The organism is Streptomyces sp. NPDC008079, from assembly GCF_042957385.1.
Taxonomy (GTDB): Bacteria; Actinomycetota; Actinomycetes; order Streptomycetales; family Streptomycetaceae; genus Actinacidiphila.
Map to the genome: position 1 here is coordinate 55,804 of NZ_JBIBIC010000014.1, position 56,674 is coordinate 112,477.

At 71.7% G+C, this 56,674-nt stretch carries 50 protein-coding genes, 1 tRNA gene and 1 pseudogene (2 of these 52 running past the window's edge); 23 read left to right on the forward strand and 29 right to left on the reverse strand.

Translation table 11 applies throughout. The features are described 5' to 3' along the window. The 3 genes from ACFZAM_RS25860 to cdgB form a co-directional block, all read right to left on the reverse strand. Nucleotides 1–167, reverse strand: the 5' portion of a protein-coding gene (locus ACFZAM_RS25860; protein ID WP_355342358.1) for a response regulator transcription factor. It extends 523 nt beyond the left edge of the window; only the first 167 of its 690 coding nucleotides appear in the window; its start codon is at nt 165–167; its stop codon lies off the left edge, out of view. Between the two features lie 75 nt (nt 168–242). Next, a complete protein-coding gene (locus tag ACFZAM_RS25865; RefSeq protein WP_391049646.1) occupies nt 243–1,442 on the reverse strand; it encodes a histidine kinase in 1,200 nt (399 codons plus the stop codon). 337 nt (nt 1,443–1,779) lie between these two features. Continuing rightward, nucleotides 1,780–3,444 carry a diguanylate cyclase CdgB gene (gene cdgB, locus ACFZAM_RS25870; RefSeq protein WP_355342229.1) on the reverse strand — a complete coding sequence of 555 codons (1,665 nt, stop codon included), beginning with the start codon at nt 3,442–3,444 and terminating at the stop codon, nt 1,780–1,782. 288 nt (nt 3,445–3,732) lie between these two features. Between cdgB and ACFZAM_RS25875 the strand changes: the two genes are divergently transcribed. After that, a complete protein-coding gene (locus ACFZAM_RS25875; protein WP_355342226.1) occupies nt 3,733–4,251 on the forward strand; it encodes a flavin reductase family protein in 519 nt (172 codons plus the stop codon). A gap of 70 nt (nt 4,252–4,321) precedes the next feature. On the opposite strand, the gene arfB is transcribed toward ACFZAM_RS25875, so the two are convergent. Then, nucleotides 4,322–4,759, reverse strand: coding sequence for an alternative ribosome rescue aminoacyl-tRNA hydrolase ArfB (gene arfB / locus ACFZAM_RS25880; protein ID WP_355342223.1), 438 nt, complete (start codon nt 4,757–4,759; stop codon nt 4,322–4,324). A 177-nt stretch (nt 4,760–4,936) separates the two neighbouring features. Between arfB and ACFZAM_RS25885 the strand changes: the two genes are divergently transcribed. The 6 genes from ACFZAM_RS25885 to ACFZAM_RS25910 all read left to right on the forward strand — a co-directional run bounded on the left by ACFZAM_RS25885 (nt 4,937) and on the right by ACFZAM_RS25910 (nt 10,017). Beyond that, nucleotides 4,937–5,512, forward strand: coding sequence for a TerD family protein (locus ACFZAM_RS25885; protein WP_355342220.1), 576 nt, complete (start codon nt 4,937–4,939; stop codon nt 5,510–5,512). A gap of 207 nt (nt 5,513–5,719) precedes the next feature. Beyond that, nucleotides 5,720–6,208: a hypothetical protein gene (locus ACFZAM_RS25890; RefSeq protein ID WP_391049648.1), complete on the forward strand. Its 489-nt coding sequence runs from the start codon at nt 5,720–5,722 to the stop codon at nt 6,206–6,208. A 148-nt stretch (nt 6,209–6,356) separates the two neighbouring features. Further along, nucleotides 6,357–7,349 carry a zinc-binding dehydrogenase gene (locus ACFZAM_RS25895; RefSeq protein WP_391049650.1) on the forward strand — a complete coding sequence of 331 codons (993 nt, stop codon included), beginning with the start codon at nt 6,357–6,359 and terminating at the stop codon, nt 7,347–7,349. Nucleotides 7,350–7,498: 149 nt separating this feature from the next. Next, nucleotides 7,499–7,954: a TerB family tellurite resistance protein gene (locus tag ACFZAM_RS25900; RefSeq protein WP_355342211.1), complete on the forward strand. Its 456-nt coding sequence runs from the start codon at nt 7,499–7,501 to the stop codon at nt 7,952–7,954. A 270-nt stretch (nt 7,955–8,224) separates the two neighbouring features. After that, nucleotides 8,225–9,010, forward strand: a complete 786-nt coding sequence (locus tag ACFZAM_RS25905) for a hypothetical protein (RefSeq protein ID WP_391049651.1) — start codon at nt 8,225–8,227, stop codon at nt 9,008–9,010. Between the two features lie 248 nt (nt 9,011–9,258). Continuing rightward, complete coding sequence (locus ACFZAM_RS25910; protein ID WP_391049653.1) at nt 9,259–10,017, forward strand: hypothetical protein; 759 nt, start codon at nt 9,259–9,261, stop codon at nt 10,015–10,017. Between the two features lie 102 nt (nt 10,018–10,119). Here the strand turns inward: ACFZAM_RS25910 and ACFZAM_RS25915 are convergent, their stop codons facing one another. Further along, a complete protein-coding gene (locus tag ACFZAM_RS25915; RefSeq protein ID WP_391049655.1) occupies nt 10,120–11,085 on the reverse strand; it encodes an endonuclease/exonuclease/phosphatase family protein in 966 nt (321 codons plus the stop codon). 532 nt (nt 11,086–11,617) lie between these two features. On the opposite strand from ACFZAM_RS25915, the gene ACFZAM_RS25920 reads away from it, so the two are divergent. Both ACFZAM_RS25920 and ACFZAM_RS25925 read left to right on the forward strand, forming a co-directional pair. Continuing rightward, the gene (locus tag ACFZAM_RS25920; protein WP_391049657.1) at nt 11,618–13,009 is read left to right on the forward strand and encodes a ricin-type beta-trefoil lectin domain protein; all 1,392 of its coding nucleotides are present in this window, start codon (nt 11,618–11,620) and stop codon (nt 13,007–13,009) included. Between the two features lie 152 nt (nt 13,010–13,161). Beyond that, entirely contained in the window at nt 13,162–14,838 is a 1,677-nt protein-coding gene (locus ACFZAM_RS25925; RefSeq protein ID WP_391049659.1) for a beta-1,3-glucanase family protein, read from the forward strand. A 74-nt stretch (nt 14,839–14,912) separates the two neighbouring features. Here the strand turns inward: ACFZAM_RS25925 and ACFZAM_RS25930 are convergent, their stop codons facing one another. The 4 genes from ACFZAM_RS25930 to ACFZAM_RS25945 form a co-directional block, all read right to left on the reverse strand. Beyond that, entirely contained in the window at nt 14,913–15,839 is a 927-nt protein-coding gene (locus tag ACFZAM_RS25930; RefSeq protein WP_391049661.1) for a teichoic acid biosynthesis protein C, read from the reverse strand. A 110-nt stretch (nt 15,840–15,949) separates the two neighbouring features. Further along, nucleotides 15,950–16,813 carry a sugar phosphate nucleotidyltransferase gene (locus tag ACFZAM_RS25935; RefSeq protein WP_391049663.1) on the reverse strand — a complete coding sequence of 288 codons (864 nt, stop codon included), beginning with the start codon at nt 16,811–16,813 and terminating at the stop codon, nt 15,950–15,952. A gap of 120 nt (nt 16,814–16,933) precedes the next feature. Continuing rightward, nucleotides 16,934–17,362 (reverse strand): hypothetical protein, encoded by a 429-nt coding sequence (locus tag ACFZAM_RS25940; protein WP_188280613.1) that lies wholly within the window; start codon nt 17,360–17,362, stop codon nt 16,934–16,936. A 329-nt stretch (nt 17,363–17,691) separates the two neighbouring features. Then, nucleotides 17,692–18,822, reverse strand: coding sequence for a sn-glycerol-3-phosphate ABC transporter ATP-binding protein UgpC (locus ACFZAM_RS25945; RefSeq protein WP_355342187.1), 1,131 nt, complete (start codon nt 18,820–18,822; stop codon nt 17,692–17,694). 184 nt (nt 18,823–19,006) lie between these two features. Here ACFZAM_RS25945 and ACFZAM_RS25950 point away from each other — a divergent pair. Both ACFZAM_RS25950 and ACFZAM_RS25955 read left to right on the forward strand, forming a co-directional pair. Further along, a tRNA-Thr gene (locus ACFZAM_RS25950) sits at nt 19,007–19,080 on the forward strand. 113 nt (nt 19,081–19,193) lie between these two features. Further along, the gene (locus tag ACFZAM_RS25955) at nt 19,194–19,454 is read left to right on the forward strand and encodes a hypothetical protein (RefSeq protein WP_391049665.1); all 261 of its coding nucleotides are present in this window, start codon (nt 19,194–19,196) and stop codon (nt 19,452–19,454) included. On the opposite strand, the gene ACFZAM_RS25960 is transcribed toward ACFZAM_RS25955, so the two are convergent. From ACFZAM_RS25960 to ACFZAM_RS25995, 8 genes are all read right to left on the reverse strand, one after another. Continuing rightward, nucleotides 19,442–20,665 (reverse strand): hypothetical protein, encoded by a 1,224-nt coding sequence (locus ACFZAM_RS25960; protein WP_391049667.1) that lies wholly within the window; start codon nt 20,663–20,665, stop codon nt 19,442–19,444. The genes ACFZAM_RS25955 and ACFZAM_RS25960 overlap by 13 nt on opposite strands. Nucleotides 20,666–21,049: 384 nt before the next feature. Continuing rightward, nucleotides 21,050–22,621 (reverse strand): DoxX family membrane protein, encoded by a 1,572-nt coding sequence (locus ACFZAM_RS25965; protein ID WP_391049790.1) that lies wholly within the window; start codon nt 22,619–22,621, stop codon nt 21,050–21,052. Nucleotides 22,622–22,987: 366 nt separating this feature from the next. After that, entirely contained in the window at nt 22,988–23,947 is a 960-nt protein-coding gene (rlmB, locus tag ACFZAM_RS25970; RefSeq protein WP_355342096.1) for a 23S rRNA (guanosine(2251)-2'-O)-methyltransferase RlmB, read from the reverse strand. Between the two features lie 181 nt (nt 23,948–24,128). Continuing rightward, nucleotides 24,129–25,520, reverse strand: a complete 1,392-nt coding sequence (gene cysS, locus ACFZAM_RS25975) for a cysteine--tRNA ligase (RefSeq protein WP_355342093.1) — start codon at nt 25,518–25,520, stop codon at nt 24,129–24,131. A 150-nt stretch (nt 25,521–25,670) separates the two neighbouring features. Continuing rightward, nucleotides 25,671–26,060: a PPOX class F420-dependent oxidoreductase gene (locus ACFZAM_RS25980; protein ID WP_355342090.1), complete on the reverse strand. Its 390-nt coding sequence runs from the start codon at nt 26,058–26,060 to the stop codon at nt 25,671–25,673. A 97-nt stretch (nt 26,061–26,157) separates the two neighbouring features. Next, on the reverse strand, nt 26,158–26,748 hold the full coding sequence (ispF, locus tag ACFZAM_RS25985; protein ID WP_391049670.1) for a 2-C-methyl-D-erythritol 2,4-cyclodiphosphate synthase: 591 nt from the start codon (nt 26,746–26,748) through the stop codon (nt 26,158–26,160). Continuing rightward, nucleotides 26,738–27,514 carry a 2-C-methyl-D-erythritol 4-phosphate cytidylyltransferase gene (gene ispD, locus ACFZAM_RS25990; RefSeq protein ID WP_391049672.1) on the reverse strand — a complete coding sequence of 259 codons (777 nt, stop codon included), beginning with the start codon at nt 27,512–27,514 and terminating at the stop codon, nt 26,738–26,740. The genes ispF and ispD overlap by 11 nt, the downstream gene beginning before the upstream one ends. Nucleotides 27,515–27,791: 277 nt before the next feature. Continuing rightward, entirely contained in the window at nt 27,792–28,274 is a 483-nt protein-coding gene (locus ACFZAM_RS25995; protein ID WP_033174074.1) for a CarD family transcriptional regulator, read from the reverse strand. 544 nt (nt 28,275–28,818) lie between these two features. Between ACFZAM_RS25995 and ACFZAM_RS26000 the strand changes: the two genes are divergently transcribed. Then, nucleotides 28,819–29,436, forward strand: a complete 618-nt coding sequence (locus tag ACFZAM_RS26000) for a DUF461 domain-containing protein (RefSeq protein WP_355342083.1) — start codon at nt 28,819–28,821, stop codon at nt 29,434–29,436. A 132-nt stretch (nt 29,437–29,568) separates the two neighbouring features. On the opposite strand, the gene ACFZAM_RS26005 is transcribed toward ACFZAM_RS26000, so the two are convergent. Then, nucleotides 29,569–30,249: a response regulator transcription factor gene (locus tag ACFZAM_RS26005; protein WP_093716893.1), complete on the reverse strand. Its 681-nt coding sequence runs from the start codon at nt 30,247–30,249 to the stop codon at nt 29,569–29,571. Continuing rightward, on the reverse strand, nt 30,246–31,592 hold the full coding sequence (locus ACFZAM_RS26010; protein ID WP_355342080.1) for an ATP-binding protein: 1,347 nt from the start codon (nt 31,590–31,592) through the stop codon (nt 30,246–30,248). Before ACFZAM_RS26010 ends, ACFZAM_RS26005 begins: the two co-directional genes overlap by 4 nt. A gap of 182 nt (nt 31,593–31,774) precedes the next feature. Between ACFZAM_RS26010 and phoU the strand changes: the two genes are divergently transcribed. Continuing rightward, on the forward strand, nt 31,775–32,458 hold the full coding sequence (gene phoU / locus ACFZAM_RS26015) for a phosphate signaling complex protein PhoU (RefSeq protein ID WP_355342077.1): 684 nt from the start codon (nt 31,775–31,777) through the stop codon (nt 32,456–32,458). A gap of 665 nt (nt 32,459–33,123) precedes the next feature. On the opposite strand, the gene ACFZAM_RS26020 is transcribed toward phoU, so the two are convergent. Next, nucleotides 33,124–33,882, reverse strand: a complete 759-nt coding sequence (locus ACFZAM_RS26020; protein ID WP_391049674.1) for a phosphoglyceromutase — start codon at nt 33,880–33,882, stop codon at nt 33,124–33,126. Nucleotides 33,883–33,974: 92 nt separating this feature from the next. Here ACFZAM_RS26020 and ACFZAM_RS26025 point away from each other — a divergent pair, with 92 nt between their 5' ends. Next, nucleotides 33,975–35,357 (forward strand): MFS transporter, encoded by a 1,383-nt coding sequence (locus ACFZAM_RS26025; RefSeq protein WP_391049675.1) that lies wholly within the window; start codon nt 33,975–33,977, stop codon nt 35,355–35,357. 79 nt (nt 35,358–35,436) lie between these two features. Here ACFZAM_RS26025 and ACFZAM_RS26030 read toward each other — a convergent pair whose 3' ends face one another. The 3 genes from ACFZAM_RS26030 to mshA all read right to left on the reverse strand — a co-directional run bounded on the left by ACFZAM_RS26030 (nt 35,437) and on the right by mshA (nt 39,158). Then, entirely contained in the window at nt 35,437–37,158 is a 1,722-nt protein-coding gene (locus tag ACFZAM_RS26030) for a glycosyl hydrolase family 28-related protein (protein WP_391049677.1), read from the reverse strand. A gap of 121 nt (nt 37,159–37,279) precedes the next feature. Further along, complete coding sequence (locus tag ACFZAM_RS26035; RefSeq protein ID WP_391049679.1) at nt 37,280–37,870, reverse strand: YbjN domain-containing protein; 591 nt, start codon at nt 37,868–37,870, stop codon at nt 37,280–37,282. Further along, a complete protein-coding gene (mshA, locus tag ACFZAM_RS26040) occupies nt 37,863–39,158 on the reverse strand; it encodes a D-inositol-3-phosphate glycosyltransferase (protein ID WP_391049792.1) in 1,296 nt (431 codons plus the stop codon). The genes ACFZAM_RS26035 and mshA overlap by 8 nt, the downstream gene beginning before the upstream one ends. 828 nt (nt 39,159–39,986) lie before the next feature. On the opposite strand from mshA, the gene ACFZAM_RS26045 reads away from it, so the two are divergent. The 3 genes from ACFZAM_RS26045 to ACFZAM_RS26055 all read left to right on the forward strand — a co-directional run bounded on the left by ACFZAM_RS26045 (nt 39,987) and on the right by ACFZAM_RS26055 (nt 43,761). Continuing rightward, nucleotides 39,987–40,775: a class I SAM-dependent methyltransferase gene (locus ACFZAM_RS26045; RefSeq protein ID WP_391049681.1), complete on the forward strand. Its 789-nt coding sequence runs from the start codon at nt 39,987–39,989 to the stop codon at nt 40,773–40,775. A 139-nt stretch (nt 40,776–40,914) separates the two neighbouring features. Beyond that, nucleotides 40,915–41,967, forward strand: a complete 1,053-nt coding sequence (locus ACFZAM_RS26050) for an NlpC/P60 family protein (RefSeq protein WP_391049682.1) — start codon at nt 40,915–40,917, stop codon at nt 41,965–41,967. 315 nt (nt 41,968–42,282) lie between these two features. After that, complete coding sequence (locus tag ACFZAM_RS26055; RefSeq protein ID WP_391049683.1) at nt 42,283–43,761, forward strand: SpoIIE family protein phosphatase; 1,479 nt, start codon at nt 42,283–42,285, stop codon at nt 43,759–43,761. A gap of 99 nt (nt 43,762–43,860) precedes the next feature. Here the strand turns inward: ACFZAM_RS26055 and ACFZAM_RS26060 are convergent, their stop codons facing one another. From ACFZAM_RS26060 to ACFZAM_RS26070, 3 genes are all read right to left on the reverse strand, one after another. Next, on the reverse strand, nt 43,861–44,214 hold the full coding sequence (locus tag ACFZAM_RS26060) for a DUF2516 family protein (protein ID WP_355342053.1): 354 nt from the start codon (nt 44,212–44,214) through the stop codon (nt 43,861–43,863). 124 nt (nt 44,215–44,338) lie between these two features. After that, on the reverse strand, nt 44,339–44,944 hold the full coding sequence (locus ACFZAM_RS26065) for a hypothetical protein (RefSeq protein ID WP_355342050.1): 606 nt from the start codon (nt 44,942–44,944) through the stop codon (nt 44,339–44,341). Continuing rightward, complete coding sequence (locus tag ACFZAM_RS26070) at nt 44,941–45,417, reverse strand: helix-turn-helix transcriptional regulator (RefSeq protein ID WP_355342047.1); 477 nt, start codon at nt 45,415–45,417, stop codon at nt 44,941–44,943. Before ACFZAM_RS26070 ends, ACFZAM_RS26065 begins: the two co-directional genes overlap by 4 nt. Before the next feature lie 153 nt (nt 45,418–45,570). Between ACFZAM_RS26070 and ACFZAM_RS26075 the strand changes: the two genes are divergently transcribed. Both ACFZAM_RS26075 and ACFZAM_RS26080 read left to right on the forward strand, forming a co-directional pair. Next, on the forward strand, nt 45,571–45,867 hold the full coding sequence (locus ACFZAM_RS26075) for a trypco2 family protein (protein WP_391049686.1): 297 nt from the start codon (nt 45,571–45,573) through the stop codon (nt 45,865–45,867). Continuing rightward, nucleotides 45,864–49,421, forward strand: a complete 3,558-nt coding sequence (locus ACFZAM_RS26080) for a trypsin-like peptidase domain-containing protein (protein WP_391049687.1) — start codon at nt 45,864–45,866, stop codon at nt 49,419–49,421. The genes ACFZAM_RS26075 and ACFZAM_RS26080 overlap by 4 nt, the downstream gene beginning before the upstream one ends. A gap of 80 nt (nt 49,422–49,501) precedes the next feature. Here ACFZAM_RS26080 and ACFZAM_RS26085 read toward each other — a convergent pair whose 3' ends face one another. Continuing rightward, nucleotides 49,502–51,112, reverse strand: coding sequence for an MFS transporter (locus ACFZAM_RS26085; RefSeq protein ID WP_391049689.1), 1,611 nt, complete (start codon nt 51,110–51,112; stop codon nt 49,502–49,504). Between the two features lie 109 nt (nt 51,113–51,221). Here ACFZAM_RS26085 and ACFZAM_RS26090 point away from each other — a divergent pair, with 109 nt between their 5' ends. Beyond that, a complete protein-coding gene (locus ACFZAM_RS26090) occupies nt 51,222–51,917 on the forward strand; it encodes a helix-turn-helix domain-containing protein (protein WP_391049691.1) in 696 nt (231 codons plus the stop codon). On the opposite strand, the gene ACFZAM_RS26095 is transcribed toward ACFZAM_RS26090, so the two are convergent. Beyond that, nucleotides 51,914–52,888 carry an FAD-dependent oxidoreductase gene (locus tag ACFZAM_RS26095; RefSeq protein ID WP_391049794.1) on the reverse strand — a complete coding sequence of 325 codons (975 nt, stop codon included), beginning with the start codon at nt 52,886–52,888 and terminating at the stop codon, nt 51,914–51,916. The genes ACFZAM_RS26090 and ACFZAM_RS26095 overlap by 4 nt on opposite strands. A gap of 298 nt (nt 52,889–53,186) precedes the next feature. Between ACFZAM_RS26095 and ACFZAM_RS26100 the strand changes: the two genes are divergently transcribed. From ACFZAM_RS26100 to ACFZAM_RS26110, 3 genes are all read left to right on the forward strand, one after another. Next, nucleotides 53,187–53,789, forward strand: coding sequence for a helix-turn-helix domain-containing protein (locus ACFZAM_RS26100; protein WP_391049693.1), 603 nt, complete (start codon nt 53,187–53,189; stop codon nt 53,787–53,789). A gap of 188 nt (nt 53,790–53,977) precedes the next feature. Continuing rightward, nucleotides 53,978–54,898: a methyltransferase domain-containing protein gene (locus ACFZAM_RS26105; protein WP_391049695.1), complete on the forward strand. Its 921-nt coding sequence runs from the start codon at nt 53,978–53,980 to the stop codon at nt 54,896–54,898. A 322-nt stretch (nt 54,899–55,220) separates the two neighbouring features. Continuing rightward, complete coding sequence (locus tag ACFZAM_RS26110) at nt 55,221–56,093, forward strand: hypothetical protein (RefSeq protein WP_391049697.1); 873 nt, start codon at nt 55,221–55,223, stop codon at nt 56,091–56,093. A gap of 24 nt (nt 56,094–56,117) precedes the next feature. Here the strand turns inward: ACFZAM_RS26110 and ACFZAM_RS26115 are convergent. After that, a pseudogene (locus tag ACFZAM_RS26115) lies at nt 56,118–56,674 on the reverse strand (sigma-70 family RNA polymerase sigma factor); its annotated part runs 57 nt beyond the window's last position; the annotation flags it as partial.

Genomic DNA, 56,674 nt, shown 5'->3' on the forward strand with positions numbered 1-56,674 from the left:
ACGTCCATCAGCACGACGTCGACCCGCGTGTGCCGCAGCACCTCCAGCGCTTCGGCGCCGTCGCCCGCCTCGGCCACGACCTCCATGTCCGGCTGGGCGGCGAGCACCATCCGGAACCCGGTGCGCAGCAGCACCTGGTCGTCGACGAGCATGACGCGGATCGCCATGTGTCCTGCCTCTCGGTTGTTCTCCGTGGTCACGGCCGCCGGTCCTCGCCGGTCCCGGCCGTGGTGGTCGTCCGGCTAACCGGTTCTCAGCGGCAGCACCGCGCTGATCCGGAAGCCCCCGCCGGGGCGCGGACCCGCGTCCAGCGTGCCGCCGACCATGCCTATCCGCTCCCGCATGCCGATCAGGCCCTGGCCCAGGCCGTCCCGGCCGCCCTGCTGGTACAGCTCGTGCCGGGCGCCGCGCCCGTCGTCCTCGATCAGCAGGTCGAGCGCCGCGTCGCCGAAGCCCAGCATGACGCTCGCGCTGGCGCCGTCCCCGCCGTGCTTGCGGACGTTCGTCAGCGCCTCCTGCACGATGCGGTACGCGGTCAGCTCGACGCCGCTGGACAGCGGTCTGGCGTCGCCCGCGACCTCGAATCTGACCGGCAGGCCCGCGCCGCGCACCTGGTCGATCAGATCGGCGAGCTGGTCGACGCCGGGCTGCGGCACGTACTCGCCGCCCGCGTCGTCGCCCGCGCGCAGCAGCCCGAGCAGCCGCCGCATCTCGGCGAGGGCCTGTCTGCCGGTGGTGGAGATGGTCGACAGCGCCTGCTTGGCCTGGTCGGGCGCGGCGTCCAGCACATACGCGGCGCCGTCCGCCTGGACGACCATCACCGAGACGTTGTGCGCCACGACGTCGTGCAGCTCGCGGGCGATACGGGCCCGCTCGGCCGCCACCGCCGCCTTGGACTGCGCCTCGCGCTCCCGGTGCAGCCGGGCCGCCCGCTCCTCCAGCTCCGCGTAGTACGCGCGGCGGGTACGGAGGCGGTCGCCGACCACCCACGACAGGGCGAAGATCACCGTCAGGAAGAAGGTCTGGAGCAGCGTCGTCCAGACCGTCGAGTACTCGTCGTGCGGCGGCCAGCGCAGCATCGACAGCGGCGCCGCCGCGAGGCCCGCCAGCAGGGCCAGCCGGGACGACCAGCGCTCGCCGTTGGACGCGCACGTGTAGATGATCGCCAGCATCGCCGCGTCGCCGGGATTGGTCTGCACGCCCAGCGCCAACTGGGTCAGGCCGACCCCGATGGCCAGCAGCAGCATCTTCTCCGGCGCACGGCGGCGCAGCGCCACCACGACCGCCAGCGCGCCGGACAGCGGCACCGCCAGCAGCCGCTCGGGGAACCTCAGGTCGGGGACTTCCAGCACCCACACAGCGCAGACCACGAGCAGGACGAGGGCCCAGAAGCCGTCGACCCACGTCGGGTGTCTGCGGAGAAAGTCGTAGATGCGCTGCACATAACCCAGCGTAGGCAACGGAACCCGTGCCGGGGTCAGCCGCTGGAGCGATCTCCCCTACTCCCCAAGGTGGACCCTCCGGGCCGGGTTCCCCCACTCACCTCTACGTCCCGCCGCCCGTGCCCCGCCTCTCCGCGGGAGGGCCCGCCCCGTCCGGGGCGCGGGGAGAGCGCGCCGCCGGCCCCCGCCGGCCGGTGGTCCGCAGACCACCGGACTGCCCCGCCGGGGCCGGTGGTGACCTGCGGGAGCACCGTGGCTGAGCGCGCGGTTCCTCCCCCGGCGCAACGGAACCGCCCGGGGCCGGGCCGCGAAGAGCCGCGACCCGCGCGGGGAGGGGTCAGCCGGCGCGGCGGTGGCCCGTGCGGGAGCGCGAGCGTTTCTCGACGTACATGCGCTGGTCGGCCGAGTGGAGGACTTCCTCGGCGGTCATCCCGCACCCGGCCCAGCCGATGCCGAAGCTGGCGCCGACGCGGACGGCGCGCCCGTCGACGCGGATGGGCGGGATGATGGCGTTGCGGAGGCGGACGGAGAGGTCGGCGGCGTCGGCGGGCGCCAGCCCGTCGGCGAGGACGACGAATTCGTCGCCGCCGAGGCGGGCGACGGTGTCGCCGTCGCGGACGGCGCCGGTGAGGCGGCGGGCGACCTCGATGAGGACGGCGTCACCGGTGTGGTGCCCGAAGCGGTCGTTGATGGACTTGAAGCCGTCGAGGTCGCAGAAGAGGACGGCGAGGCCCTTGCCCGCGTTCTCGGGGTCGCTCTCGTCTGGCGCGGTGACGTGGGTGTGCGAGTCGTAGCCGAGGGCGCCGAGGGGCGCGGCGAGCTCCTCGGGCCCGTAGCCGTAGCTGAAGGCGAACTCGTCGGGCCCTTCGCCGGGGACGCCGAGGGCGTCGGAGAGGTCGTGGGCGTCGCGGTCCTGGGGCCGCGAACAGAGCCGGGCGGAGAGCCGGGCGCGCAGTTCGGCGCTGTTGGGCAGGCCGGTGAGCGAGTCGTGGCTGGCGCGGTGGGCGAGTTGCAGCTCGCGGCCCTTGCGCTCCTCGATGTCCTCGACGTGGGTGAGCAGGAAGCGCGGCCCGTCGGCGGTGTCGGCGACGACCGAATTGCGCAGCGAGGCCCAGACGTAGCTGCCGTCGCGCCGCGCGAGCCGCAGTTCGGCCCGGCCGCCCTCGGCGGAGGTGCGCAGCAGCAGGCCGACGTCCTCGGGGTGGACGAGGTCGGAGAAGGAGTAGCGGCGCATGGTGGAGGCGGAGCGGCCCAGGAGGCGGCACAGGGCGTCGTTGGCGCGCAGCAGCTTGCCGTGCTGGTCGCCGCCCATCTCGGCGATGGCCATGCCGCTGGGGGCGTACTCGAAGGCCTGCCGGAAGCTCTCCTCGCTGGCGCGCAGTGCCTGCTGGTCGCGTTCGAGCCGGACGAGGGCGCGCTGCATGTTGGCGCGCAGCCGGGCGTTGCTGATGGCTATGCCGGCCTGGAACGCGTACATCTGGAGGGCTTCGCAGCCCCAGGGGCCGGGGTGCCTGCCGCTGGTGGGCTTGTCGACGGATATGACGCCGATCAGCTCGCTGCCGACGGTCTGCGAGGAGTACATGGGGGCGTAGAGGCGGTCGCCGGGGTGCCATTCGTCGGCGAAGCGGGGCAGCGGGCCCTCGGTGTGCCACTGGGGCACGTCGTCGTCGATGAGGACCCAGCCCTCGGTGTGCGGGATGAAGCGCAGGGTGCCCCAGCGCTCGCCCATGGTGAGGCGGCGCTCCCAGGAGGTGCGCGAGCCGATGCGTCCGGCCATGAGGGCCTCGGCCGCGGCGCTGCCCGCGAAGGCGGCCACGATGAGATCGCCGTCGGGGCGTACCAGATTGACGGCGGCCAGCTCGTAGTTCAGCCCTTTGACCACGCCTTCCGCGACGGCCTGAAGGGTGTCCGCGAGACTCCGCGCCGTGTTGAGGTCCGCGACGACCTGGTGCAGCTGACGCAGGGTCGCGAGACGGACATACGGCTCCGACTCGGTGTCCATGCCTCTCTCCGCGCCCTCGACAGCAACTCCTGATAATTTCAAATCAACGGATTACACGGGCCACTGAATCACAGCGAGCTGTGCCCCAGGTACACAGGGTCAACAATTCCTCGCCCTTGTGACTCAAGTCACATCATCATGTAAGCGGTTGAACACACAACGTAGAGCCCTGGTCCTAGGACCGGCCACGGCCCACCTCCGACCGGAGCCCGATGCGCGCGATTCCTACCGCCCCGTAACGTGATGGATGTGCTTGAACCTTCACCCGGACGGCATCCTGGGACCACCATGGGCCTATCCGAGACCGTCGACCTCGACGACTTCCGCGCCGCGATGTCCCGCCTGGCGGCGGGCGTCGTCCTCATCACCGCACACGACTCGGAGGACGAGCCGCGCGGCGAGGACGTCGGCATGACCGCCACCGCCTTCCTCTCCGTCTCGCTCGAACCGCCGCTGGTGATGGTGAGTGTCCGCGAGGGCTCGCGGATGGACGACCTGCTGGAGCGGCAGCCGCGCTGGGCCGCCTCGGTCCTCAGCGAGAGCCAGCGGCACATCGCGGGCCGCTTCGCGATGCGCGGCCGGATCAGCGACCGGCTGCTCTTCGAGGACATCTCGTACTACCGCGGCGAACACTCCGGCGCTCCCGTGCTCGGCGGCGCGCTCGCGATACTCGAGTGCGAGACGCAGCAGCGGGTGCCCGCCGGTGACCACACCCTGGTGGTGGGGCGGGTGCTGACGGCCAGGACGCCGAGCGCCGACGGCGGGCCGCTGACGTACTTCCGCGGCCGGTACCGCTACCTGCGCTGAGCCGTGGGCTCCCGCCTGCGCCGAGCTGTGCGCCGTATACCCGGGTATACGGGTCCCCGAGGCGGTCCGCTCAGTCCCAGCCGCCGCCGCTGCGGCCCCGCTTGGTCTGACTGCGCTGCTTCTTCACGCGCAGCCGCCGCTCGTTGATCCCACGCGGGATCTTCGTGGCGCGGCGCGCCTTGGGCGGCGGCGCCGTGGCCTGCGCCAGCAGCGCGGCGAGACGGGTGAGCGCCGTCTCCCTGTTGCGCCACTGCGAGCGGTGCTCGGACGCCTTGACCGTCAGTACGCCGCCGGTCAGCCGTCCCGCGAGCCGTTCCAGCGCGCGTTCCTTCCACACCGGCGGCAGCGACTCCGTCCGCGCGAGGTCGAAGCGCAACTCGACTTGCGAGTCGGAGGTGTTCACATGCTGACCGCCCGGCCCCGAGGAACGCGAGAAACGCCACAGAAGCTCGGCCTCCGGCACGGAGACCGAACCGCGAATGAGAAGTGGCCCGGACATGTGTCCCATGATCCCGCGTCCGGGGCCCGCGCGTCACGGGGTTTTCGACAGCGGCGCAACAGTTTCGGCGGCGGCGCAACAGCACAGTTGCAGGATTACTGAACCGTACGATCCTGTGACCGCGTTCTGGGGAATGACGGTAGTTTCGTCGGAGTACCTATGACAGACCACAAAAGGGGACTCCTCATGGCTGTAAGCCTGTCCAAGGGCGGCAACGTCTCACTGACCAAAGAGGCGCCCGGCCTGACGGCCGTGACTGTCGGCCTCGGCTGGGACGTGCGGACGACCACCGGCACCGACTTCGACCTCGACGCCAGCGCCATCGCCGTGAAGGTGGACGGCAAGGTCTACTCCGACGGCCACTTCGTCTTCTTCAACAACAAGCAGACCCCGGACCAGACCATCGTCCACACCGGCGACAACCGCACCGGCGAGGGCGACGGCGACGACGAGGCGATCAACGTCAACCTCGCGGGCCTGCCCGCCGACATCGACAAGATCGTCTTCCCCGTCTCGATCTACGACGCCGAGGCCCGCAGCCAGAACTTCGGCCAGGTCCGCAACGCGTACATCCGCATCGTCAACCAGGCCGGCGGCGCCGAGATCGCCCGCTACGACCTGAGCGAGGACGCGGCCACCGAGACCGCCATGGTCTTCGGCGAGCTGTACCGCAACGGCGCCGAGTGGAAGTTCCGCGCCGTCGGCCAGGGTTACGCCTCCGGCCTCGTCGGCATCGCGACCGACTTCGGTGTGACCCTCTAACACACGGGTCACCGTCAGAGCCGCCCACCGCACGGCCCCCGCCCCGGACGCTTCCGGGGACCGGGGGCCGTTCGCGTGTCCGGGCGCAGGTTCTTCCGTGTCCGCCTGTCCGCCTGTCCGGGTGTCCGGGTGTCCGCCTGTCCGCCTGTCCGCCTGTCCGCCTGTCCGGGTGTACGGGCCCGCACGCGCGGGTGACACCATCGGTGGGTGATCGACCTCGGATACGCCCTTTCGCGCCGCTTTCCCGACCCGCCGCAGATGGATTACCGGACGGCGGATGTGCGGACCCTGCGGCACGATCTGTTCTGCGGGGATGTGTATGTGGCCGAGGGCGAGCGGGAGTTGTCCACAGGCTGGGGATGGGTGCCGGTGCTGGACTTCGCCTGGGCGTTGTGCGACATCGTGGAGGAACTGGACCGGGACCCGGCGGGGAGCAGGGCGGCGCGGCCGCAATATGCGGAGTTCGACTTCACGGAGTCGGCGGACCGGCTGAGGTTCGTACGGCGTTTCGGCTATGTGGACGTGACGGCCGACTGGGTCGAGGACGAGCCGCCGTTGTCCTTGCACCACGCGGAACTACGGCGGGAGGCACGGGATTTCCTGCACGATGTGGTGGCCGACCTCACGGATATGCACGAGGGCCTGGACGGAAATCCGGTGATCTGGGATCTGCTGAGCCGTTTCCCGCGAGTGTGAGGCGGGTGTAAGGCGGGTGCGGGACGGGCGTGAAGCGGATGGTGTGAGGCGGTCACGGAAGTGAGGGCGCCGCTTGACCTCAAGTCCGCTTGACGTTGTTGGCTGGGGTCCGCACGCGCCGCGCCCGTACCCCGACAGGAGACCCGCCATGCACGCCGTACGACTGCACGCCTTCGGCCCTCCGGAGAATCTGCGGTACGAGGAGGCGCCGGACCCCGTGCCGGGCGCGGGACAGGTGCGGATCGCGGTCGAGGCGGCCGGAGTGCACCTGGTGGACACCACACTGCGGGCCGGGAAGTACGAGGGCGGCCCGATGCCCGCGCCCGAACTGCCGACGATTCCGGGCCGGGAGGTGGCGGGCACCGTGGACGCGCTCGGGGACGGCACCGACCCGGCGTGGCTCGGCCGCCGCGTCGTCGCGCACCTGGGCATGGTGCCCGGCGGGTACGCGGGGGCCGCGGTCACCGACGCCGCCCGGCTGCACGCGCTCCCCGACGGCCTGGACGCCGCCGCGGCCGTCGCGATGATCGGCACGGGCCGTACGACGGTGGGCATCCTGCGGCTGGCGGAACTGCGGGCGGCCGACACCGTGGTGGTGCTGGCCGCCGCGGGCGGCATCGGGACGCTGGTGGTGCAGTACGCGCGGCAGCTCGGCGCGACCGTCGTCGGCGCGGCGGGCGGCGCGGAGAAGACCGAACGGGTCCGCTCGCTGGGCGCGGGCCTCGCCGTCGACTACGGGCGGCCGGAATGGACGCGGGAGGTGCGGGCCTTCCTCGGGGGCGCGGGCGCGACCGTCGTCCTCGACTCCGTGGGCGGCGGCCTCGCGCGCGCCGCGGTCGGCCTGCTGGCGCCCGGCGGCCGGCACCTCGTCTACGGCTGGTCCTCGGGCGAACCGCTGCGTTTCGCCGACAGCGAACTCGCCGAGCGCGGCATCACCTCGCGGGTCGTCGTGGGCCCGGCCCTCCAGAAGTTCACCGGCACCCCGGAAGGGATGCGCGCGCTGGAGACCGAGGCGTTGGAGGCCGCCGCCGACGGCCGGCTGCGGCCCGCCGTACAGCGTTTCCCGCTCGCGGACGCCGCCGGGGCGCACCGGGCGCTGGAGTCGCGGGCGACGATGGGCAAGGTCGTCCTGATCCCGTAGCCGGGCCCTCGGGCGGGGGACGGCGTACGGCCCGCACACGCGCTCGCCGGGTGCCGTCTTTCCGGCTTGGGAACTCCTTTACGCTCCCCGAGAGTTCTCAGATCGCGTACGGACCACGTACCGAACCCCGCCCGAGGAGAGACCCGCTCATGGCCCTGTGGGACCGCTTGAAAGACTCCACCAAGACGATGCAGACCCAGCTCAACGCGAAGAAGAACGACCTGAAGAGCGGGGCCTTCCGCGATGCCAGCATGGCGATGTGCGCGCTCGTGGCCGCCGCCGACGGCTCCGTCGACCCGTCCGAGCGGCAGCGCGTCGCGTCGCTGATCGCGAGCAACGACGTGTTGCAGAATTTCCCGGCGCCCGACCTCCAGCGCCGTTTCGAGGACTACCTGACCAAGCTCACCGCCGACTTCGCCCTCGGCAAGGTGGCGATCCTCCAGGAGATCGCCAAGGTGCAGAAGAAGCCGACGGAGGCGCGTGCCGTCATCCAGATCGGCATCGTCATCGGCGGCGCCGACGGCGACTTCGACAAGACCGAGCAGGCCGTCGTGCGCGAGGCGTGCTTCGCGGTGGGCCTCAACCCGGCGGAGTTCGACCTCTGACCGGCCCCGCGTGACCGGGGGTCTCCGTCACCGGGGGCTTCCGCGACCGGGGTTCGTGGTCCGGTCGAGTTCGTGATCCGGCGCCCCTGCCTCCGGCGGTGCGCGGCCTGGTGACGGCCGCGCCGCCGGGCGGCACATGCCGCGTGCCCATTTTTGGCCATATTGGGCTGTTCGAATGACATGACCCTCCGCGTCCCCATATCTTCATGCTGATACCAGCGGAAACCGGTACAGCACTGCGCGCCACCGGGCGACTCCTGGGGAAGCGAGGTGCTGACCGTGCCGGTGGAGGGCTCCGCGTGCCGCGCGGCGGCCGTGGCGGTACGAGCCGTCACACCGGTCGCCGTCGCCGTCTTCGCCGTCGCTGTCTTGGCAGGCGTCGTGGCCGGGGCGGGCCGGGCGTCGGCCGCGACGGAAACCGGCAGCGGCGGGGAAGCCGGGAGCGGCGGGCACCAGCCGGTGACCGTGGCGGTGTGCGTCAACGGCAGGATCATCAGCCGACTGCTGCATCTGGATGTCTCCTTACGGCTCCCGGTGGGCCGCCTCACCGTGAAGGTCGGTGAACCCTGCGGCCCCAGGGCGCCGTCCGGCGGGGGCTCGCCGACACCCACGCCGACGTCGTCCCCGACCCCCACCTCCTCCCCCTCCCCCACGTGCACCCCCACCGCGGCCCCGACGGCCTCGGGCCCCGTAGCCGTACCGCCGCCCGTGACGCCGCCCACGAATGGCGCGGGCCGCCCGACACCGTCCCCCGCGGGCTCCGCGCCCGTTCCTCCCCCGTCCGCAGCGCCCGCCGACGCCGCGTCCGCCCGGCACCGTACGGCCGCCCGGCCCGGCGTACGCCCGGCCGCGCCCTTGTCACCGACACCGTCGTCGGCCGGGGACGACGACGCGAAGCCGCGCGGCACGGGCGCCGAACCGCCCTTCGACGCGCAGCCGCCGCCGTCGCCCGGCCCCGACGAGAGCGTGTCGCGCTGGTGGCTGCTGTCGATGCTGGCCGTCCTGTTGCCCGCAGCCCTCGCGGCCCTGCCGCGCTTCGTCGCACGTCGCCGCTGACCTCGGGTCGTCCGGAGCGGTCGCGTCGTCAGAGGTCACGTCGTCCAGAAGTCACCTCGTCCAGAAGTCACGTCGCCCAGAGGTCGCCTCGCCCAGAAGTCACGTCGCCCAGAGGTCGCCTCGCCCAGAAGTCACGTCGCCCAGAGGTCGCCTCGCCCAGAGGTCACCTCGTCCAGAGCAGGCGCGCACCCGCGCGCACCGAACCACCTGAGACCTGAGCACCGCCGTACCGAAGCCCCAGGAGTCGTATGTCCATGTACGTCGTCTCGCTGCTGTCCGTCCTCGGCGGTGTCGCCTTCGCCGTCCTGCTGGGCCACTTCCTCGGCCAGGAACAGCGGCTGGCGAGCGTCGAGTTCAACGGTCAGGCGCTGTCGCTCATCGGCGGTGTCCTGCTCAGTTCCTTCATCCTGCTGACCGGTTTCCAGGTCGCCGGCAGCTGGTCCGCGCTGAGCACCGCGCGGTCCCGTACGTACGACGAGGCCAGGGCGCTGGGTGACACGTACTGGGCGGCGGGCGGTCTCGCGAGCCCCGACCGCGTCAAGGTGCGGGCGCTGCTGCGGCAGTACACCTCCGACGTCAGGACCGTGGAGTTCCCCGAACTCGCCCACGGACACACCAGCCCCGAGGCATGGCATGCCCTCGACCAGGTGCGCGCGGCCATCGGCGCCGCCGCGCCCGGCCACCAGACGGCGAAGTCCGCCGCCACGACGGCGCTGGCCACGGTCTACGAAACGCGCACCGACCGCGCCGCCGAGGTCAAAGCGGGCATGCCCCGGATCACCTGGCTCGCCATGCTGGTCGCCGGCGGCTTCCTCATCGCCTTCCCCCCGGTCCTCGGCCTCACCGCCACCGCCCGCCATCTCGTGGCCCTCTGTTTCGTGGGCGCCGCCATCGCCTTCGCCATCTGCCTCACCGCCCAGCTCAACCACGCCTTCCAGCACCCCTTCGGCGTCCGCGACACCGCCTTCACCTTCGCCGAGTCCCGCTTCCACCAAATGGACGGCTGACGTTCTGCGGACGGCTCGCCGCCGCGAGCGCGCCTCAGCCGTAACGAACGGCAGCCCGTTGCCGCGCGGGTGGACGGCGGGGGCGCTTCAGGGGGGCGGGGGTCACCACTGCACGTCCGCCACCAGGGGGCGGTGGTCGGAGAGGGGGGTCAGGGGGGCGGTCGCCGAGGTCAGGGCGGACCGGACCGAGGAGGGCGGGACGCCGTGGGCCAGGATGTGGTCGAACTGGACGAGGGGGCGGTGGGCGGGGTAGGTGGGGGTGCGGGCGAGGTCGTGCCAGCGCTCGCGGCCGGTGGCGGCGAGGACGGTCCTCGGTACGGCGCCGGTCAGGTTGAAGTCGCCCAGGAGCAGGTAGGGGCGTGGCAGGTCGGCGATCCAGCGGCGTACGGCGGCGAGTTGGCGGGCGTTCCAGCCGGGCACGAAGGACAGGTGCAGGGCGACGGCCGTGAACGGTCCGGCGTTGCCCTCCAGTACGGCGGCCAGCACGGCCCGCGGCTGGTCCCGTACCCATACGAGCCCCGGCCGTCCGGCCACCCGCAGCGGCAGCGCGAAGGGCGCGGGTGCGAGCCGCCGGGCCCGCCAGTGCCGTACCGGCAGCCGGGTGAGCAGGGCGACCCCGTGCGCGGGCGCATCGCCGTACGCCTCCACCCCGCCAGCCGCGCCCGCGCCCGCGTCCGTATCCGTGCCCGTATCCGTGCCCGCACCCGCACCCGCACCCGCACCCGCACCCGCACCCGCACCCGCACCCGCACCCGGCGGACCGTAGACCCGGAGGTCCGGCGCTTTCGGGTCCAGGACCCATCCCTCGCCCGGGACGGACCGGCCGTGGACGGCGGAGGCGAAGCGCCAGTGCGCGGCGCCCATCGCGTCGCCCGCGACCCGCGCCTGGTCGATCCGCCCGGACCGTTCCTGGGCGCGGTCGACCTCCTGGAGTGCCACGACGTCGGCGTCCAGCGCCGCCACGGCCGCGCCCAACGGCTCCCCCGCCGCCTCCCCCACCCCGAACGCCACCGGCCGCCCCCCGGTCATCGCCTGCCCATGCAGCACGTTAAACGTCACAAAGCGCACACTCCGACGATAGCCACACCCCCGGTGACCAGCAGCGCCCGACCGGGGCGGGCCGTATCCGCGAGTCGGGTGCCGCGAACCGCCCGGCGCGGACCGAGCCGTCGGTGAACCCCCTGCGGGTCGGCCGCCCCCCGGTGCGCGGACTCCCGCGAGATCACCGACCCGCCGGAGGCCAACAGCCCGCCCGTCCACGGCCGTTGGGGCCCGGCCCGGCGCCGGGCCGCCCCGCGGGCAGCGTTCCGGCCACCGCAGCCGGCCTCGGTCCCCCGCCCCCGGGCGGCAGCCCAGAGAGCGCTCTCACCACATCTTGACGGCAGCGCATGTACACGGGTTCAATCAACTTCGCTCAGTTGTCTACACCACCGGACGCCCCGCCTCCGCGCCGCGACCGGTCCACCGCCGCGCCCGTTGCACCCCTCGCACCCCGCCGTACCACCGCATCCGCCGCCGTATCCGCGGCACCGCTCCCCCCTCCGCGTGTTCCCTGGCAACTCTTCCCGTCCGCCGATTGACGGACCGTCAGGAGCTCTCCGTGACCCACCGCTCATCCCCCCACAGCAGATCCCCGCAGCCGGCCTCGCGCACCCGCGCCTTCTCCGGACCCGCCGCATTCCGCGCCTTCCGCGCCTTCCGCGCCTGGCGTCAACTCGCCCTCGCCACAGCGCTCGGCGCGCTCGCCGTGTTCGCCGCCGGCACCCCGTCCGCGGACGCGGTCACCGTGCCGGGCGCGCCGTCCGGCTGGACCACCGTCTTCAGCGACGACTTCGCCGGCGCGGCGGGCAGCGCGCCGAACGGGTCGAAGTGGACGTACGACACCGGCCCCGGTGCGAACTTCGGGACCGGCGAGATCGAGACGATGACCAACTCGACCAGCAACGTCCACCTGGACGGCAACGGTCACCTCAACATCACCGCGCTCGGCAGCGGCACCAACTGGACGTCGGGCCGCATCCACACGCCCACCGCGGTCGCGGGCGCCCCGGCGGGCGGCAAGTTGCAGGTCACGGCGTCGATCCAGCAGCCCAGCCCGGCCAACGGCCTCGGCTACTGGCCCGCGTTCTGGATGCTCGGCCCCGGCCAGTGGCCCGAGAACGGCGAGATCGACATCATGGAGGACGTCAACGCCCTCTCCCAGGTGGCGGGCACGATCCACTGCGGCACGTACCCCGGCGGTGTCTGCAACGAGGGCAACGGCATCGGCAGCGGCCTGCGCGCGTGTTCCGGCTGCCAGAGCGGCTTCCACACGTACTCGATGATCCTCGACCGGACGAACACGTCCAACGAGTCGATCACCTTCTACCTCGACGGCGCCTCGTACTTCAGCGTCAGCGAGGGCCAGGTCGGCGCGGCCACCTGGCAGGCGGCGTACGACCACAACCTGAACATCATCTTCGACCTCGCGATGGGCGGCGGTTTCCCCAACGGCGTCTGCGGCTGCACCTCGCCGAGTTCGGCGACGACGTCCGGCGGGACGATGAGCGTCGGATACGTGGCCGCGTACACGACGACCGGCGGCGGTACGACCCCGCCGCCGTCCGGCGGCAAGGCCATCACCGGCTACGGCGGCCTGTGCCTGGACGACCGCGCGTCGAGTACCGCCAACTACAACCCCGTTCAGGTCTACACGTGCAACGGCACGGCCGCGCAGCAGTGGACCGTCGTGGAGGCGGGCAGCACCCTGCACGTCCTGGGCAAGTGCCTCGACGTCAACGGCGGCGGCACGGCCAACGGGACGCTGGTCGATCTCTACGACTGCAACAACACCGGTTCGCAGGTGTGGATACCGCAGTCCAACGGGTCGTTGTACAACCCGCAGTCCAACAGGTGCCTGGACGACACCGGTTGGTCGACCACCGCGGGCACCCAGGTGGAGATCTGGGACTGCACGGGCGGGGCCAACCAGGCCTGGCACCTGCCGTCCTGACGGTATTTCAGCTCTTGACGACCTGAGGCCCCGACGGCCTACGGCACTCCAGGCCCCAGGTCCTGACGTTCTTCCAGGCAGTCCCCCCACGCGAGCCGCCGCCCCGACGCACCGACGGCGACGGCCCGCCTGCCACCTCCAAGGAGGAGTACGTGGTCTCCAGACGATCCTTCGTCACCGCGGTCGGCGCGGGCGCCGCCGCCGCGAGTTCCCCGCTGTGGGCGCGCGGCCTGACGTCGCGGGCCGCGGCGGCCGGTCCGTCACTGCCCGTCTCGCTGAAGAACAACTCGGGCAACGGCACCGTCTACGCCTACATCAGCGGCTCCGACAGCTCCGGCTGGCCCGGCTTCGTCACCTCGTCCGGGCGCTTCCAGCGGCTGCCCAGCCCCTCGTCCGTCCTGACCCCGATCGCCGACTTCTCCCTCCAGTTGGGCGCCTCGGGCTCGGCGGCCACCACCTTCACGCTCCAGGACTACGTGATCGGCGGCCGGGTCTGGTTCTCGGTCGGCAAGAAGATCCAGTTCTACGTCAACCCGCCCGGCGGCAACGGCGGCGTACCCGGTCTCGTACAGCCCGGTTTCACCAGCAGCGACCCCAACTGGCTGACCAACTGGACCTTCTGCGAGTTCACGTACAACAGCGCCAACCTGTACGCGAACATCAGCTACGTCGACATGGTGGCGCTGCCCGTCTCCATGGCGACGACCGGCAGCGGCGGTTCGCAGTCGGTCAGCCCGCTGCCCTCGGGCGCGCTGGCCTCCATCGCCTCCGGGCTCCAGGCGCAGCACGCCGCCGACGGGGCGCCGTGGGACAAGCTGGTCGCCACCGACTCCTCGGGCGCCGCGCTGCGCATCCTGGCGCCCTCGCACTCGCCGACCGACTTCGGCGGGTACTGGAACAACTACCTGAACAGCGTGTGGAGTTACTACCAGTCGCACACGCTGACCATCAACGGGCAGGGCGGCATCGGCTCGTACTCGGGCACCGTCTCCGGCAACACCCTGGTCTTCTCGGGTCTGAACACCAACGGCGTGCCGTTCACCAAGCCCAGCGCCGTCGACATCTTCGGCTGCGCCAGCGGCCCGCTCTACAACTCCGGCGGCGACGCCCGCGGCGCGGTCGCCGCCCGGCTGGCCGCCGCCCTCAACCGCAGCTCGCTGCTGGTCGGCGGCGGCAACAACCAGCCCGACGGCGTCGCGCCCTCCGCGTACTACACGGACGCGACGACCAACCACTACGCGCGGCTCGTCCACAAGTACGCCAACGTCGGATACGCCTTCCCGTACGACGACGTCGGTCCCACCGGCGCCGCTCCCGTCGACGGTCACATCCAGGACGGCGCGCCGACCTCCTGGACGGTCTCGCTCGGTCCCGGCGCGGGCTCCGGCACCACCCCGCCGCCCGGCGGTGGCGGCACGGGCGCCTACTCGACCGTCCAGGCGGAGTCCTACAGCGCCCAGAGCGGCACCCAGACCGAGGCGTGCACCGACTCCGGCGGCGGCCAGGACGTCGGCTACATCTCCAACGGCGACTGGCTCAAGTACGCGGCCCTCGACTTCGGTTCGTCCTCGCCCCTGCAGTTCACCGCCCGCCTCGCCTCCGGCGCCGACCCCGGCGTCAGCGGCGCCCTCCAGGTCCGTCTCGGCAGCACCACCGGGACCAAGATCGCCGAGATCGACTTCGGCAACAACGGCGGCTGGCAGAACTGGCAGACCGTCCCCGCCAACGTCACCGCCTCCGTCACCGGCACCCACGACGTCTGTCTCGTCTTCTCGTCCGGCTCCTCCGCCGACTTCCTCAACATCAACTGGTTCACCTTCACCCACTGATCCGGGTCCGTCCCTCAGCCTCCGCCGGGTCCGGGCCGCGCGATGTGCGGCCCGGCCCCAGCGGGTGGGGAACGTCAGATCAGGACGTCCTTGTAGTAGACGCTCGCGTAGCGGGTGGAGCTCGTCATGGAGGGGCGGGAGGCGAAGCCGAAGCACAGGCGCGGGTTGTCGTTGACGGTCCGGTAGACCATCATCCCCTCGGGCTCGCGGTAGAAGAGGGTCTTGCCTGCCGCGGTGAAGGAGCGCTGGACGACCTTGCCGGTGTTCATGTCGGTGGCCGTCACGTAGGAGTTGATGTCGGCGGGGTCCTCGTGCCCTGTGCCGTCCAGCGTGTAGAGGTAGTTGTCGAGGAACGTGTAGCCCTGGAAGGTCACGGAGCCGTTGCCGAGGGTGGGTTGGGCGAAGTGCGCCAGCGGGCTGGAGAACTTGCCCGCGGCGGCGTCGGCGAGCGAGAACAGGCTGTAGTGCATGCCGCCGCTCTCGCTGCGGCGGACCAACAGCCGTTTGTTGACCGGGTCGGTGGCGCAGGAGATCGTCTTGCTGCCGGTGAGGAACTTCTTCACCGACGACGGGGTACCGCCGTTGACGAATTTGAAGCGGGCGAGCGCCGTGCCGCGACCGGCGTCACTGTGCTGGTCGGAGTCGCACTCCATCCAGATGTAGGACGCGGTGCCGACCGGCTCCACCCCGATCGACACACCGTGCCCCGCGTTGCTGACGTGCATGTGGCCGGTCAGCTCGCCGCTGATGCTCAACTGGTTGACGCACAGGTCGTCGCCGTCGCTGCCGTTCTGGATCTGCGCAATGTACAGACGCCGGTTGACGTTGTCGTAGGCCATGCCCTGCATCGCGTGGTGCGTCTCGTGCAGCGACACCCCGCGGAACCGCTCGTACGACGGTTGCGACAGGTCGAACCGTTGGGAGGCCGGGACGTCGGCCGATGCCAGTGACTCGCTCAGCGCGACGCCCGCGCCGACTCCGAGCAGGCCGGTACCGGCCACTTTTAACGCCGTGCGGCGCGAGAGGGATCGCGACAGTGATTTCGACATTGCGCCACCCTGGCACCACCCTTCACACCCCGCAATGCCCAGGGCGGAGGCGGGGCGGGGGGTCAGACGGCGGCGGGCGGCTGCACGGGGCGGGCGCTGAGTTCCTTGGCCGCCTCCGTGAGGTCCTTGGCGGTGTCGATGGCCCGCCAGTAGGCGCCCTGAGGGATCGGGAAACCGGCCAGCCTCCGCTCGCGGGCCAGCCGCGGGAAGGTGGTGCGCTCGTGGTCGCCCCGGTCCGGGAGCTGGGCGGTGAAGCCGGGCGCGAAGACGTACACGCCCGCGTTGATGAGGAAGGGCGAGGGCGGGGCCTCGATGAAGTCCAGCACCTGGCCGAACTCGTTGGTCTCGACGGCGCCCCACGGGATACGGGGGCGGGCCAGCGCGAGGGTGGCGATCGCGTCGCGCTCACGGTGGAAGGCGGCCATCTCGCGGAGCGAGAAGCGGGTCCAGATGTCGCCGTTGGTGGCGTACCAGGCTTCGTCGGGCCGGGGCAGCGAGGCCGCCGCGTACTTCAACCCGCCGCCGCGGCCCAGCGGTTCGCGCTCGACGACCGTGGTCACGTTCAGCGGCTGCGGGGTGCCGTCCAGCCACTCCTGGAGCACCTCGGCGAGGTGGCCACAGGACACGACGGCGTCGGTGACGCCCTCGGCGGCGAGCCACGCGAGCTGGTGCCCGATGATCGGCGTCCCGGTGCCGGGGATCTCCACCATCGGCTTGGGGCGGTCGTCGGTGTACGGCCGCAGCCGCGAGCCCTGGCCGCCGGCCAGGAGCACGGCCTGGGTGACCGGCGCGGCGTCGTGGCGCGAGGCGTCATCCGGCGCGGCGGCGTGGCGCGAGGCGTCATCCGGCGCGGCGGCGTGGTGCGTGGCCTCGGCGCGCGAGGCGTCGTGGGCGGTCGAGGGGGAACGGTCGTCGGCGCGCGTCATGCAGCGCACCCTATGCGAAGGCGGCGTACGTCCCGCACCGGGCGGGCCGTACGCCGCAAGGGGTTCCTCGCGCGTGCCGGTGGTGGGAGGCGGCCGGAGAGGCCGCCGTCAACAGCGATGTCAGCCGACCGAGGCGACGCCCGTCGCGAAGGCGGTGTCGCACACCGGGCGCGACCACGCCTGGGCGCGCTGCGTGGCGCCGTCGTACTTGGCGACGGCGGCGCGCCCCAGCGACCGGGCGATCGACGCGCAGTACCGTGCGAGCGACGGCTGACGCGCCATCTCGACCTGCAACTGGGTCAGAGCGGCGCCGGGGTCCTTCTCCTGGAGTTCGTCCAACAGACGGCGGCGCAGCACCTCCTGCGGTGCCTTGGAGGCATCCTGCGCGGCAACCTGCTCCTTCGTCTTCGCGGATGCGGTGAGCACCTGCGAGTCGGAGGAGGAGTCCGCCCACGGGACGCGGGTGACGGCGAGCGTTCCCGACAGCACGAGAACGACCGGAAGAACGAGCGCGAATGTCTTGCCGAGACGGCGAGCTACCTGGTTCACGCATCGGATCGTAGCGACTGGTGATGATTTGGCGACATTTAGTCACCCTGACGAGGGAGTGAAAATCTCGGAGAGGGTGTTCGGGTGTTGACGAACACACCCGAAAGGCCGGATATGCGTATGTATTTGTCGACAACGTGTACGGATGGCGGGGGTGGGGGCGAGGCGGGGGGCGAGGCGGCGACGCGGCGGCGCGGCTCAGGTAGCGGCGGGGCACGTACTGGCGGGACACGTACCGGCAGGGCACGTACCGGTGGCACACGGCGACGGCCCGCCGGTACGTGAGGAGTCACGTACCGGCGGGCCGTCGGCGTGGAGGAACCGGTGGATCAGCGGTTGTCGGTCAGGCGCTCGCCGGAGGAGGTGGCGAAGACGTGCGTCTCACCGGCGCGCGGCACGACGTGCAGCACGGAGCCCTTCTCGGGGATCGCGCGGCCGCCGACGCGGATGACGACGTCCTTGTCCTCGTCGCCGACCTTGGCCGAGCCGTACACGTAACCGTCGGCGCCCAGCTCCTCGACGACGTTGACGGTGACAGCGAGACCCGCCGGGCCCTCCTTCGTCAGCGCCTTGGAGCTGTCGTTCTCGGAGACGATGTCGAAGTGCTCGGGGCGGACGCCGACGGTGACCGTACGGTCGCCCTTGTCGGACGCGGCCTGCACCGCTTCGCGCTCGACGTTCACGACCGCGTTGCCGAACTTCACGCCGCCGTCGGTGATCGGCACCTCGATGAGGTTCATCGCCGGGGAGCCGATGAAGCCGGCCACGAAGAGGTTCGCGGGGCGGTCGTACATGTTCCGCGGGCTGTCGACCTGCTGGAGGATGCCGTCCTTGAGGACCGCCACGCGGTCACCCATGGTCATGGCCTCGACCTGGTCGTGCGTCACGTACACGGTCGTGACGCCCAGACGGCGCTGGAGGCTCGCGATCTGCGTACGGGTCTGGACGCGGAGCTTGGCGTCGAGGTTCGACAGCGGCTCGTCCATGAGGAACACCTGCGGCTCACGGACGATCGCGCGGCCCATCGCGACACGCTGGCGCTGACCGCCGGAGAGCGCCTTCGGCTTGCGCGCCAGGTACTCGGTGAGGTCCAGAATCTTCGCGGCTTCCTCGACCCGCTTGCGGATCTCGGCCTTGTTGACGCCCGCGATCTTCAGGGCGAAGCCCATGTTGTCCGCGACGGTCATGTGCGGGTACAGCGCGTAGTTCTGGAACACCATCGCGATGTCCCGGTCCTTCGGCGGCAGGTGCGTGACGTCCCGCTCACCGATCCGGATCGCACCCGCGTTGACGTCCTCGAGACCCGCGAGCATGCGCAGGGAGGTCGACTTGCCGCAACCCGAGGGCCCGACGAGAACCAGGAACTCGCCGTCCCCGACCTCGATCTCCAGGCCGTCCACCGCGGGCTTGTCGCCACCGGGGTAGATGCGGGTCGCCTTGTCGAACGTGACAGTTGCCATGACTGATTACAGTCCCTTCACCGGCAGGAACGTGCCGGACGATCCGAGTAAAGGAAGGATTGGTCCAGTCCACACTGTGTGAACCTTCCCGTGACGCTACCTTGCCCCCCGCCCCTTGTCACCAGCCCCCCGCCCCCCACTTTCCCTCCCACCCCCCGATCCGTGCCCGCTACACTTCTCCTGCGCCTCCTTAGCTCAGCTGGCCAGAGCACCGCTCTTGTAAAGCGAAGGTCGTCGGTTCGAATCCGACAGGGGGCTCTTCGTCTGTGCTGGTCAGGTGCCCCGCCGCCCTTGTGAGCGGTGGGGCACTTCCCGTCCGGCACACATTCAGCACACATCGTGTCCCGGACGGGGTGGGGAGGAGGCAGCCGGTGCCTCCCAAGGACGAGCTGGCGAAGCGGCGGTACGACAAGCTCGTGGACCGGGTCGAGACGCTGGTGCGCGCGTCACTGAAGCCGGAGTACCGGGGGTACGGCGGTCAGCTCGTCCTGAACGCCGAGGACATCGAGGAGCTGGGCAGCTCGCCCGACGAGATCCGCCGAGCGGCGCGCGACCGACGCTCTGGACGCCTTCCTGGGCCGAGACGACTGACTCAAGGCTGTCCCGCAACTCCCCACGGTCACACCGCTTGAGCGACGGGGTTGCCTTGGAGGTTGTGGTCGGCGCAGGGCCATGTGCTTGCGGCGAGCGGGGCGAGCGGTGTCGGTACGAGGTGCAGTTCCTTGCCGAGGGTGAGGGCGACCATGCCGTTGTCCAGAATGAGGACGCGGCTGGTAACGCCGGTGCCAGGAAGTTCTGCAAGTGTGTGGGCCTTCAGGCCGGCGTCGATGGCGGTCAGTTGGTCGTTGCGCCAGTAGACGGTGGTTCCTTCCTGGTCCACTGCGGCGGGTGCGGTGTAGTAGCCGGGCAGGCCCGGGCCGCTGGTCAAGGTGTCGTCCGGCGCAAGTCGCTGATATCTGGAGTGAGAAGGCAGCCGGTTCTCCATTTCGACAATCGAGACGACGCCGTCAGCACCGATCGCGAGCGTTCCGTGGCTAGGCCAGGTGGCGACGCGGGCGCCTTCGGAGGTCCAACGCGTTGTCTCCAGGGCTCCGTAACCCTGGGCGCCGATGAGGAAGCCCCGGTCCCCGTCGATCGCTTTGTGCCCGCCGGGCGCGGCTGCCGTCGCGGCCGATGTCTTGCCCGTGCGTAGATCGAGAAAGAACGTGCGGCCGAGTCCGCTTCTTAGGTCTTCGAAAGACGCGGCCACGCTGTCCCCGGCAATCATCAGCGGCTCGTGGTAAGCCACGCTGACCTCACCTGGCGCCCACGCGGGTTTCTGCCGCGCCTGCCAGCCGGAGTCCTCGCTGATCTCGACTATTCCGGGATACGAGATGTCGCCGAAGCGGATCGGGGTCGACCATACGCGGGTGCCGTCTTCGCGGTGGCGGGAGATCCGCGGTTCGCTCATGGGCCCCTCGCGGCGAAGGGGTCCGCGCGCCGCAGTCCACAGGATGCAGAAGCCGTCGGGCAACAGGGCGAAGGTGCCGATGTCCTCGCCGGGCCAGCTGGGCGGGACCACGGAGTTGACGGTCCGGCCGTCCGCGTCGATCTCATCCAGAACCCGCCAGGTCGATTCAGGGCGGGACACCCAGACGGTTCCACGGCCGGTGGCCCGCACCCACGGGTGACCGGTTCCCGGGAACGAGCGCTGCCACTCCGCACGTCCCGTCTGGCTGACGGCGGTGAGGACGGTCTCCATGGGATTCGCGCCGTAGCCGATGACGAAGAGCAGACCGGCCGGATCATCGGCCACGACATTCCACGCCTGGCCAGGCAGGACGACGCGCAGAGGAGCATTCATGGACGTGCATCCTGCCCGGCCGTCCAGAGCGACGCCACCACGAGTGCCGGCCATGAGAACGCTCACCCGTGACCGGGCGTGCAGCCGTTGACGCCGCCCCGCTCGGAAGCGGGGGGACGACATCCAACGGGAGTCCGGCCGTTGCCAGGCCGGTAGCGCGTCCTCTGGCGAGGACCATGGCTCGGCGTTTGTGCATCTTCTTGGAGACCTCGTCCAGGCGGTCGGGGAAGAGGTGGCCGTAGACGTCGAGGGTGAGGGTCGCGGACTTGTGGCCGAGCATGGTCTGGACGACGTCTCGTGAGGTCCTTTCCCGGGGGGATGATCGGCGTGGCGTGAGGACCGCGTCCTCTGGGGCGGGGGCGCGGTCCTGGGGGTGGGGAAGGGTCAGGAGGTGCGGGTGGGGGACGGGGCGGAGGGGTCTCCGAGGACGTGGAGGCCGAGGAGGCCGCCGATGGCGCCCTGGGTGGGCTTGGGGGCCGGGGCGGACGGGGCGGGAGCCTCCGGCTGGGAGGGCGGGGCGGGCGGCGGGGCCTGCGAAGTCCCGCCGGAGGAACCGCCGCTGGAGGAGGACGTCGAGCCGCTGGTCGGGCGGGAGCCCGCGGAGTGGCCGCCGCCGGTCGACGAGGAGGACGTGGACGACGAGGACGTCGGCGCCTTGGACGTCGGCTGCCCCTTGGCCTTCTTCTTGTCCTCGCCCTTCTTCTTGGACTTCGGCGACGCCGACGGCTTCGGCGACGCGCCCTGCGGCCCGCTGCCGCCCGAGACCTCGGGCAGCGGGGAGCCGGGCAGATTGTTGGTCGGAATGACCGTCGGCCGCTGCGGCCTGTCGTCGTGCGTGCTCGACGCGCGGACGGCGGCGCCGAGCACCGAGCCGATCAGCAGCGTCAGACCGGCGATCACGGTGGCGAGCACCGTGCCGCGCCGCAGCACCCGGCGGCGCAGGTCCCACACCGTGACGCGCGGGCCGAGCCGCCGCCAGGCGTCCCCTGCGAGGTGACCGTCGATGGAGTACACCGGCGCGCCCGCGATGATCAGCGGGCTCCACGCGGCGAGGTAGATGAAGTCCGGGGCGTCGTACACCGGGACCGTCCGCCAGCTCACCGTCACCAGTAGCGCGATCGACAGGCCCGCGCCGAAGAAGGCCGCGACACGCTGCCACAGACCGCAGACGGTCAGGACGCCGACGACCACCTGGAGGAAGGCGATGCTCAGGCCCGCGCCCACCGGGTGGTTGAGCGCGGCGTCGCGCAGCGGCTCCGCGAGGGCCCACGGGTGCAGGGAGTTGAGCCAGGTGACCATCGAGCCGCGCTTGCCGCCGTCGAAGTAGACGGGGTCGCAGAGCTTGCCCATGCCCGCGTAGATCGACACGAAGCCGAGGAAGATCCGCAGCGGGAGCAGCACAATGCCGAGGTTCATCCGGCGGTCGGGGTACCAGGCGTGCTTGGCCGGTTCGCCGTTGCGGGTACGCGGCCTGCGCTCGGCGCCGTCGACGGACGAGGAGTCGCCGACGTAGCCCACCCGCTGCTCGTCGGAACCGCCGTCCGCGCCCTCGTCGTACGCGCCGGTCGCCGGGCGTACGCCGCTGAGCAGGCCGGTCGGGGACTGCGCGCCGCGCTGGCCCACGACGGTCGGCACGGGGGGCGCCGCCGTGGTGTCGTCGATCCGCGGCAGCACCTGGGTGGCCGCGCCGGAGGAGTTCGCGCCGCCGGCCACGCCCGCGCGGCGGACCGCCTGGAGCAGTTCCCCGGCCGCCGGGTCGCCCGGCGTGGAGCGGCCCGACCACACCACCGGCGACAGCTTCCGCCGCCCGGCCGCGCCGGGCCGCGCTTGCGTCACGACGGGGATCTGCGCGGTGTCGTCGAGGCTGAGGGCACGGCCCGGGGTCGCGCCGAGCTGCACCCGGAAGCTCGCGTGATTGACGATGACCTGGGCGGGATCGCTCGGCACCCTGGCCATGCTCAACGGAGCGGGCTCGTCGAAGCCGGGCAACCCTCCCCCCGTAGGAGTGCGGGGTGTTCTGGTGTCCACACTCATCTAACCGAGTGACGGACGTTTAGGACACTGCCTCCGCGCCCCCACGATGTCCGAGACCCGTCAACGCCCGGTCAGCGCCCCGGCGATGACATTTCGAAGACGCGTCCGAGAACGCCTCAGGAAGGGTCACAGGGCGGCTCAGAGCCTGCGCCGCGCAGGCTTTTCAGACCCGGCGCCACGACCCGCCACCACGAGCCGCCACAGACGCGGCGCCACAGCCCCGGCGCCACGACCCGCCACAGTCCCGGCGCCACGACCACGGCTCAGGCCCGGCACCACGACCACCGCTCAGGCCCTGCGCCGCGACGCCTCGTACAGCACAACACCCGCCGCCACACCGGCGTTCAGCGACTCCGCCGCGCCGCCCGGCATCGGAATCCGCACCAGCAGGTCGCACGTCTCGCTGACGAGCCGCGACAGCCCCTTGCCCTCGCTGCCCGCGACGATGACGACGGGCCCCGACAGGGCGTCCAGCTCGTGCAGTTCGAGGTCGCCGTCCGCGGCCAGGCCGACGACGGTGAGCCCGGCCTTCTGGTACGACTCCAGGGTGCGGGTGAGGTTGGTGGCGCGCGCCACCGACACCCGCGCCGCCGTACCCGCGGACGTCTTCCACGCACCGGCCGTCATCCCGGCCGCGCGCCGCTCGGGCACGACGACGCCGTGCCCGCCGAAGGCCGCCACCGAGCGGACGACGGCGCCGAGGTTACGAGGGTCGGTGACACCGTCGAGCGCGACGATCAGCGGGTCCTCGCCCGCGTCGTGCGCGGCGGCGGCCAGATCGTCCGGGTGCGCGTACTCGTACGGCGGGATCTGGAGCACCAGGCCCTGGTGGTTCAGGCCCGCGGTGAGCCGGTCGAGCTCGGGGCGCGGGGCTTCGAGCAGCGGTACGCCGCGGTCGGTGGCCAGCCGCAGCGCCTCCCGTACCCGGTCGTCGTTCTCGATGAACTGCTGGACGTACACAGCTGTGGCCGGGATGTCGGCGCGCAGCGCCTCCACCACCGGATTGCGGCCGACGACCAGCTCGGAGGTCGACTTGGAGCCGCGGCCCGACGGGCGCCGGGACTGCGAGGAGACGGCCCGCTTGGCCGCCGCGTTGGCGACGCGGTTCTTCTTGTGGCCCTTGCGCGCCTCCGCGGGCGGCGTCGGGCCCTTGCCCTCAAGGCCCCTGCGCCGCTGCCCGCCGCTGCCGACCGTGGCGCCCTTTTTGTTGGATGTACGGCGGTTCCTGCGCTGGCTGTTCCCGGCCATGGGGCACTCTCACTTCGCTTCGGTCATGCTCGCCGGACATGGGTCCGGCGTACGGATATACGGGTCGGGTCGGGTCGGGGCGACGGGTCGGGCCCGTCGACCGGGGCCGCGGAGGCGATCCGCCAGGAGGCGGTCCGCCACGGAGGCAGTCGGCCGCTGAGGCGGTCGGCCGCGGGATCGGTCAGCCGCGCAGCGTCCAGCGCGAACCCGTCGGTGTGTCCTCGATCTCCAGACCCGCCTGTACGAGCTGGTCGCGGATCGCGTCGGCGGTCGCGTAGTCCTTGCGGGCGCGGGCCGACTGCCGCTGTTCGAGGACCAGCCGGACCAGGGAGTCCACGACGCCGTGCAGGTCGTCGCCGCGGTCGGCGCCCGTCCAGTGCGCGTCGAGCGGGTCGAGGCCCAGCACTCCGAGCATCGCACGGACCTCGGCCAGACGCGCGACCGCGGTCTCCTTGTCGTCCGCCGTCAGCGCGCTGTTGCCCTGCCGGACGGTGGTGTGGATCACGGCGAGCGCCTGCGGCACTCCCAGGTCGTCGTCCATCGCCTCGGCGAAGGCGGGCGGCACCTCGGCGGCGGGCTCGACCGGCCCGGCTTTCTCGATGACCCGCTGCACGAAGCCCTCGATCCGCGCGAAGGCGGACTCCGCCTCGCGCAGCGCCTCCTCGCTGTACTCGATCATCGACCGGTAGTGCGGGGTGCCCAGGTAGTAGCGCAGCACGATCGGCCGCCAGCGCTGCACCATCTCGGAGACCAGCACCGAGTTGCCGAGCGACTTGCTCATCTTCTCGCCGCTCATGGTGACCCAGGCGTTGTGCACCCAGTAGCGGGCGAACTCGTCGCCGTACGCCTTGGCCTGCGCGATCTCGTTGTCGTGGTGCGGGAAGATCAGGTCGATCCCGCCGCCGTGGATGTCGAAGACGCTGCCCAGGTACTTGTGGGCCATCGCCGAGCACTCCAGGTGCCAGCCGGGACGGCCGCGGCCCCACGGGGTCTCCCACGACGGCTCGCCGGGCTTGGTCGACTTCCACATCGCGAAGTCCCGCTGGTCCCGCTTGCCGGTCTCGCCCTCGCCCTCGGGCTGGCGCAGATTGTCCAGCTCCTGGTTGGACAGCTCCAGGTACTCGGGGAACGAGCGCACGTCGAAGTACACGTTCCCGTCGGCCTCGTACGCGTGCCCGCGCTCGATGAGGCCGCGCATCATCTCGATCATCTCCGGTACGTGGCCGGTGGCGCGCGGCTCGTACGTGGGCGGCTGGCAGCCCAGCGCGTCGTAGCCCGCGGTGAAGGCGCGCTCGTTCTCGTACCCGATCGCCCACCACGGGCGGCCCTGGTCGGCCTCCTTGGCGAGGATCTTGTCGTCGATGTCCGTCACATTGCGGATGAACGTGACGTCGTAGCCGCGGTAGCGGAACCAGCGCTGGATGATGTCGAAGTTGAGCCCGGACCTGATGTGCCCGATGTGCGGGGCCGCCTGCACGGTGGCGCCACACAGGTAGATCGAGACGCAGCCCGGCGTGAGCGGGACGAAGTCACGGACCTGGCGCGCGTTGGTGTCGTACAGGCGAATAGTCACTCCACAAGGGTAGTGGCCCGGAGCGGGTGCCTTGTGCGGTCTGACACAGGGCACACACAACGGTGACAATCGGCTGTACGGCGACCCCCGCGCCCCGGCCCCGCCCGGCTGGACGGCGGCCCGGCCGTACGGACGGCGGCCCCGCGCGGCTCAGCCGTGCTCGACGATCCGGTCCGCGCTCACCCGTACGACGACACGCACGTCCCCGGGCTCGTCGTTGCCGTACTCCTCACCGGTGTACTTCCGGCTCAGCGCGTTGATCAGGTCGTCGCCGCCCTCACGGGTGAGGGTCGCCGTGCCCCGGATCTCCAGGTACTTGTACGGGTTGTCGACCGGGGTCACCAGCACGGTGGTGCGGGGGTCCTTGAGCAGATTGAGGTGCTTGCGACGGCCCTCCTTGGTGGAGACGAGCACGTCGTCACCGTCACGCGTCACCCACACGACGGACAACTGGGCCTGGCCGTCGGGCTGGAGGGTGGCGATGGTCGCGAAATTCTTGCCGTCGATCAGGGCGCGGGCGGAGTCCGGGAGGGCGGCCATGAGCGGGTCCTTTCACATGCCGGGGCGGTGATCTTCCGGCTACGCAACGTGCCGGACGGGCGGAGAATTCCCTCACCCGCCCGTGGGTTTTCCTCGCTCACTCGTGCGGGTGAGCGCGGACCACCAGTGCCGTCGCGACGGCCGCGAGGCCGTCGCCGCGGCCGGGGAAGCCCAGGCCGTCGCTGGTGGCGGCGCTCACCGAGACGGGGGCGCCGACCGCCGAGGTCAGGACCTTCTGGGCCTCGTCGCGGCGGCGGCCGATCTTGGGGCGCTTGCCGACGACCTGGACCGCCACGTTGCCGATGACGAAGCCCGCGTCGCGCACGATCCGGGCGGCCTCGGTGAGCAGGGCGGTCCCGGAGGCGCCCGCCCACTCGGGCCGGTCGGTGCCGAAGTGGGCGCCGAGGTCACCGAGCCCGGCGGCGGAGAACAGGGCGTTGCAGGCCGCGTGGGCGACGACGTCGGCGTCGGAGTGCCCGGCGAGCCCCGGCCCCTCCCCCTCCCAGAGGAGTCCGGCGCACCACAGCTCGCGCCCTTCCTCGAAGGCGTGGATGTCGGTGCCGATGCCGACCTGGGGAAGCACGTAGCCGGGCGGCAGGCCGGAGCCGGGCAGACCGGACCCGGACGGATCGCCGCCGGGCAGATCGGACCCGGACACCCCGTGCCCGAGCGGGCCGTCAGTAGCCATCGGTGGCCCTCCTGCGGGCGAGTACGGCCTCGGCGAGTACGAGGTCCAGCGGGCGGGTGACCTTGAACGCCTCTTCGTGGCCCGGCACGACCAGCACCGGTACGCCGAGCTGTTCGACCATGCTCGCGTCGTCGGTGACATCGCGGGTGACGGTGGCGTGCGCCTTGGCGAGCGTGCCGCGGTCGAAGCCTTGCGGGGTCTGGACGGCGCGCAGCAGGGCGCGCTCCGGGGTGCCGGTGACCAGATGGGTGACCGCGTCGACGCTCTTGACGGTGTCGGCCAGCGGCAGCGCGGGGACGACGGCGGGGGCGCCGCCGCGTACCGCCTCGACCACGCCGTCCACGGTCTCCACCGGCACCAGCGGGCGGGCCGCGTCGTGCACGAGGACGACGTCCACGTCGTCGGGGAGCGCGGCGAGGCCGAGCCGTACCGACTCCTGCCGTACGTCACCGCCGGGGACGACCCGTATGTCGGTGGACTCGGGCAGGCCGTGGGCGTCGAGCAGCGCCCTGACCTCGGGGACGCCCTCGGGCGGGGCGACGACCACGATCACGTCGACGGCGCGGGCGCGGGCCATCGCGCGGACGGCGTGCACCAGGATGGGCACCCCGCCGAGGGTGCGCAGGGCCTTGGGCGCGCCGGGGCCGAGCCGAAGTCCACGGCCGGCGGCGGGAATGACTGCTGCGGTACGCAGGTTTGTGTCCTTGTATGAGGTGGGTATCGGCTGGGAGTACCCCCAGCCGAGGTTGGGGACAGTGCCGGGCATGCGCTCACCGCGGACCCCTTCCGTGAAGTCCGCGGGGATGTGCCACGCCCGGTACCGCCTGGTGAGCGGTGCCGTATGTCTCCGGCCGTATGTCTCCGTACGCGGGCACAAGCATGCCGCGGCACCCGGTCGTCATGCCCGACCGGGTGCCGCGGTAATTCCCTCGGGTGGTGTTTCCGGGGGCAGTGCGTCGCCGTACGTCACGGTCGGCGTGGCCACGCCGATTGAGACGAGAAACGAGAACCTCGATGGCACGTGGTGGGCGCGCGCGAGGATCTTAGGACGCGAGAACCTCGTCGAGCAGCGCCTCGGCCTTGTCCTCGTTGGTGTTCTCCGCCAGAGCGAGTTCGCTGACCAGGATCTGCCGGGCCTTGGCGAGCATGCGCTTCTCGCCGGCCGACAGGCCGCGCTCGCGCTCACGACGCCACAGGTCGCGGACCACTTCTGCGACCTTGATGACATCGCCGGAAGCGAGCTTCTCCAGATTTGCCTTGTATCGCCGGGACCAGTTGGTGGGCTCCTCGGTGTACGGCGCGCGCAGCACCTCGAAGACCCGGTCCAGACCCTCCTGACCGACCACGTCGCGTACGCCGACGAACTCCGCATTGTCCGCGGGCACACGTACCGTCAAGTCGCCCTGGGCGACCTTGAGCACCAAGTAGGTCTTGTCCACGCCTTTGATCTGGCGAATTTCGATTGCCTCGATCAGCGCGGCCCCGTGATGGGGATAGACCACGGTGTCGCCAACCTTGAACGTCATGTGACAGGTACCCCTTCCGTGGCTATCCAGGGTAACACGGGAACGCCCTCATCTGAATGGCGTTTTCGCAGGTCAGAGCATATCTCAGGGCTTGACAACGGCCCCCGGGACGTGCTGGAGCATGCCTCCCGCGCGAGGTATCCGCAGGTGGGAGCAGGTATACGGGGAGGCTGAAACGCCGCCGTTACAGGCTCTACCGCCGCCGAACAAGGGGCAGTACGTCCCTATTTGTCGCTCCCGGACGAGTGGATCATCGCTACTCCGTTCGGGAACCTGCCCGCAGATGATCCAATTTTGCACAGTCGTGGAACAACGGCGGAACACTCGCGGAAAACCGGCCGCGCCGATCATGAACGACGTCGGGTAATCACGTCGGGGGAATGCGGAATGCAATGGGTACGCGCACCCGGCCCGCCACCGGGCGGGTGAACCGCGCGGGTGAGCCGGGCTCCCAGGGGCCACCCGGTGCGCGGGCGCGTCAACGGCTCGGTAATCTAAGGCCGCTGGAAGATCTTCCGAACCTGATCTAGGAGATGCCGCCGCCGTGGTCCGCAGCTTCCGTCGCGGCGCCCTCGCCGCCGTTTTCGCGCTCTCGCTCGCCCCGCTCGCCGCCTGCGCGGCCGGGAACGACGCGCAGACCCTGAAGGTCCAACCGGACAGCGACTCCGTGACCCACGGCGTGATCAAGGTACAGAACGCCGTGGTGCTCACCCAGAGCGCCGGCAACGGACCCGCGACGGTCTCCGCGCGCCTGTTCAACAACGGCGACGACGCCCAGACCCTCCAGTCCGTCCAGCTCGGCTCGACCAGGGTCACGCTCGCGGACAAGGACGGCGGCCAGACCGTCAGCGTCCCCGGCCACGGCACCGTGCTCCTCGGCGGCAAGGGCAACCCGTCCGCCGTCGTGGACAGCGGCACCGAGGCGCTGCGGGACGGCGACGTGCAGAACGCCGTGTTCGAGTTCAGCTCCTCCGGGCCCGTCGCGATCCAGCTCAACGTGATCCCGGCCACCGGCGACTACCAGCAGTTCGGTCCCAGCTCGCTGCCGACCACCCAGGCGCCGACGCCGAGCACCACGCCGACCGGTTCTGCCACGCCCACCGGCTCGGCCACGCCGACGGACACCGCGACCCCGACGGGCACCGCCACCCCGACCTCCTGAGGTCGGTTTTCGGACAACCTGAAACGGCCCGGTGGCACGCTCGCCACCGGGCCTTTCCCGTATACGAATCCGGGACGCACTATGCCGTCCGCGCGCTGTGTCAGGGCCCGGGTCCAAGGCCCGGACCCGGGTTTACGGCTCGAACTTGTAGCCCAGGCCGCGGACCGTCACCAGATAGCGCGGCGCGCCCGGGTCGGGCTCGATCTTGGCGCGCAGCCGCTTGACGTGCACGTCGAGGGTCTTGGTGTCACCGACGTAGTCGGCGCCCCAGACCCGGTCGATGAGCTGCATACGGGTCAGGACGCGGCCCGCGTTGCGCAGCAGCATCTCCAGCAGGTCGAACTCCTTGAGCGGGAGGTCGACCTTGCCGCCGGAGACGGTGACCACGTGCCGGTCGACGTCCATCCGGACCGGACCGGCCTCCAGGGCGGCCGGGGAGATCTCCTCGGGCTCGCCGCGGCGGCGGAGCACCGCGCGGATGCGGGCGACCAGCTCCCGCGAGGAGAACGGCTTGGTCACATAGTCGTCCGCGCCTATCTCCAGGCCGACGACCTTGTCGATCTCGCTGTCCTTGGCGGTCACCATGATGACCGGGACATTGGACTTCAGCCGGAGCTGGCGGCAGACCTCGGTGCCGGGCAGGCCCGGCAGCATGAGGTCGAGCAGCACCAGGTCGGCGCCATTGCGCTCGAACTCGTCCAGCGCGTCGGGCCCGGTCGCGGATATGGCGACCTCGAAGCCCTCCTTGCGGAGCATGTACGACAGCGCGTCGCTGAAGGACTCTTCGTCCTCGACGACGAGTACGCGTGTCACGGAAGGACCTCCGGGGCGGGGATGTGTTCGGGGAGAGAGCGGAAGAGCTGTTCGTCCGACGGCTCGTCCAGCGACTCCTGGTCGGAATCGAGATCGGAGTCGCGGTCGGAGTCGGGATCGGAGTCGGGGTCCGCGTCCGCCTCGGCCACAGGATCGGTGCCGGGCGGCAGTGCGCGGTCGCGGGCGATCCCGGCTTCGGGAAGCCGCAGTGTGAAGGTGGAGCCCTGACCCTCGGCGCTCCACACGGTGACCTCCCCGCCGTGCGAGGCGGCCACGTGTTTGACGATGGACAGCCCGAGCCCGGTGCCGCCGGTGGCCCGCGAGCGCGCCGGGTCGACCCGGTAGAAGCGCTCGAAGACCCGGTCGCGGTCCTTCTCGGAGAGGCCGATGCCCTGGTCGGTGACGGAGATCTCAATGAGATCCCCGCCGGGTGCGTTGATCCTGCGCCCCGCGATGCCGACCCGCGTACGGGCCGGACTGTAGTTGACAGCGTTCTCGACGAGATTGCCGAGGGCGGCGGCGAGCTGGCCCCGGTTTCCCCATATGTGCAGGTCAGGGGTGGTTCCGGTAGCCATGGTGATCTGTTTGGTATTGGCCTGGTGACGGCAGCGGTCGACGGCCTCGGCGACGAGGTCGTCCACGGCCACCGGCTCGGCGTCGTCGAGCAGGTCGTCGTCCTGGACCCGGGAGAGGTCGATGATCTCCTGGACCAGGCTGGTCAGCCGGGTGGCCTCGATCTGCATCCGGCCCGCGAAGCGGATGACCGCCTCGGGGTCGTCGGAGGCGTCCATGACGGCCTCCGACAGCAGGGAGAGCGCCCCCACGGGGGTCTTCAGTTCGTGGCTGACATTCGCCACGAAGTCACGGCGGACCGCCTCGATCCGCCGGGCCTCGGTGAGGTCCTCGACCAGCAGCAGCACCAGCCGGGAGCCCAGCGGGGCGACCCGCGCCGAGACCGCGAGACCTTCGCCGCGGCTCACACCGCGGCGCGGCAGGTCCAGTTCCACCTGCCGTATCTCGCCGTCCCGCCGGGTCTCGCGGGCCATCTGCAGCATCTGGTCGACGGCCAGCCGGCCGCCGCGTACCAGCCCGAGGGCGTACGCCGCCGAGCTGGCCTTGACCACCGTGTCGCCCTCGTCCAGGACGACGGCGGAGGACCGCAGGACCGAAAGGACGGTGTCCACGCCCGGCGGCAGCGCGCCGGTCATGTTGTCGGGCCGCATGGCCGTACGGGTGGGGCGGGCCTGTTCCCGCTCGCTCCAGCGGAACGCGAGCACGGCGATCACACCGGTCAGCAGACCGGCTATCGCACTGGCTGCGGCGACTGCCGCGTTCACGTCCATAGCCCCAGGTTAGGTGGGTCGCGCAAGCGATCCACAACCCCGGAAGCTACCTCTCGGATGCTCGTTGCCAAGAGTTCACCTTCACGTGGGGAGTGGTTCACTCAGGGTGTGCGGTCGGTACGCGTACGCCCATCAGCGTGGCAGCGTGGAGGAGAAACCTCTGTTCGGACGGAAGGAAAGCGATGCGGGACGCATATCACGAGGAGCTGGACTCGATCGGTGACGGTCTGGTCGAGATGGCCCGGCTCGTCGGCTCCGCGATCGGCCGCGCCACCACCGCGCTGCTCGACGCGGACCTGAAGGTCGCGGAGAGCGTCATCGCCGCCGACGAGAAGGTCGACGAGATCCAGCGGGAGCTGGAGAACCGGGCGATCACCCTGCTGGCCCGGCAGCAGCCGGTCGCCACCGACCTGCGGATCGTGGTCACGTCGCTGCGGATGAGCGCGGACCTGGAGCGGTCCGGCGACCTCGCCCGCCACGTGGCCAAGCTGGCCCGCCTGCGCTTCCCCGAGTCGGCCGTGCCGCGCGACCTGCACAGCACCATCCTGGAGATGGGCCAGCTCGCGCAGCGCCTGGTCGCCAAGGCCGGCGAGGTCATCGTCAGCAAGGACGTGGACGACGCGCTCCAGCTCGAAGCGGACGACGACCGCATGGACGAGCTGCACCGCACGCTCTTCCAGCACCTGCTGGACGACCGCTGGAAGCACGGCATCGAGACGGCCGTGGACGTGACGCTGGTCGGCCGGTACTACGAGCGCTTCGCCGACCACGCCGTGTCGGTCGCCAAGCGCGTCGTCTACCTGGTCACCGGTGAGCACGCGGACGAGATGACGCCGCAGACGCCGTCGGCGGTGGAGGGCGCGTAGCGCCGTCCGGCGGGGGCGGGGGGCTTGGGCGGCGCGCGGGCCGGTGGCGGCACCGAGGTCTCTCGCGGCGCGCGGGCCGGTCGCCGCGCGTAGGGCGCGTAAGGCATTCGGGGGAGGCCGGAGTGCGCTCGTGCGCCGGGGGTGCGCTATTGAAGGGCGCGGCCGACGCGGAGTTCACTGGTGGGTAGGCAAGCCTGAGGAGGGTGTACTGATGCAGGAATCCCCCATCACGCCAACTCCCGTACGCGACCAGCCGTCTTCCGACCACGCCCCGCGGCCGCTCCGGACCCCGCTGCCGCTGGTCGCCGCGTGCGGCTGCGGCTCGGGGTGCGGCTGTGGCTGTCAGTCCGGCGGCGCCTGCCAGTGCGGAGGCTGCACCGGCTGACGCCCCGTCCGTCCCGACTCGTCTGATCCGTACCGTCCCGTCGCACCAACCGTTCACACGGACGACGGCCCGCGCTTCCTGACGGACGCGGGCCGTCGTCATGCCCGGCCAACGACAACGCCCGCGCCCTCGGACCGCCCTTGTGAAGACTCGGAAGGCTCCGTCGAGGTCCTGCCGGCCGACGTGCTGCTCGGCCGCCGACCCGCTGTCGACCCGTGAACGACAACGCCCCCCGTCTGCGGGAAAACCCGCGGACGGAGGGCGTGGCGGTGCGAGAGGACTACTTCTTGCCCTGGTTCTTGACCGCCTCGATGGCGGCTGCCGCGGCGTCGGGGTCGAGGTAGGTGCCGCCCGGGTTGAGGGGGCGGAAGGAGGCGTCGAGCTGGTAGGAGAGGGGGATGCCGGTGGGGATGTTGAGGCCGGCGATGTCGGCGTCGGAGACGCCGTCGAGGTGCTTGACCAGGGCGCGCAGGGAGTTGCCGTGCGCGGCGACCAGGACGGTGCGGCCCGCGAGCAGGTCGGGGACGATGCCGTCGTACCAGTACGGGAGCATGCGCAGGACGACGTCCTTGAGGCACTCGGTGCGCGGACGCAGCTCCGGCGGGATGCTCGCGTACCGCGCGTCGTCGCTCTGCGAGAACTCGGCGCCGTCCTCCAGCGGCGGCGGCGGGGTGTCGTACGAGCGGCGCCACAGCATGAACTGCTCCTCGCCGAATTCGGCGAGGGTCTGCGTCTTGTCCTTGCCCTGGAGCGCGCCGTAGTGCCGCTCGTTGAGCCGCCAGGAGCGGTGGACGGGCACCCAGTGGCGGTCGGCGGCCTCCAGGGAGAGCTGCGCGGTGCGGATCGCGCGCTTCTGGAGGGAGGTGTGCACCACGTCGGGGAGGAGACCGGCGTCCTTGAGCAGCTCGCCGCCCCGGACCGCCTCCTTCTCGCCCTTGTCGTTGAGATTGACGTCCACCCAGCCGGTGAACAGGTTCTTCGCGTTCCACTCGCTCTCGCCGTGGCGGAGCAGGATCAGTTGGTACGGAGCAGCAGCCATGGGCCCGAGCCTAATAGAAATCCCCTGGCGCCACCCGACCGCCCTCTGTAATATTCTCCAGCCGGTAGAGGTCATTACACAAAGGGGTCGCGGTGACGGCGTTCAGTCGGGCGGTACGGGAGACGGTGAGCGGTCTTCCCCGCCAGTTCTGGTGGCTGTGGACCAGCACCCTGGTGAACCGCCTCGGCGGCTTCGTCGTGACGTTCCTCGCCCTCTATCTCACCGTGCAGCGCGGCTACTCCGCCTCGTACGCGGGCCTGGTCGCGGCCCTGTTCGGGCTCGGCGGCGCCGGGGGCGCGGTGCTCGGCGGGGTCCTCGCCGACCGGATCGGCCGCCGCCCCACACTGCTCGCCACCCAGCTCGGCGCCGCCGCCACCACCGCGGTGCTCGGCTTCGTGACCAACCCGCTGGCCATCGCCGCCGTCGCGACCCTCGTCGGCCTGACCAGCAGCGCCTCCCGGCCCGCGCTCTCCGCGATGATCGCCGACCTCGTACCCCCGAAGGACCGGGTGCGTGCCTTCTCCCTCAACTACTGGGCGATCAACATCGGCTTCGGCGTCTCGGCCGCCGCCGCGGGCTTCATCGCCTCCGAGGGATACGTGTGGCTGTTCGTCGGCGACGCGCTGACGACCGTGCTGTGCGCGGTGGTCGTGTACGTCAAGGCGCAAGAGACGCTGCCGGTGACGGCGAAGGTGACGTACGTGGACGGGAGGACGGTGAACGGGAAGGCGGTGAGCGGGAAGGCTGGGAGTGGGACGACGGCGAAATCCCGTCCCCGTAAGGCGACTTCGCGGCGCGCTGCGGACTCCACCGACATCCGGCTCTCCGACGTCCTGCGCGACCAGCGCTTCATGGCCCTGGTCGGCCTGACCTTCCTGCTCGGCTCGGTGATGAACCAGGCCAACTCCACACTCGCCGTCGACATGGGCGCGCACGGCCTGTCCGCCCGCCAGTTCGGTGTCGTCATCGCCATCAACGGCCTGGTGATCGTGCTGCTCCAGATCCCCGTCACCCGGCTGGTACGGCGGTACGGCAACGCGGCGCTGCTGGGCGTCGGTTCACTGCTGATGGCCTGGGGCTTCGGCCTGACCGTCCTCGCGGGCTCGGTCGCCCTCTACTCGCTGACCGTCGTCGTATGGACCCTCGGCGAGATCGTGCACGCCCCCGCCTCGATGTCGGTGGTCGCCGACCTCGCCCCGGCCACCGCCCGTGGCCGCTACCAGGGCATGTACACCCTGTCCTGGTCCGCCGCGGCCTTCGCCGGTCCCCTGGTCGGCGGCGTCACCCTCGACCAGCTCGGCCGCACCACCGTCTGGCTGGGCTGCGCCGTCCTCGGCACGCTCGCGGGCGCCGGTTACTACCTGCTGCTGCGCGGCCGTCCGGCCGCCCCGGTCCTCCCCACCGCCCCTGTGGCGGCCGGAGTCGAGGCCCAGGCCCCGGCTCCCCGCGACGCCCCGGAACAGGTCGGCGGCTGAGCGCCGCGGGCCGTTCGCCGACCGGGACACCAGCCGGGACGCCGACAGGGCCACGAAGGCGCTCGGCCGGAAGCCCCGGTCAGCGGCGGAGCCGCAGAGCGCGCTGCGCCTCGTAGAGGTTCGGCGGGTCGATCCCCGGAGTGCCGTAGGACTCCAGGCGCGAGTGCAGCGGGCCCGTGAAGTCGGGGACGTCGATCTGGCCGAAGGGGGTCACCGTGGAGATGCCGACGGTCGCGCTGTAGGGCGCGATGTCGTCGATCTTGACGCAGCCCGCGCGGCCGTTGGTGACGGTGACGTTCCAGTGGGTGAAGCGGGCGCCGTACAGCGGTCCGGCGGAGGCGTCGCCGCCGTGCTGACCGTCGTTGGAGACGGTGATGTCGGTACGGACGCAGGCGAACGGCAGGCCGCGGTGGGTGTCGAAGGTGCCCATCTCCATCCGGCCGCGCGACCAGACGTTGTACGACGACAGGCCCTCGGCGTTGATGCCGTGGAGCTGCGTGCCGGACGGGGCGGGCACGGTGCGCCGGTCGATCGCGAAGTCCTCGACGAGGTTGTCGTGCGAGCCCTCGCGGCAGGCGTACGGGTGGTGGCTGCCGCGCCCCGAGACGCGGGTACGGCGGAAGGTGGTGGCCTTCGCCGCGACCATCAGGAAGCCGTTGTCGACGTCGACGGCGTGCACGTCGTCCACCCAGCAGTCCCAAGTGCACTGCGCGACCAGCCCGTTGTACCCCTTGTCGAGCAGGTGCGGCGACTGCGGTGTGGGCGTCATTTGGATGGTCAGGCCCTCCACACCGGAGTTGATCAGCGGCTCGACCATCGTGGTGATCCTCGGCCGCCACAGCAGCCGGGTGTCCAACGGCATCGGCCGGTCGAAGGTGACGCGCCGTCCCCGGACTTCGGTGATCAGGGCCGGCCATTCGTAGGGGACGTACGAGAGCAGCTTGCTCTTGTCGGACCAGTCGTACGTGGCCGCGCCGTCGACGTCGCCCGCCATGTGGTCGAGCAGGCCGTGCGCGGGGTCGTCGGCGTATTGCAGCAACACGCGTGCGCCGGGTCGCAGTTGGCGGGCGCTGTCGACGGTGACGCTCCAACTGCCCTGCGCGGCCTCCTCGGTGACGGTCGCGAGCGTCCGCCACTGGTCGCGCTTGTTGCCGGTCCAGCCCTCGAACGGCCAGTCCTTGGCGCGGATCGCGTCGGTCAGGGAGGCGTAGCGGTCGGCCGGGCACATCCAGACCAGGCCGCCCGCCCAGGACCACGACGACTTGTCGCCGCCGTACCGGCTGCCGTACGGGCCGATGAGGTCGGTCAGCGACCTGGTCGCGTACAGCACGGTGCGTCCGCTGCCCGCGCCGCGCAGGGTGGTGTTGCTCCAGCCGAGCCGGATGACGTCGTCGATGCGGTACGTGCCCGGCGGGAGGTGGACGGTGCCGCCGCCCGCCCGGCCGACCTCGCGCAGGGCGCGGTTGATGGCGGGGGCCGCGTCGGCCGAGCCGTCCGCCTTGGCGCCGTAGCGCAGGACGTTCGCGCGGACGGGGTGGCGGTGGAAGCGGCGGGAGCCGCCGTCGTAACCGGCGCGGGCGACGTACGGGATCTGCGGGTGGGTGTACGGGGTCGCGGTGAACTCCCGCCAGAGGGTGAGGGGTTGGCGGCTCCCCTGCCCGGACGGGTCGACGGCCGCGTCGGCGGCCTTCGCCGTACCGCCGAACGCCGTACCGCCGAACGGCGTGCCGCCGAGCGCCGTCGCGGCTGCCGCCGCCGAGGTGACCTGGACGCTCGCGGTCAGCAGCTTCCTGCGGCTCATCGCCATGCTTCCACCCTTCACACGTAGGCCGCTATCACGTATCTGAACGTGGTTCAGATTTACGACTGACGTGAGGGTGTCATGTGGTACGGACCAAGGGGAAGGGGTCGTGCAGTGATTCTTAGGACTGACCTTCGGTCAGGTGAGTGAACGCGTCCAGATTCCTGGTGGACTCGCCGCGCGACACCCGCCACGCGTACTCCTTGCGGATGGAGGTGGCGAACCCCAGCTCCAGCAGCGTGTTGAAGGAGCCGTCCGCGTTCTCCACGACCGCGCCGAGCAGCCGGTCGACCTCTTCCGGCGTGACGGCGGCCAGCGGGAGGCGGCCGTTGAGGTAGACGTCACCGAGCCGGTCGATGGCGTAACTCACCCCGTACAGACGGAGATTGCGCTCCAACAGCCAGCGGTAGAAGGCTTCCTGGTTCTCGTCGGGGTGGCGGACGACGAAGGCGTTCAGCGACAGGGTGTGGGCGCCGACCAGGAAGGAGCAGGTGGTGGAGAGCTTGCGGGTGCCCGGCAGTTGGGTGACGTACGTGTCCGGGCGCGGCGACTCCCACGGCAAGTCGGCTTCGCGCAGGGCCTGTTCGAGCGCGCGGACGGCTCGCGCCCGGAGGTCGCCGCGCGGGGCGTCGGGGGTCGCGCCGCCATGGGCACCGTCATGGGCTCCGTCGTCGGTGTCACCGTTGACGTCCACCGGGGTCTCCTCAGCCATGCGCCGATCGTAGGTGACGGCGGTGTTCGGCCTGCGCAGCCGCGTACACCTCGGTGGTGTCGGCCGCGGCCTTCCCCCAGCCGAACTCCCGCGCGTGCCGGGCCGCCGCCGCGCCCAGCGAGTCGCCGAGCGCCGGGTTGTCGATGAAACGGCGCAGCACCCGCGCGTAGTCCCGGGGGTCGTGCCCCGGTACGAGGAAGCCGGTGCGGTCGTCCGCCACCGCGACCGGCAGCCCGCCGACCGCCGCCGCGATCACCGGCGTACCGCACGCCTGCGCCTCTATCGCGACCAGCCCGAAGGACTCGTTGTACGACGGCATGACCAGGACGGTCGCCGCCCGGTACCAGTCCGCGAGCCGCTCCTGGTCCACCGGCGGCTGGAACCGTACGACGTCGGACACGCCGAGCCGCGCGGCCAGCTTGTGCAGCGCCTCCGGCTTGGCCAGGCCGCTGCCGCTGGGGCCGCCGACGATCGGCACGAGGAGGCGGTGGCGCAGCGTCGGGTCCTCGTCCAGCAGCACCGCGACGGCGCGGATCAGCACGTCGGGGGCCTTCAGGGGCTGTATCCGGCCCGCGAAGAGCGGGATCACCGCGTCCTGCGGCAGCCCGAGGCGCCGACGGGCCGCCGCGCGGCCCGGCTCCGGGCGGAAGCGGTCCAGATTCACGCCGGGGTGCACGACCGCGACCTTCGAGGCGGTCGCCTCGTAGTACCGCACCAACTCGTCTGCTTCCTCGGCGGTGTTGGCGATCAGGCGGTCGGCCGCCGCCACGACCTGCGTCTCGCCGATCACCCGCGCGGCGGGCTCGGGACAGTCGTCCTCGGCCAGCGCCGCGTTCTTGACCTTGGCCATGGTGTGCATGGCGTGCACCAGCGGCACGCCCCAGCGCTGCGCCGCCAGCCAGCCGACGTGGCCCGAGAGCCAGTAGTGCGAGTGCACCAGGTCGTAGTAACCCGGGCGGTGGCCCGCCCACGCCTGCATCACCCCGTGCGTGAACGCGCAGAGCTGCGCGGGCAGCTCTTCCTTGGCCAGGCCCTCGTACGGGCCCGCGTCCACGTGCCGCACCAGCACACCGGGGGCCAGCTCGACCGCCGGGGGCAGCGCCCCCGTGGTGGCCCGCGTGAAGATCTCGACCTCCACGTTCAGGTCGGCGAGGCGCTTGGCCAGCTCCACGATGTAGACGTTCATGCCGCCCGCGTCGCCGGTGCCCGGCTGGTGCAGCGGTGACGTGTGCACGCTCAGCATCGCGACTCGGCGTACGCGGCGGCCTCCGGTGCGGCGACCCCTCATCCCCAGCGCGTGCTTGTGCTTCTGCGCACCGCGCAGCGCGGCGAGCCGGGACGACGTCTGCTGGGTCACCATGCGTTCCTTCCGAAGGCCGTACCCCCGCGTTCAACCATGGGGAACGCCGGAACTGGCGGTTCCATTTCCTTGTTGCCGAAGCGTGACCTTGGGGGGTGGGTGGTGTCTTGGTCTTTTTGTCTTTTTTTCCCGCCCGCCCACCCGTGCGGGTGCTTTCTTCGTCTGCGGGTGCCGCCCGTGCCTCGTCGGTCCCGGCCCGGGGCACCTCCTCGGGCGACGAACCTGCGGCCACCTGCGCCTGCTTCTGCCCCTGCCCGTTCGTCCCCCTGCGGGGGCACCCCGCACCGACCCCTCCCGGTACGTCGGCGCCCGCCTGTCCGCTGTGGCTGAGGAAGGAGGGGGTGGGTGGGCACCTTGGCGCTCGCTCGTGGGGGGCGGGGAGGAGGGCGGGCGCAGGTAAGCCTGGCGGCGGTGGCCCACCCGTGGGGGGCGGTGGGTCAGGGCATGCGGGCGGGGTCGGCGGACTGGCTGGAGGGCACCCCAGGGGGGCCGGGCGGTGACGCAGGGCGGCTCGCCGAAAGAACCCCCCTCCCCCGGCACCCCCACCGGACAGGCGGACGCCGACGAGCGAGGAGGGGACGGGCCGGGGTGCCCCCGCAGAAATACGTCAACAGGAACGGCACCGGATACACAGGACCAGGTGAGACGGATTTCGAGGAGGTACCCCGGACCGGCACCGACCAGGCACAAGCGGCACCCGCAGACGAAGAAAACACCCGCACGGGTGGGCGGGCGGGCAAAGACTAGAGTCGAGGAATGCGCGGCATGGTGGGGGTGGTGACCAGAGGAACCACCGGGCCCAACCGGCTGCGCCGGATGGACCGGTGGATCGCCACCGCGCTGGAAGCGGAACTGCGGCGAGCCGACCACCCCGTCGTCGTCGACCTCGGATACGGCGCCGCCCCCTGGACAGCGGTGGAACTCCTCAGCCGCCTCCAGGCGGTAAGAGAAGACGTCCAGGTCGTCGGCGTCGAGATCGACCCGGCCCGCGTCGCGGCAGCGAAACCGTACGAGCGCGACAACCTGAGCTTCATACACGGCGGCTTCGAGGTCCCCCTCCCCCACGGAAGCCGCCCCGTCCTGATCAGGGCGGCGAACGTCCTGCGCCAGTACGACGAAAGCGAGGTCGCCGCCGTATGGACCCGGCTGCGCGGCCGGCTCGCCCCCGGCGGCCTCCTCGTGGAAGGCACCTGCGACGAGATCGGCCGCCGCCACGTCTGGGTGGCGCTCGGCCCCGAAGGCCCCCGAAGCGTCACCTTCGCCACCCGCCTCGGCTCCCTCGACCGCCCCTCCGACCTGGCCGAACGCCTCCCGAAGGCGCTGATCCACCGGAATGTGCCCGGCGAATCCGTGCACGCGTTCCTCACCGCCTTCGACCGGGCCTGGGCCTCGGCCGCTCCCCTGTCCGCCCTGGGCGCGCGCCAGCGCTGGATCCGCGCCGTCACCTCGCTGCGCGCGGACGGCTGGCCGGTCGTGGACGGCCCCGCCCGGTGGCGCCAGGGCGAGGTCACGGTCGCCTGGCCCGCCCTCGCCCCGCACGCGTAACGCCCTCTCGCCCTTCCCCTTTACGGCTCGCCGTGCCACCATCCGCCAAGATGTGACGGCCCGTCAGATAAACCCTGCGTTCAGCGGCGCGAGGAGCCGCGCGAACAGCCACCGCGCCCGTGACGTGAGGGAGGCTCCGATGACCCGCGGAATCCGAAGCGGTGCCTGCGCGGCGGCGCTCACGGCGCTCACCGCCACGGTCGCGCTGACCACCGCCACGGCCACGGCCCCGGCGCAGGCCGCACCCCCGCGCACCGTGGCCCAGGTCAGAGCCGAGGTGGACGCGCTGTACCGGCAGGCGGAGGCGGCGACGGACGCGTACAACGCGGCCGGGGAACGCGTACGGGCCCAGCAGCACGACCTGGTGGCGCTGGCGGTGGCCATCGACCGTACGCAGACACGCCTGCGCACGCTCACCGCGCAGGCGGGGGCGCTGGCCCGCGCGCAGTACCGGGCCGGCGGGGTGCCGGACACGCTGCGGCTGGCGATGTCGGGGGACCCCGACACCTTCCTGTCGGACGCGGGACTCGCCGCCCGCGGCGCCCGCGCGGCGAGCGCCACGATCGACGCGCTGGCCGACACGCGCGGGAAGCTGGACGGCTACGCGCACGCCGCCACCGAGCGGTGGCAGCAACTGGTCGACGCGCAGCGGACGGCGGCCGGGGCGCGGCAGCGCGTACGGGCCAGGCTCGCCGAGGCCACCGCGCTGCTGGCCACGCTCAAGGAACAGGAGCGCGTCCGGCTCGCGCGGCTCGAGGACGAGGCGGCGTACCGCGCGCAGAGCGACTGGCTGGCGACCGGTGACGCGAAACGCCTGGTCACCGCCGCGTCCACGGCGTCCTCCGCCGCGGGCCGCCGCGCCGTGGCCTTCGCGACCCGGCAGATCGGGAAGCCGTACGTGTGGGGCGCGGCGGGCCCGTCCTCGTACGACTGCTCCGGGCTCACCTCCCAGGCGTGGGCGGCGGCGGGCCGTCCCATCCCGCGCACTTCGCAGGAGCAGTGGGCGCGCCTCCCCCATGTGCCCGTGGACCGGATGCGCCCCGGCGACCTCGTCATCTACTTCTCCGACGCCAGCCACGTCGGCATCTACGTCGGCGGCGGCGCGATCGTCCACGCGCCGCGCCCGGGGCGGGACGTGGTGGTGGCGGGGGCCGGTTCGATGCCGATCCTGGGGGTCGTACGACCGGGTTGATGACGGTTCGCGTACGTCTGGACGGAGGGAGACGTGGGGCGCGGAGGGATACGTGGGCGGGTACGCGTACGGGCGGCGGGTACGCGCGACGGGCGGCGGTCCGGATGCGGGCGGCGGTCCGGATGCGGGTCGCGGCGGGGGCGGGGTTGTGGCCGCCACGCGTGACCTTGGTCATGTGCGGATCAACACATCCACCGCGAAATCCCCTGCTGACCGCCGCATATGACGCTGACGGTTCACTCTCTGCCCTCCCGTCACCTTGCCTCCAGCCACTAGGGTCTCCGGAGATCCTCGGGGGAGGGAAGGAGTCGCTTGATGTCCGCAGCCCAACGCGGCACCGATCGGCCCTCAGCCACCGACGAGACGCGCGGGGCCGAGGGCCCCGCTGCCGTACCCGGTTCGGGGACGGCTTCCACGGCCGGGTCCTCGCCCCTTTCCGTACCGCCGTCCGTACCGACATCGGTCGCCGTGCCGGGGTCCGTCCCCGTACCGCCGTCCGTTCCCGTACCGGCGTCCACCGCCGTACCGCCGTCCGTCCCCGTGCCGGGGTCCGTCCCCGTACCGGCGTCCACCGCGCCGTACACGGAGTCCGGCGCCCTCTCGCTGCCCCGGCAGCGGCAGGATCCGGGCAGCGGTCCCGCGATCTTCACGCTGCTGGTCATCGGCGAGGACGCGACGGACGCCTTCACCGCGCCGTGGTTCCAGGAGGGCGGCGGGCCGCGGATCCGTATCCTGCGGGCACGTAATCTCACCGCGGCCGGCCGTCTGCTCACCGACGACGTGCACTGCATCCTCCTCGACCTGCCCGACGTGCTGGACGGCCTGCGGCAGGTGCTGCGGCTCGCGCCCGGCACCGCCGTACTCGTCCTGACCGACGGCGCGGACGACGGGCGGGCCGCGGAGGCCGTACGGGTCGGCGCCCAGGACCACCTCGCGCGGCACGAGGTCGACGCCGGGACCGTCACGCGCGCCGTCCGCTACGCCGTCGAGCGCAAGCGCGCCGACCTCGCGCACCGGCAGCTCACCGAGACGAAGCTGCTCGCGCAGGAGAACTCCCGGCTGGAGCGCGGCCTGCTGCCGACCCCGCTGCTGGACGGCGCCAGCCTGCGTTTCGCGGCGCGTTACCGCCCGGGGCGCAGCCGCGCCCTGCTCGGCGGCGACTTCTACGACACCGTCCGCGCCCCCGACGGCACCGTCCACGCGATGATCGGCGACGTCTGCGGCCACGGCCCGGACGCCGCCGCTCTCGGGGTCCAACTCCGCATCGCCTGGCGTGCGTTGACCTTCGCCGGGCTCGGCGGCGACGCGCTGTTGCGTACGCTCCAGCAGGTGCTCGAACACGAGCGGTCGGACGACGAGATCTTCGCGACGCTCTGCACCGTCGACATCGCGCCGGACGCGCGCAGCGCCGATCTGCATCTGGCCGGACACCCGGCGCCGCTGCTCTCGACCCCCGGCGCTCCCGGCAGCGTGCCGGAACTGCTGCCGTACACGGAGGGCGGCCCGGCGCTCGGCCTGCTCCCGGACGCCCGCTGGCAGCGGATACCGGTACGGCTGCGCGGCGAGTGGAGCCTGATGCTCTACACCGACGGCCTGATCGAGGGCCGGATCGGCCAGGGCACGCAGCGGCTCGGGCAGGACGGGATGGTACGGATGACCGCCCGGCTGCTGGCCGAGGGCCTGCGCGGCGAGGAACTGCTCGACGCGACGCTCACGGAGGCGCGGGAGCTGAACGGCGGGGAGCTGACGGACGACGTGGCGGTCGTACTGCTGGAGCGGCCGAAGCGGATCTGAGGCCGGTCCGCTGGGGGGCCGGTCCGCTGGGGGGCCGCCCGCCCGGTGGATACGGCCCGGTGGGTATGTGCCCCGGTGGATACGCCCGGCGGGTACGCGTCAGCCGTTGTACGGGCCGTACGGGCCGTCGCTGCTGCTGCCACCGCCGCGGCGCCGCCGCAGGCCCCCGCCACGGCGGGGTCCGGTGATCTGCCGTACGGCGGGGCGTACGTCCACCATGTACACGATCACGGCGACCAGGCCGATGACCGGCAGGAACGACAGCACCGAGAACAGCTTCATCACCACGGCCGCGATGCCGAGGATGATCAGCCAGAACGCCTTGGTGTTCTTGTCCGCCGCCCGGTACGCGTCCTCACGGCGGATCGCCGCGTCGACGAAGGCGAAGGCCGCGAAGAGGAAGAGCGCCCACGACACCAGGCCGAGCACCCCGAAGAACCCCGTGATCAGCACGCCGTCCACCGCCCTTGTCGCTGTCGGCCGGCACCGTGCCGACCGTCCGCTTGTCGCCCGCCCAACCGTACCGGCTCCTGTACGAACAACGGGCCGGGCTCGCAAAGCGTGCCCGGCCCTCGCCTCACTCCGCGGACTTGTCGGTCGCCTTCTTCGCGCCACTCGGCTTGCGGGGCGTGGTCTTGCGGGCGGCCGGCTTGTCGCCGGACGTGTCGGCGGGCTTCGCGGCCAGCCGGTCGCCGATCGACTCGGTCAGCGGCTCGTCGGCCGGGATGTCCGCGAGCTTCACGGCCGGCGGGATCTCCATGATTTCGTCGGCCGCGCCGCCGCGCCACTGAGCGACCGCGCCCTTGCCGCGCTCGGCCAGCTCGTCGTACGTCTCGCGCGCCTTGACCGCGTACTCGGCGGCCCGGCCCACGCCCTGGAGCGCCAGGTCCTGCACGGACCCGCCGATCTTCTTCAGGTCCAAGTCGATGCCGCTGATCGTCTCGTTCAGCCGCGTCTGCGCCTTGGTCGACGCGTCCTTGGCCTGCGCGGTGACCCGCTGCTGCACGTCCTTGGGGTCGGTGCCGCGGATCTTCTCGATCCGCTCGGGCGCCTGGTCCTTCAGCTTCTCCAGCAGCGCGGGCACCTCGCGGAGCTTCGCCGCGGCGAGGTCCGCCGTGCCCGCGACCGCGTACAGCGGGGTCGGGTTGCGCAGGCTCTTGACGATGTCGTCGGTGATGGTCATTTCTCGGATTCCTCCCGTACGAGTGTCGGAGACGAATCCGCCTCCACGTTCTTCCGCTCTTCTTCGGCGTTCTTCTGTTCTTCTTCGGCCTGTCGTGCGGCTTCCTCGGCCTTGGCGGCCGATTCCGCGGCGGCGTTCTCTTTCCTGAAGGACTCGTAGATCTGGATGAGCACCTGCTTCTGCCGCTCGTCGATCGACGGGTCCGACATGATCACCGCCGGCACCTCCAGCTCGTCCCGCTCCCGCGCGTCGAGCATTCCCGCCTGCACGTAGAGCGTCTCCGCCGAGATCCGCAACGCCTTCGCCAACTGCTGCAGGATCTCCGCACTAGGCTTCCGCAGCCCGCGCTCGATCTGGCTCAGATACGGATTCGACACACCGGCCGCCTCCGCCAACTGCCGCAGGCTGAGCCGCGCCCCCCGCCGCTGCTCCCGCAGGTACTCCCCGACGTTGCCCACCTTCAGCGAAGCCATGCCTCCACCTTCCCCCACCCCGCTAACTTTTGCAAGCACACCGCTTGCAACAGTGACCCTCCCAGCCTCACCGGCCGGCTCTCCCGAACTGACGGTCGTATCGGCGGTCGGTGCCTACGATGAAGGGTCGGGGCGGTGGATGAGGGGGACGGTGTGATCGAGCTGTCGGCCATGATTCGGGAATTACGGCGGGAACTCGACTCCGCGATGACCGACGGAGAAGGAGAACGCCTGCGATTCGAGCTGGGGACGGTCGAGGTGGAAGCGACCGTGACCGTCGGCAAGGAGGCAGGCGGTCAGGGAAAGGTCAGGTTCTGGGTGGTCGAGGCCGGAGGCGACGGAAAAGTCACCCGCTCGGACGTTCAGAAGATCACGTTGACACTTCAGCCACGGCTCGCCGGTGGTGGGGCGGCGCTGATTGCCGGGGATGAGATTCCCGGGGAGCGGTGACAGAGGTGGCGGGCGGTTTCGACGCCGCCCGGGTGGCCGAGATCCTCGTGACACGGGACGGGGCAGCGGGACGTAGGGGTTCGGGCTACGTGGTGGCGGCCGGTCGGGTACTGACGGCCGCGCATGTGGTCGCGGGGGCGAGCACGGTCCGGGTGCGGCTCGATGCCGGCCTGGCCGCTGAGCGCGTGTTGAACGCGGAAGTCCATTGGGCGGAAGCGCACGTCGACGTAGCCGTGCTGTCGGTGAGCAAGGAGGGCCAGGAGGCCTTCACGCCGGTGGAGTACGCCCGGGTGTCAGCACGTAGCGCGCGGTTGACGTGCGCCGTGATGGGCTTTCCGCTGTTCAAGGTGCGTGACGAGTGGGGCGGTGCGCCGTTCCGGGACGCATTCCATGACGCCCAGTGCACCTGCGACGTGCTGTCGAACCGCAAGGAGGGCACCCTCGACCTGCGGGTCGCGCCGCCGGCGCACTTCGCGGATCCCACCCGGTCGCCGTGGGCAGGCATGTCGGGCGCAGCGGTGTGGTGCCGTGACCGCGTGATCGGCATCGTGGGCCATCACCATCCGACCGACGGGCTGGACCATCTTGCGGTGCTGCGTGCCGACGCCTGGCACGCGCGGCTCGGAGACGCCGCGCACCTCCTCGAGGAATCGGTCGACGTGACCTTGGACCCCGGGCAGTTGGTGGACGTCGTGCCCACAACCTCCGTGGAAGACCTGCCCAGGGAGGGGGAGTTGGACATGCGCTTGCGTAGCTACCTCGACGACGCCGGACACATCTCCGTACGCCATCCGTACCGTTTCCCTTCGTTGGTGGAACCGCCGCTGAACGAGGTGTATTTGACACAGCTGGCCAGCAGGCGCGGGGGCCGGGCAGCCGGCGGCGACACTGAGCCGCCCGGGACGGAACGCGTCACCGCTGAGAGCCTCGTCGGCCGCCACCGCGGCGTGCAGGTCGTCGGCGGTCCGGGCGCGGGCAAGTCCAGTCTGCTGCGCAGCATCGCGGGCGACTCCGCTCGTCAGTGGCTCGAAGGCGGCGGCGGTGCCGCCGAGGGGGTGCCGACGGTCCTACCGATCCTGGTACGGGCCGAGGACCTGATCACGGAGCCCGGCGGCATTCCCGACCGGCTCACCCGCGCGGTCCAGCGTGAGCTGGGCGGCACCACTCTCGGCACCGATGAACTGAACGCGCTGTTCCGACGCGAACCACCTGCTGGCACAAGGTGGTTGGTGTTGATCGACGGCCTGGACGAGGTGCCGTCCTGGCGCCGTATCGACGTACTGCACGTCATCGGAAGGCTCCGCGACCGGCCCGGCTGGCAGGTGATGGTGGCCAGCCGTCCGCTGCCCGACGGCATCCTGAACCGGATCGGTGACGACGAGCACCCCACATACGCCATCGAGCCCTTCCTCCCTGAGGAGTTGCCCGCCTTCGCCGAGAAGTGGTTCCGCGCGGTGGGCAAGCCCGACCCGGTCGCGACCGCCGCCCTCTTCACCAGGGAGGTGGAACGCAACCCGCGGCTGCGGGAGTTCGCCCGGATTCCCCTGATCGCGACCATGATGTGTGTGGTCTACGCCGAGGATGTCGAGGGTCCCGGCAAACAACTGCCCTTCAACCGATCGGAGTTGTACGAGCGGTTTATCGACATCCTCGTCCAGCATCGCAATACGGCGGATGCCCGGCAGCGGCACCGCAGCCTCATCGACGAGGGCGACGCCGAAGCGCAGCAGGGTGTCACGGACCTGCTGCGTGAGGTGCTGCCGCTGCTGGAACGGCTGGCTCACGACCGGCTGGTGTTCGGGGGCACGGGCAGCGATCTGCTGGACCGGGCGACAGCTCTGTCCGTGGTGCCACGTCCCGCGTCGGTCACGCCTCACACCTGGAGGCAGATCCTTCGCGGCGTGCTGGAACACAGCGGCCTGCTGGAGCAGCGCGAGGGGAGTCTGCGCTTTCTCCACCCGTCGATCGAGGAGTATCTGGCCGCGCTCTACCTGTTCGGGCATGGGGGCCCGCGACGACACCTGGAGCGGCGGCGTTGGCCGTGGGAGGACCTGGAGACCAAGGTCTTCCTGGCCGGTCTCCAGGCGGCAGCCGACCCTGCGGGGCTGGAAAAGCCGCTGGCCAGGCTGCTGAGGTGGCCGGATCGGGGCACTCACCGCTTCGTCGTGGAACTCGTCGCCAACGGCATCCCCGTACCGGACCGGATTCTACGGCGCGCCGCGGTGATACTGCGCGAGGTGGTGATCCGCTTCGACCGCGGGCAGTCCGCCGAGGAGTGGGAGGCGGCGTGCCGTCAACTCGCGCTCCTGGACAAGCAGGAGCTGATCAGCGCCCTGGAACGGCTCGGCGGCAAGAACCGCAGGGACGGCAACGCCCGCTCGCGGGTGGCCGAGACAGCGGCGGCGTACGACCGGGCGCTCGGGCTGCGGCTGATGTCCGCCGTCGTCACGGACCGCGGCCTGGACAGCGGTGTGCGGTTGCACATGGCGAAGACGCTGGGCCGGTACGCCCCCGACAACACCGTCGCCGTCCACGAAGTACTGGCCGCTGACGAGACGATGGGGGATCACCGGGCCGAAGCGGCCGAAGCGGTGGACCGGCACGACCCCGCGCGGGGCCTTGTGCTCTTCCGGCAGTTGACGAGGGTAGGGCCCGCGGCCGACGGCCCGGACCCCCTACGGGTGGCCATGGCCTACACCCGGTGTCACCTCGGTGAAGGGCTGAACTACCTGGAAGAACTGGCCAACGGCAGATGGGGGCTCGGTGGCGAGAGGCGCGTTGCCGCCGCGCGTGCCTTGATGGGGTACGACACGGGACGGGGAGTGAGCACCGCGTACCGTCTCGTCGACGATCGTCAGCTCCAAGGTGCGGAGGAGACCTGGCGGATCGAGGCGGCAGGGCTGCTCCCCATGTTCGGCCAGGACACCGCCCTGCGCTCCCTCTTGAGACTGTGCGCCGACCCGAGCCTGTCGGACCGGGGCCGTGTCACGGCGGGGCGGACGGCAGGCCGGTTCCACCGGCAACTTGGCGCAGAGGCCTTGGTGCGACTGGCCGACTCATGGACTCCGGCCAGCGGTGCCATGGCGGTGGAAGCCGCGACGGCGGCGATCGACTTCTTTCCGCGGTTGGGCGCGGAGGCTCTGGAGCGGATCGCGCGCGGAGGCGCGCACGAAAGCTTCCGGCTCCAAGCGGCGCAGGCGTTACCCGCGACCGTCTACCCGGGCCACGAAGTCCGGGAGGTATGGCGAGCGCTGTGCTGGGACCGCGCGCTGACCGACTCGACCAGACTCACGGCTGCCAGAGAAGCCGATCGTCGAGGGGACGCGGGACGCGCGGAAGCCCTGCTGCATCTGGCTTACGAGGACAGTGTCACACCTGAGTTCCGCTTATGGGCGGCGAAGTCGGCCGCTGAACGCGGTGATCCCTCCGCTGCCAGTGCGTTGTCCGCCCTCGCGCTGTCGGAGTATCTGGCCAACGACGTACGCCGTGCCGCGGCGGAGGCTGTGCCCGACCCGGCGGCCCGGGCACACCTGCTGTACCAACTCGGCCCGTAGACCGGGTCCGTCGGGAACGGACGCGTGGGAGACCGACCCGAACTGAGCAGTCTTGCAGCCTGGTTCGGGCCGGGCCGGGGTCACGGAGTCCGGGCGGGGCGGGAGTTGCCGGGAAGAAGGAGGTAGGCGAGGAGGAGGGTCATGACGGCTACGCCGGCCCACATGGCTTGTTGCCAGCCGTCGACGAAGGACTGCTGGGCGGCGCGGACGAGGGCGGGGGCGGTGGGGCCGCCGGTGGCATGGGCGGCTTCGACGGCGTTGGCGATGCCTTCGCGGGCGGTGGCGGCGGTGGCCGGGGGCACGCCGTCGAGGCGGGGGCCGATGGCGCCGCGGTAGCCGGAGGAGAGGAGGGCGCCGAGGAGGGCGACACCGAGGGCGGTGCCGAATTCGCGGGTGACGTCGTTGAGCGCGGAGGCGACCCCTTGGCGTTCGCTGGGCAGTGAGCTGGTGATGGCCTCGGTGGCGGGGGTCATGGTGAGGCCCATGCCGATGCCCATGGCGAGCATGCCGGGCAGGACGGAGAGGTAGCCGCCGTCCACGGAGACGAGGGTGGCCATCAGGGCGAGGCCCGCGCCGCCGAGGAGGATGCCGAGGGCCATGGTGCGACGGCTGCCGACCCGTTCGGCGAGACGCGGCGCGAGGCCCGAGGTGGCCATCATCAGGACGGCCATCGGCATGAGGGCCAGCGTGGACAGCAGGCCCGACCAGCCCAACACGGCCTGGAGGAACGGGAAGAGGACGACGAAGATCCCGGCCTGGACGCCGAAGACGGCCAGCAGCGCGACGGAACCGCCGGCCAGGCCGCGCTCGCGGAAGAGGCGTACGTCCAGCAGCGGGCCGTGCCGCCGCAGCTCCCAGACCACGAAGCCGGCGGCGGCCAGGACGCCGACCAGCAGGCTGAGCAGGGTCACGGGCGCGGCCCAGCCCCGCTCGGGCCCTTCCTGGAGTACGAAGATCAGCCCGACCACCGCGACCACCGAGGTCAGCGCCCCGACCGTGTCGAAGGAGTGCGTCGCCGCGTCGCGCGAGTCGGGCACGGACCGCACCGTCATCACGGCGGCCACGAGCACGAGCGCCACGGGCAGGACGAAGAGATAGCGCCAGCTCGCCACGTCGACCAGCGCGGCCGACAGGAACATGCCCAGGATGCCGCCGCCGCCCGCGACGCCGGTCCACACCCCGATCGCCCGCCCGCGCTCCTCGGCCGGGAAGGTGGAGGTGATGACGGCGAGCGTCACCGGCATGATCATCGCCGCGCCCACACCGCTCAGCACCCGCGCCGCGATCATGACCTCGGCCGACGTCGCCAGACCGGCGACGACGCTGGCGCCGCCGAAGACGGCAAGTCCCGTGAGCAGTACGGGCTTTCGGCCCCATCGGTCGCCGACCGCGCCGAGCGGCAGCAGCAGCGCCGCCAGGCTCAACGTATAGATGTTGATGATCCACAGGATCGTGCTCTGCGAGGCGTCGAACGCGACGGCCAGGTCCGGCTGCGCGACGTTGAGGCCGGACACCGAGGCGATGACGGCCATCAGCGCGACGCAGACGGAGATCAGGATCGCGCGGCGCCGACGCGGGTCGTCAACACCCGCCGCGTCAGGGGCTGTTACGTCGACCGGTACGTCAACGCCCGTGCCCACGGCTGCGGCTTCGGCACTGACCCGCGCGGGCCGGTTCGGACTCTCCCTCATCTGGACGGACCTTTCACCAGGGACGGTCAACAGGGGAAACGCGGGAGCGATCGTCGCCACGACCGGCCCCGATGTGCAAAATTGTTTGCCGATCGGCAAACTGGGCTCCATGGATCACGTAGACGGCATGGCTGGCGCGGGCGGCACGGCTGGCGCGGCTGGCGCGGCTGGCGCGGCTGGCGCGGCTGGCGCGGACGGCACCGACGACGAAGTGGGCCGCACCCTCGACGCCGTCGGCCCCCGCCTGAAGAATCTGCGGCTCGGCCGGGACCTGACGCTGACGCATCTGGCGGCGGCGACCGGCGTCTCGGTCAGTACGCTGTCGCGGCTGGAAGCGGGCCTGCGCCGCCCCACGCTGGAGCAACTGCTGCCGCTGGCAAGGGTGTACGGCGTCACCATCGACGAGTTGGTCGACGCGCCCCGCACCGGCAACCCGCGCCTCAACCTGCGCCCGATCGCCTGCAAGGACGGCTCGACCGTGCTGCCGCTGACCCGCAGGCCCGGCGGCATCCAGGCGTACAAATTCGTCCTGCCCGCCCCGCCGCGCGGCCCCGTGGAGCCCGTCCTGCGCACCCATGAGGGCTACGACTGGATCTACGTGCTCAACGGCACGCTCCGGCTGGTGCTCGGCGAGCACGACCTCGTGCTGAAGCCGGGCGAGGCGGCCGAGTTCGACACCCGTACACCGCACTGGTTCGGCTCCACCGGCTCGGGGCCCGTGGAATTCCTCAGCCTCGTCGGCAAGCAGGGCGAGCGCGCGCACGTACGGGCGGCGCCGGACCCCGCCGCGTCAGAGCGCTCCTAGGGCGCGTCCGCCGCGGCGAGAGCCGCCTCGGTGTCGGCGGCGGCCAGGTCGGCGTTGATGTGCGCACCGGCCAGGGCGCCCGCGGCGGCGGAGGCGCCGACCTGGGCCGTCAGGTCGGTGGCGTTGCCCGCGACCCACACGCCCGGCACCGATGTGGTGCCCGCGGGGCCGGTGGCGGCGAAGCGGCGACCCATCCCGCCCGGCAGCTCCTCCATCGGCAGACCGAGCCCGGCCAGTCCGTCGGTACGGGCCCGCATGCGGGTCGCGACGGCCAGGACGCGGCGCGGTACGAACCGGCCGTCGGTCAGCCGTACGCCCGCGATGTGCCCGCCCGCGGCGGACCCGGAGCCCTCCGTGGGCCCAAGGCTCTCCGTGGACCCGGAGGCCCGCGTAAGCCCGGCGCCCTCCGTGGACCCGGTCGACTCGACCGCCGCCACCGGGGTGTCCTCGACCCGGATCGCGCGGGCGGCGAAGCGCGTACGGGTCTCGTCGTCCAGGTCGGTGCCGCGCGTGAAGTAGACCAGGTCGTCGGTCAACTGCCGGAAGAGCAGGGCGTGGTGGACGGAGGCGGGACCGACGGCGAGTACGCCAATGGGCTCGTCGCGCACCTCCCAGCCGTGGCAGTACGGGCAGTGCACGAGGTCGTGCCCCCAGTGCCGGGCGAGGCCGGGGATGTCGGGGAGTACGTCGCGCAGGCCGGTGGCGACCAGGAGGCGGCGGGCGCGGAGGGTGGCGCCGTCGGCGAGGGTGACCGTGAAACGCGGGTCGGCGCCGGGGACGGCCTCGGCGGCGGTCACCTCGCCGACCAGCACCTTGCCGCCGTACCGCCGTACCTCCTCCCGGCCCCGGCGCAGCAGCTCCGCCGGGGGGATGCCTTCGAGGCCGAGGAGGCCGTGGACGCCGTCGGCGGGCGCGTTGCGCGGGGTCCCGCTGTCGACCACGGCGACGGAGCGGCGGGAGCGGGCGAGCATGAGGGCGCCGTTGAGCCCGGCGGCGCCACCGCCGATCACCACGGCGTCGAGGGTCGGGGCGAAGGCGTCGGCCCCAAAGGCGTCGGCCCCATCGGCGGGATCGGTCACACCGGCCGGATCGGTCGCACCGGCCGGATCGGCCGGATCGTTCACGTGCGCGGGAAGCGTCGCGGGCATGGGCGTACCTCTCTATACGTGTCGGCTCTCTACGCGTCGGCTTGCGTCCTTGCGCTGAGCGGGAGCCCCGTCCGGGGCCCGGTACGACCACGCTAAGCGGACTTTGCGCGCGAGGCATAACATGTTGCCTATGACGCAAGACGATGGAGATCTCGACAGCCTGGTGCGCAAGCGGATTCGCGCGCTGCGGGTGGCGCAGGGCTGGTCGCTGGACGAACTGGCCGGCCGCGCCCGGCTCAGCCCTTCCACGCTCAGCCGGATCGAGAACGGTCAGCGCCGCCTCGCGCTGGACCAGCTCGTGACCCTCGCGCGCGCCATGGACACCACGCTCGACCAGCTCGTCGAGACGGCCACGGAGGACGTCATCTCCAGTCCGATGATCGACTCCGCGCACCAGACGATGCGCTGGGCCGTGAAGGCCGACCCGGGTATGACGGTCGTACGGCAGCGCCTGACGAATCCGCCGCCGGACAGCCCCTCCCGGCTGCGCGCCCACCCCGGGCGCGAATGGCTCGTCGTCCTGTCGGGCACGGCCGTGCTGCTCCTGGGCAATCGGCGCTTCCGCGTGGAGACCAACCAGTCGGCCGAATTCCCGACGATGCTGCCGCACGCCATCGGCGCGGAGGGCGGGCCCTGCGAACTGCTGGGCATCTTCGACCGTGACGCGCGGCGCGGGCACCAGCGCGGCGACGAGAAGAGCGGCGGCGAGGGGGACGGGGTCTGAGCCCGTTCGGCGAATCGGGTACGTCGGAGCCCGCGCAGGCCGGGGCCCGCGAATCGGGTACGTCGAGGCCCGCGACTCGCGCGGGCCAGGGCGCGCGACTTGCGCCGTCGGCAGCCCGGACGCCCACCGTCTTGCCGTTCCCGAAAGCGACCGGGCGGCCCGCCCACGGCCCTCATACGGTGGGCGCCATGACTCACGCAGCCCCGCACGCGGCCCACGACGCCCATGGTCACGCCCATGGCCACGCCCCGCACGACCACGATCACGGCACCCCAAAGGCCAGCGCCTCGCACCACGACGCCGAGGCCGACAGCCAGGCGGACATCCTCGACCTCGACGCGGAAGTCCTCGCCGAGCACACCGCCTCGATCACCGCGTGGCTGCCCGTCGAAGCCGCCCCCCGCCACATCGTGGACCTCGGCTGCGGCACCGGAGCCGGGACCCTCGCCCTGCTCCGGCGCTTCCCCGAGGCCGAGGTCATCGCGGTCGACACCTCGGCCGACCACCTGCACCGCCTGCGCCGCAACGCGGAGGCGGCCGGGGTCGCCGGGCGCGTCCGTACGGTCCAGGCCGACCTCGACACGCGGTGGCCCGACCTCGGCTCGCCCGACCTGGTCTGGGCGTCGGCCTCCCTGCACCACATGGCGGACCCGGAGCGCACGCTGCGCCAGGTCCGCGACACGCTCGCGCCCGGCGGGCTCTTCGCCGTCGTCGAGTTGGCGGGCTTCCCGCGTTTCCTGCCCGAGGACGCGCCCGCGGAGCGCCCGGGGCTCGAAGAGCGCTGCCACGCCGCGCTCGACCACCACCACGCCGAGCACGTGCCGCACCGCGGCGCCGACTGGGGGCCCATGCTGAGCGCCGCGGGCCTGACCGTCGTGGGCGAGCGCGTCGTGACCGTGAACATCGGCCCGCCGCACGCCGAGGCCGTCGGCCGGTACGCGCTCACCAGCCTGACCCGTATGCGCGGCGGCATCGCCGGGACCCTGGCGCCGGAAGACCTCGCCGCGCTCGACCGGCTCCTCGACGCCGAGGGCCCGGACAGCATCGCGCGCCGCGACGACCTGACCGTGCGGACCGAGCGGACGGTGTGGGCGGCGCGGCGCGCGTGAGTACGACCGTGGCCAGCGCCTGATCCGGGACGTTCGTCCGTACGACCATCCGCCGGTACGCCCCGCCGTGGACCGGCACCGCACGGCCGCGGTGCGGGCCGTGCGGCGCGGGGGCAGCGGGCGGTGCGGGTGACCGGGCGGACAGTCGAGGCGCCAACGCCCTTGCCCGTCAAGGCCCTTGCCAGTCAAGGCCCTTGCCCTCGACTGCCCTTCGGCCAGAGTTCACCCGCCACCGGTGGGCTTGTCCGCCGCCCCGCTGCTCCAATGGATGCCGCCGATGGCCAACTGGCCTTGTCAGCGGTCGACATGGAGGTTCGGGCTGATGAAGATCTGGCGAGCGGGAAGCACGGTGGCCGTCGCGGCCACCCTGGCGCTGCTGCCGCAGGCGGCGTACGCGACGACCTGGCAGCGCCTTCCCGCGTACTCCACCTGGACGGGCATCACCGCCCTGGAGCGCGGGCAGGGCATCGCCACCGACGGCACGTACTTCTACTACTCGGGCACGTACAGCCTCGACAAGGCGACGGTCGAGGGGAACCACGAGACGGCCTCCAACGCCCTTGCCATTCCTGGTGCGTTGAGCGGCGCCTACGGCTCCGACCACATCGGGGACATCGACGTGTACGGGGGCTACGTCGTCGCCCCGATCGAGGACGGCAACGGCTACCGGAATCCGCTGCTCGCCCTGTACTCCGCCCACGACCTGAGCTGGACAGGCCGTTACGTACGCCTGCCCCTCGCGCTGCTGCCCGGCGGCGTCCCGTGGGTGGCCGTCGACCCGGCCACCGGCCTCGTCTGGACCGCCCCCTGGAACCAGGACAGCGCCCAGGGCACCGACGAACTCGTCGGCTACCGCCTCAGCGACCTCCTCTCGCTCCCCGCCGGAGCCGAACTCCCCGTCGCCACCACCGTCCGCCTCTCCCGCCCCCTCAGCCGCATCCAGGGCGCCACCATGCTCGACGGCTCCCTCTACGCCTCCGTGGACGGCGACGGCGACAAGGCCGTCTACGCCATCGACCCCGCCACCGGCACCGTCACCCGCGCCTTCACCCAGGACGTCCAGCCCGACGACGAGGTCGAGGGCATCACCGCCCTCGACCTCGGGCCCTCCGGCGGCCGGCTCCACGTCCTCAACGTCGGCAGCGGCTGGAAGTCGATCTTCCTCTACCTCCAGCACTACCAGCCGGTGGGCTGACGCACCGGCGCCGTCCGACCCGCCTCAGCGGGCGAGGCGGGTCGGAACGGGGCCGAGGCGGGTGAGTTTCTCGGGGTTGGCCACCGTGTGGATGTGGGTGACGCGGCCGTCGCGGACGACGAAGGTGGCGGCGGCGACGCGACCGTCGACTTCGACGCGGGCGGCCGGGGCGCCGTTGAGCCAGACGGCGGAGACCGGGCGGCCGGGGCCTGCGAGGAGGGCCGCGGCGCGGGCGTCCCCGTGCACGGGGACGCGGGAGGCGGGGGCCGAGCGGCCGACCTCGACCCGTGGCCGCCGGGCCGCCACGTGGTCGCGGGCGCGCGCCGGGCGATCCGGCGTACCGCGGCCACGGACTTCCCGACCGCCTCGGCGATCTCCCCGTACGGCGTCCCGAAGGCCTCGCGCGGCACGAAGACCGCCCGCTCGGTCGGCCCGAGCGTTTCGAGGACGGTGAGCAGCGCCATCGAGACGCTGTCGGCGACTTCGACGTCCTCGGCGACGTCGGGGGCCGTCAGCAGCGGCTCCGGCAGCCACTCGCCGACGTACTCCTCGCGGCGGCGCGCCAGCGTGCGCAGCCGGTT

Bases quoted from the DNA above. Each gene is read 5' to 3' on its own strand.
- ACFZAM_RS26010 (WP_355342080.1), bottom strand. From the start codon at position 31,592: ATGGACGTGAACGCGGCAGTCGCCGCAGCCAGTGCGATAGCCGGTCTG.
- ACFZAM_RS26095 (WP_391049794.1), bottom strand. From the start codon at position 52,888: ATGCTCGCCCGCTCCCGCCGCTCCGTCGCCGTGGTCGACAGCGGGACC.
- ACFZAM_RS25935 (WP_391049663.1), bottom strand. From the start codon at position 16,813: ATGACGCGCGCCGACGACCGTTCCCCCTCGACCGCCCACGACGCCTCG.
- mshA (WP_391049792.1), bottom strand. From the start codon at position 39,158: ATGAGGGGTCGCCGCACCGGAGGCCGCCGCGTACGCCGAGTCGCGATG.
- ACFZAM_RS25980 (WP_355342090.1), bottom strand. From the start codon at position 26,060: ATGGCCGCCCTCCCGGACTCCGCCCGCGCCCTGATCGACGGCAAGAAT.
- ACFZAM_RS25900 (WP_355342211.1), top strand. From the start codon at position 7,499: ATGGCCCTGTGGGACCGCTTGAAAGACTCCACCAAGACGATGCAGACC.
- ACFZAM_RS26100 (WP_391049693.1), top strand. From the start codon at position 53,187: ATGTTGCCTATGACGCAAGACGATGGAGATCTCGACAGCCTGGTGCGC.
- ACFZAM_RS26090 (WP_391049691.1), top strand. From the start codon at position 51,222: ATGGATCACGTAGACGGCATGGCTGGCGCGGGCGGCACGGCTGGCGCG.
- ACFZAM_RS26030 (WP_391049677.1), bottom strand. From the start codon at position 37,158: ATGAGCCGCAGGAAGCTGCTGACCGCGAGCGTCCAGGTCACCTCGGCG.
- ispD (WP_391049672.1), bottom strand. From the start codon at position 27,514: ATGCCCGGCACTGTCCCCAACCTCGGCTGGGGGTACTCCCAGCCGATA.
- ACFZAM_RS25945 (WP_355342187.1), bottom strand. From the start codon at position 18,822: ATGGCAACTGTCACGTTCGACAAGGCGACCCGCATCTACCCCGGTGGC.
- ACFZAM_RS26110 (WP_391049697.1), top strand. From the start codon at position 55,221: ATGAAGATCTGGCGAGCGGGAAGCACGGTGGCCGTCGCGGCCACCCTG.
- arfB (WP_355342223.1), bottom strand. From the start codon at position 4,759: ATGGGACACATGTCCGGGCCACTTCTCATTCGCGGTTCGGTCTCCGTG.
- ACFZAM_RS26055 (WP_391049683.1), top strand. From the start codon at position 42,283: ATGTCCGCAGCCCAACGCGGCACCGATCGGCCCTCAGCCACCGACGAG.
- ACFZAM_RS26050 (WP_391049682.1), top strand. From the start codon at position 40,915: ATGACCCGCGGAATCCGAAGCGGTGCCTGCGCGGCGGCGCTCACGGCG.
- ACFZAM_RS25965 (WP_391049790.1), bottom strand. From the start codon at position 22,621: ATGGCCAGGGTGCCGAGCGATCCCGCCCAGGTCATCGTCAATCACGCG.
- ACFZAM_RS25895 (WP_391049650.1), top strand. From the start codon at position 6,357: ATGCACGCCGTACGACTGCACGCCTTCGGCCCTCCGGAGAATCTGCGG.
- ispF (WP_391049670.1), bottom strand. From the start codon at position 26,748: ATGGCTACTGACGGCCCGCTCGGGCACGGGGTGTCCGGGTCCGATCTG.
- ACFZAM_RS26085 (WP_391049689.1), bottom strand. From the start codon at position 51,112: ATGAGGGAGAGTCCGAACCGGCCCGCGCGGGTCAGTGCCGAAGCCGCA.
- ACFZAM_RS26105 (WP_391049695.1), top strand. From the start codon at position 53,978: ATGACTCACGCAGCCCCGCACGCGGCCCACGACGCCCATGGTCACGCC.
- ACFZAM_RS25960 (WP_391049667.1), bottom strand. From the start codon at position 20,665: ATGAATGCTCCTCTGCGCGTCGTCCTGCCTGGCCAGGCGTGGAATGTC.
- ACFZAM_RS25995 (WP_033174074.1), bottom strand. From the start codon at position 28,274: ATGACGTTCAAGGTTGGCGACACCGTGGTCTATCCCCATCACGGGGCC.
- ACFZAM_RS25885 (WP_355342220.1), top strand. From the start codon at position 4,937: ATGGCTGTAAGCCTGTCCAAGGGCGGCAACGTCTCACTGACCAAAGAG.
- ACFZAM_RS25910 (WP_391049653.1), top strand. From the start codon at position 9,259: ATGTCCATGTACGTCGTCTCGCTGCTGTCCGTCCTCGGCGGTGTCGCC.
- ACFZAM_RS26045 (WP_391049681.1), top strand. From the start codon at position 39,987: ATGCGCGGCATGGTGGGGGTGGTGACCAGAGGAACCACCGGGCCCAAC.
- ACFZAM_RS26020 (WP_391049674.1), bottom strand. From the start codon at position 33,882: ATGGCTGCTGCTCCGTACCAACTGATCCTGCTCCGCCACGGCGAGAGC.
- ACFZAM_RS26035 (WP_391049679.1), bottom strand. From the start codon at position 37,870: ATGGCTGAGGAGACCCCGGTGGACGTCAACGGTGACACCGACGACGGA.
- rlmB (WP_355342096.1), bottom strand. From the start codon at position 23,947: ATGGCCGGGAACAGCCAGCGCAGGAACCGCCGTACATCCAACAAAAAG.
- phoU (WP_355342077.1), top strand. From the start codon at position 31,775: ATGCGGGACGCATATCACGAGGAGCTGGACTCGATCGGTGACGGTCTG.
- ACFZAM_RS25875 (WP_355342226.1), top strand. From the start codon at position 3,733: ATGGGCCTATCCGAGACCGTCGACCTCGACGACTTCCGCGCCGCGATG.
- ACFZAM_RS26070 (WP_355342047.1), bottom strand. From the start codon at position 45,417: ATGGCTTCGCTGAAGGTGGGCAACGTCGGGGAGTACCTGCGGGAGCAG.
- ACFZAM_RS26065 (WP_355342050.1), bottom strand. From the start codon at position 44,944: ATGACCATCACCGACGACATCGTCAAGAGCCTGCGCAACCCGACCCCG.
- cdgB (WP_355342229.1), bottom strand. From the start codon at position 3,444: ATGGACACCGAGTCGGAGCCGTATGTCCGTCTCGCGACCCTGCGTCAG.